The sequence below is a fragment of the Notoacmeibacter marinus genome, from assembly GCF_002238045.1.
Lineage (GTDB): Bacteria > Pseudomonadota > Alphaproteobacteria > Rhizobiales > Rhizobiaceae > Notoacmeibacter > Notoacmeibacter marinus.
In genome coordinates, this window is the sequence record NZ_NBYO01000003.1 from 451,623 (window position 1) to 509,293 (window position 57,671).

50 protein-coding genes and 1 tRNA gene (2 of these 51 cut by a window edge) are annotated in these 57,671 nt (G+C 59.3%); 17 read left to right on the plus strand and 34 right to left on the minus strand.

Annotation, left to right across the window (positions count from 1 at the left end):
* Positions 1-387: the 5' portion of a Crp/Fnr family transcriptional regulator gene (locus B7H23_RS14535; protein WP_094078151.1), read on the minus strand. 354 nt of this gene lie to the left of the window's left edge; the window shows 387 of its 741 coding nt (coding positions 1-387); its start codon is at positions 385-387; the stop codon falls past the left edge of the window.
* Between the two features lie 201 nt (positions 388-588).
* Here B7H23_RS14535 and B7H23_RS14540 point away from each other — a divergent pair, with 201 nt between their 5' ends.
* Positions 589-1,449, plus strand: coding sequence for a UTP--glucose-1-phosphate uridylyltransferase (locus tag B7H23_RS14540; RefSeq protein WP_094078152.1), 861 nt, complete (start codon positions 589-591; stop codon positions 1,447-1,449).
* Positions 1,450-1,473: 24 nt separating this feature from the next.
* Here the strand turns inward: B7H23_RS14540 and B7H23_RS14545 are convergent, their stop codons facing one another.
* From B7H23_RS14545 to B7H23_RS14555, 3 genes are all read right to left on the minus strand, one after another.
* The gene (locus tag B7H23_RS14545) at positions 1,474-2,256 is read right to left on the minus strand and encodes an ATP-binding cassette domain-containing protein (protein WP_094078153.1); all 783 of its coding nucleotides are present in this window, start codon (positions 2,254-2,256) and stop codon (positions 1,474-1,476) included.
* A complete protein-coding gene (locus tag B7H23_RS14550; RefSeq protein ID WP_094078154.1) occupies positions 2,253-3,326 on the minus strand; it encodes an ABC transporter permease in 1,074 nt (357 codons plus the stop codon). The genes B7H23_RS14545 and B7H23_RS14550 overlap by 4 nt, the downstream gene beginning before the upstream one ends.
* Before the next feature lie 124 nt (positions 3,327-3,450).
* Positions 3,451-4,461, minus strand: a complete 1,011-nt coding sequence (locus tag B7H23_RS14555; protein WP_420814492.1) for a sugar ABC transporter substrate-binding protein — start codon at positions 4,459-4,461, stop codon at positions 3,451-3,453.
* Between the two features lie 243 nt (positions 4,462-4,704).
* Between B7H23_RS14555 and B7H23_RS14560 the strand changes: the two genes are divergently transcribed.
* The 3 genes from B7H23_RS14560 (at position 4,705) to B7H23_RS14570 (ending at position 7,161) form a co-directional block, all read left to right on the plus strand.
* Entirely contained in the window at positions 4,705-5,961 is a 1,257-nt protein-coding gene (locus B7H23_RS14560) for an ROK family transcriptional regulator (RefSeq protein ID WP_094078156.1), read from the plus strand.
* A 90-nt stretch (positions 5,962-6,051) separates the two neighbouring features.
* Complete coding sequence (locus B7H23_RS14565; RefSeq protein ID WP_094078157.1) at positions 6,052-6,981, plus strand: carbohydrate kinase family protein; 930 nt, start codon at positions 6,052-6,054, stop codon at positions 6,979-6,981.
* 90 nt (positions 6,982-7,071) lie between these two features.
* A tRNA-Ser gene (locus tag B7H23_RS14570) sits at positions 7,072-7,161 on the plus strand.
* 128 nt (positions 7,162-7,289) lie between these two features.
* Here the strand turns inward: B7H23_RS14570 and B7H23_RS14575 are convergent.
* From B7H23_RS14575 to B7H23_RS14630, 13 genes are all read right to left on the minus strand, one after another.
* The gene (locus B7H23_RS14575; protein WP_094078158.1) at positions 7,290-8,786 is read right to left on the minus strand and encodes an NAD(P)(+) transhydrogenase (Re/Si-specific) subunit beta; all 1,497 of its coding nucleotides are present in this window, start codon (positions 8,784-8,786) and stop codon (positions 7,290-7,292) included.
* 13 nt (positions 8,787-8,799) lie between these two features.
* Positions 8,800-10,374, minus strand: coding sequence for a Re/Si-specific NAD(P)(+) transhydrogenase subunit alpha (locus tag B7H23_RS14580; RefSeq protein ID WP_094078159.1), 1,575 nt, complete (start codon positions 10,372-10,374; stop codon positions 8,800-8,802).
* 183 nt (positions 10,375-10,557) lie between these two features.
* On the minus strand, positions 10,558-11,586 hold the full coding sequence (locus B7H23_RS14585) for a KpsF/GutQ family sugar-phosphate isomerase (RefSeq protein WP_094078426.1): 1,029 nt from the start codon (positions 11,584-11,586) through the stop codon (positions 10,558-10,560).
* Positions 11,587-11,678: 92 nt separating this feature from the next.
* Positions 11,679-12,440, minus strand: coding sequence for a polysaccharide biosynthesis/export family protein (locus B7H23_RS14590; RefSeq protein WP_094078160.1), 762 nt, complete (start codon positions 12,438-12,440; stop codon positions 11,679-11,681).
* Between the two features lie 11 nt (positions 12,441-12,451).
* Positions 12,452-13,264, minus strand: a complete 813-nt coding sequence (locus B7H23_RS14595; RefSeq protein WP_143534782.1) for a tyrosine-protein phosphatase — start codon at positions 13,262-13,264, stop codon at positions 12,452-12,454.
* Between the two features lie 81 nt (positions 13,265-13,345).
* A complete protein-coding gene (locus B7H23_RS14600) occupies positions 13,346-13,810 on the minus strand; it encodes a FecR family protein (protein WP_094078162.1) in 465 nt (154 codons plus the stop codon).
* A 195-nt stretch (positions 13,811-14,005) separates the two neighbouring features.
* The gene (locus tag B7H23_RS14605) at positions 14,006-15,295 is read right to left on the minus strand and encodes an O-antigen ligase family protein (RefSeq protein ID WP_158215846.1); all 1,290 of its coding nucleotides are present in this window, start codon (positions 15,293-15,295) and stop codon (positions 14,006-14,008) included.
* A 38-nt stretch (positions 15,296-15,333) separates the two neighbouring features.
* Positions 15,334-16,545 (minus strand): tetratricopeptide repeat protein, encoded by a 1,212-nt coding sequence (locus tag B7H23_RS15970; protein ID WP_143534783.1) that lies wholly within the window; start codon positions 16,543-16,545, stop codon positions 15,334-15,336.
* On the minus strand, positions 16,475-18,841 hold the full coding sequence (locus B7H23_RS14610; RefSeq protein ID WP_094078164.1) for a GumC family protein: 2,367 nt from the start codon (positions 18,839-18,841) through the stop codon (positions 16,475-16,477). The genes B7H23_RS15970 and B7H23_RS14610 overlap by 71 nt, the downstream gene beginning before the upstream one ends.
* A 295-nt stretch (positions 18,842-19,136) precedes the next feature.
* Positions 19,137-21,023, minus strand: a complete 1,887-nt coding sequence (locus B7H23_RS14615; RefSeq protein WP_094078165.1) for a polysaccharide biosynthesis protein — start codon at positions 21,021-21,023, stop codon at positions 19,137-19,139.
* Positions 21,007-22,233: a DegT/DnrJ/EryC1/StrS family aminotransferase gene (locus tag B7H23_RS14620; RefSeq protein ID WP_240535130.1), complete on the minus strand. Its 1,227-nt coding sequence runs from the start codon at positions 22,231-22,233 to the stop codon at positions 21,007-21,009. The genes B7H23_RS14615 and B7H23_RS14620 overlap by 17 nt, the downstream gene beginning before the upstream one ends.
* A complete protein-coding gene (locus tag B7H23_RS14625; protein WP_094078167.1) occupies positions 22,230-22,865 on the minus strand; it encodes an acetyltransferase in 636 nt (211 codons plus the stop codon). Before B7H23_RS14625 ends, B7H23_RS14620 begins: the two co-directional genes overlap by 4 nt.
* Positions 22,862-23,452 carry a sugar transferase gene (locus B7H23_RS14630; protein WP_094078168.1) on the minus strand — a complete coding sequence of 197 codons (591 nt, stop codon included), beginning with the start codon at positions 23,450-23,452 and terminating at the stop codon, positions 22,862-22,864. Before B7H23_RS14630 ends, B7H23_RS14625 begins: the two co-directional genes overlap by 4 nt.
* 215 nt (positions 23,453-23,667) lie before the next feature.
* On the opposite strand from B7H23_RS14630, the gene B7H23_RS14635 reads away from it, so the two are divergent.
* From B7H23_RS14635 to B7H23_RS14665, 7 genes are all read left to right on the plus strand, one after another.
* A complete protein-coding gene (locus B7H23_RS14635) occupies positions 23,668-24,264 on the plus strand; it encodes an acyltransferase (protein ID WP_094078427.1) in 597 nt (198 codons plus the stop codon).
* Positions 24,265-24,414: 150 nt separating this feature from the next.
* Positions 24,415-25,713, plus strand: a complete 1,299-nt coding sequence (locus B7H23_RS14640) for a lipopolysaccharide biosynthesis protein (protein WP_158215847.1) — start codon at positions 24,415-24,417, stop codon at positions 25,711-25,713.
* A 15-nt stretch (positions 25,714-25,728) separates the two neighbouring features.
* The gene (locus B7H23_RS14645; protein WP_094078170.1) at positions 25,729-26,844 is read left to right on the plus strand and encodes a D-glucuronyl C5-epimerase family protein; all 1,116 of its coding nucleotides are present in this window, start codon (positions 25,729-25,731) and stop codon (positions 26,842-26,844) included.
* Positions 26,841-28,166, plus strand: coding sequence for a hypothetical protein (locus B7H23_RS14650; protein ID WP_094078171.1), 1,326 nt, complete (start codon positions 26,841-26,843; stop codon positions 28,164-28,166). The genes B7H23_RS14645 and B7H23_RS14650 overlap by 4 nt, the downstream gene beginning before the upstream one ends.
* 2 nt (positions 28,167-28,168) lie before the next feature.
* The gene (locus tag B7H23_RS14655) at positions 28,169-29,275 is read left to right on the plus strand and encodes a glycosyltransferase family 4 protein (RefSeq protein WP_094078172.1); all 1,107 of its coding nucleotides are present in this window, start codon (positions 28,169-28,171) and stop codon (positions 29,273-29,275) included.
* Positions 29,276-29,343: 68 nt separating this feature from the next.
* Entirely contained in the window at positions 29,344-30,423 is a 1,080-nt protein-coding gene (gene wecB, locus B7H23_RS14660; RefSeq protein ID WP_094078173.1) for a non-hydrolyzing UDP-N-acetylglucosamine 2-epimerase, read from the plus strand.
* A complete protein-coding gene (locus B7H23_RS14665; protein WP_094078174.1) occupies positions 30,420-31,643 on the plus strand; it encodes a glycosyltransferase family 4 protein in 1,224 nt (407 codons plus the stop codon). Before wecB ends, B7H23_RS14665 begins: the two co-directional genes overlap by 4 nt.
* A gap of 14 nt (positions 31,644-31,657) precedes the next feature.
* Here B7H23_RS14665 and B7H23_RS14670 read toward each other — a convergent pair whose 3' ends face one another.
* Both B7H23_RS14670 and B7H23_RS14675 read right to left on the minus strand, forming a co-directional pair.
* The gene (locus B7H23_RS14670; RefSeq protein WP_094078175.1) at positions 31,658-33,007 is read right to left on the minus strand and encodes a DUF2793 domain-containing protein; all 1,350 of its coding nucleotides are present in this window, start codon (positions 33,005-33,007) and stop codon (positions 31,658-31,660) included.
* 272 nt (positions 33,008-33,279) lie between these two features.
* Complete coding sequence (locus B7H23_RS14675; RefSeq protein ID WP_094078176.1) at positions 33,280-34,236, minus strand: Gfo/Idh/MocA family oxidoreductase; 957 nt, start codon at positions 34,234-34,236, stop codon at positions 33,280-33,282.
* Positions 34,237-34,679: 443 nt separating this feature from the next.
* Between B7H23_RS14675 and B7H23_RS14680 the strand changes: the two genes are divergently transcribed.
* Positions 34,680-35,951 carry a nucleotide sugar dehydrogenase gene (locus B7H23_RS14680; protein ID WP_094078177.1) on the plus strand — a complete coding sequence of 424 codons (1,272 nt, stop codon included), beginning with the start codon at positions 34,680-34,682 and terminating at the stop codon, positions 35,949-35,951.
* A gap of 61 nt (positions 35,952-36,012) precedes the next feature.
* Here the strand turns inward: B7H23_RS14680 and B7H23_RS14685 are convergent, their stop codons facing one another.
* Both B7H23_RS14685 and B7H23_RS14690 read right to left on the minus strand, forming a co-directional pair.
* Positions 36,013-37,317 carry a UDP-glucose dehydrogenase family protein gene (locus B7H23_RS14685; RefSeq protein WP_094078178.1) on the minus strand — a complete coding sequence of 435 codons (1,305 nt, stop codon included), beginning with the start codon at positions 37,315-37,317 and terminating at the stop codon, positions 36,013-36,015.
* Between the two features lie 142 nt (positions 37,318-37,459).
* Positions 37,460-38,482: an NAD-dependent epimerase gene (locus B7H23_RS14690; protein ID WP_094078428.1), complete on the minus strand. Its 1,023-nt coding sequence runs from the start codon at positions 38,480-38,482 to the stop codon at positions 37,460-37,462.
* Positions 38,483-38,721: 239 nt separating this feature from the next.
* Between B7H23_RS14690 and B7H23_RS14695 the strand changes: the two genes are divergently transcribed.
* Positions 38,722-40,017 (plus strand): O-antigen ligase family protein, encoded by a 1,296-nt coding sequence (locus tag B7H23_RS14695; protein WP_143534784.1) that lies wholly within the window; start codon positions 38,722-38,724, stop codon positions 40,015-40,017.
* Here B7H23_RS14695 and B7H23_RS14700 read toward each other — a convergent pair.
* The 3 genes from B7H23_RS14700 to B7H23_RS14710 form a co-directional block, all read right to left on the minus strand.
* Entirely contained in the window at positions 39,984-42,224 is a 2,241-nt protein-coding gene (locus tag B7H23_RS14700) for an AGE family epimerase/isomerase (RefSeq protein WP_094078180.1), read from the minus strand. The genes B7H23_RS14695 and B7H23_RS14700 overlap by 34 nt on opposite strands.
* Positions 42,225-42,520: 296 nt before the next feature.
* Positions 42,521-42,991 (minus strand): hypothetical protein, encoded by a 471-nt coding sequence (locus B7H23_RS14705; RefSeq protein WP_094078181.1) that lies wholly within the window; start codon positions 42,989-42,991, stop codon positions 42,521-42,523.
* Between the two features lie 236 nt (positions 42,992-43,227).
* Positions 43,228-44,505: a glycerate kinase type-2 family protein gene (locus tag B7H23_RS14710; RefSeq protein WP_094078182.1), complete on the minus strand. Its 1,278-nt coding sequence runs from the start codon at positions 44,503-44,505 to the stop codon at positions 43,228-43,230.
* A 137-nt stretch (positions 44,506-44,642) separates the two neighbouring features.
* Here B7H23_RS14710 and folD point away from each other — a divergent pair, with 137 nt between their 5' ends.
* The gene (gene folD, locus B7H23_RS14715; protein ID WP_094078183.1) at positions 44,643-45,536 is read left to right on the plus strand and encodes a bifunctional methylenetetrahydrofolate dehydrogenase/methenyltetrahydrofolate cyclohydrolase FolD; all 894 of its coding nucleotides are present in this window, start codon (positions 44,643-44,645) and stop codon (positions 45,534-45,536) included.
* A gap of 12 nt (positions 45,537-45,548) precedes the next feature.
* On the opposite strand, the gene B7H23_RS14720 is transcribed toward folD, so the two are convergent.
* The 5 genes from B7H23_RS14720 to B7H23_RS14740 all read right to left on the minus strand — a co-directional run bounded on the left by B7H23_RS14720 (position 45,549) and on the right by B7H23_RS14740 (position 49,412).
* Positions 45,549-46,793: an NAD(P)/FAD-dependent oxidoreductase gene (locus B7H23_RS14720; protein WP_094078184.1), complete on the minus strand. Its 1,245-nt coding sequence runs from the start codon at positions 46,791-46,793 to the stop codon at positions 45,549-45,551.
* Positions 46,794-46,864: 71 nt separating this feature from the next.
* On the minus strand, positions 46,865-47,353 hold the full coding sequence (locus tag B7H23_RS14725; RefSeq protein WP_094078185.1) for a DoxX family protein: 489 nt from the start codon (positions 47,351-47,353) through the stop codon (positions 46,865-46,867).
* Positions 47,354-47,369: 16 nt separating this feature from the next.
* Positions 47,370-48,140, minus strand: a complete 771-nt coding sequence (locus B7H23_RS14730; protein ID WP_094078186.1) for an HvfC/BufC N-terminal domain-containing protein — start codon at positions 48,138-48,140, stop codon at positions 47,370-47,372.
* Positions 48,137-49,021 (minus strand): MNIO family bufferin maturase, encoded by an 885-nt coding sequence (gene bufB / locus B7H23_RS14735; protein ID WP_094078187.1) that lies wholly within the window; start codon positions 49,019-49,021, stop codon positions 48,137-48,139. The genes B7H23_RS14730 and bufB overlap by 4 nt, the downstream gene beginning before the upstream one ends.
* 85 nt (positions 49,022-49,106) lie before the next feature.
* Positions 49,107-49,412 carry a BufA1 family periplasmic bufferin-type metallophore gene (locus B7H23_RS14740; protein ID WP_094078188.1) on the minus strand — a complete coding sequence of 102 codons (306 nt, stop codon included), beginning with the start codon at positions 49,410-49,412 and terminating at the stop codon, positions 49,107-49,109.
* 194 nt (positions 49,413-49,606) lie between these two features.
* On the opposite strand from B7H23_RS14740, the gene B7H23_RS14745 reads away from it, so the two are divergent.
* Both B7H23_RS14745 and B7H23_RS14750 read left to right on the plus strand, forming a co-directional pair.
* Complete coding sequence (locus B7H23_RS14745; protein WP_094078189.1) at positions 49,607-50,164, plus strand: sigma-70 family RNA polymerase sigma factor; 558 nt, start codon at positions 49,607-49,609, stop codon at positions 50,162-50,164.
* Positions 50,161-50,799, plus strand: a complete 639-nt coding sequence (locus B7H23_RS14750) for an NrsF family protein (RefSeq protein ID WP_094078190.1) — start codon at positions 50,161-50,163, stop codon at positions 50,797-50,799. Before B7H23_RS14745 ends, B7H23_RS14750 begins: the two co-directional genes overlap by 4 nt.
* A 15-nt stretch (positions 50,800-50,814) precedes the next feature.
* Here B7H23_RS14750 and maiA read toward each other — a convergent pair whose 3' ends face one another.
* From maiA to B7H23_RS14775, 5 genes are all read right to left on the minus strand, one after another.
* The gene (maiA, locus tag B7H23_RS14755; RefSeq protein ID WP_094078191.1) at positions 50,815-51,477 is read right to left on the minus strand and encodes a maleylacetoacetate isomerase; all 663 of its coding nucleotides are present in this window, start codon (positions 51,475-51,477) and stop codon (positions 50,815-50,817) included.
* 89 nt (positions 51,478-51,566) lie between these two features.
* Positions 51,567-52,319 (minus strand): amino acid ABC transporter ATP-binding protein, encoded by a 753-nt coding sequence (locus tag B7H23_RS14760; protein WP_094078429.1) that lies wholly within the window; start codon positions 52,317-52,319, stop codon positions 51,567-51,569.
* 85 nt (positions 52,320-52,404) lie between these two features.
* Complete coding sequence (locus B7H23_RS14765; protein ID WP_094078192.1) at positions 52,405-53,895, minus strand: amino acid ABC transporter permease; 1,491 nt, start codon at positions 53,893-53,895, stop codon at positions 52,405-52,407.
* A gap of 9 nt (positions 53,896-53,904) precedes the next feature.
* Positions 53,905-55,110, minus strand: coding sequence for an amino acid ABC transporter permease (locus B7H23_RS14770; protein ID WP_420814488.1), 1,206 nt, complete (start codon positions 55,108-55,110; stop codon positions 53,905-53,907).
* Between the two features lie 98 nt (positions 55,111-55,208).
* Positions 55,209-56,213, minus strand: a complete 1,005-nt coding sequence (locus B7H23_RS14775; RefSeq protein ID WP_240535156.1) for an amino acid ABC transporter substrate-binding protein — start codon at positions 56,211-56,213, stop codon at positions 55,209-55,211.
* A 799-nt stretch (positions 56,214-57,012) separates the two neighbouring features.
* Between B7H23_RS14775 and B7H23_RS14780 the strand changes: the two genes are divergently transcribed.
* Positions 57,013-57,671, plus strand: the 5' portion of a protein-coding gene (locus B7H23_RS14780; RefSeq protein ID WP_158215848.1) for a porin. 469 nt of this gene lie beyond the right edge of the window; 659 of the gene's 1,128 nt are visible here — the first part of the coding sequence; its start codon is at positions 57,013-57,015; its stop codon lies off the right edge, out of view.

Genomic DNA, 57,671 nt, shown 5'->3' on the forward strand with positions numbered 1-57,671 from the left:
GGCGAATAGAATGGCGGCCAGGCGCTCCGCCTTGCTGAAGACCATCTGCAGCGCTTCTGGCAGGAAAGGGCAAAGTACGACCGTGCTCGCGCTGCGAACGCTGCAAGCCACAGTGGCCGATGGCAGGCTTTCGAAACCGATCAGATCGCCCGGCATGTGCAGTTTGACGATCTGGCGGCGGCCATCGCGCGTATCGACATAGGAGTAGGCCCAGCCTTCCTTGACGATGTAGAGGTTTTTCAGCGGCTCGCCGGCGGCGACGATCTCGTAATGGCGCTGAAACGTCTGTTCCTCACGCTCGAGCAATGCCAGATGCGCAAGATCCCGTTCAGTCAAAAGAACGTAATTTGACAATTTGGCCGCAAGGCAGCCCATCGAATCGTGCATCCACACCCCCGCTACATGCTGTGACTAGTCGCCAAGCGGCCCATCCGACCTTAAACAGGATTAAGGCAGTGCGGGTTTCACACATTTTCGAATGGCGCACCAACTTCAAAAAGGTGAAAGGCTTCAGACTTGGAGGCCTGCGATCGGTGCCTATAGTTTAGAACGCGATCAAGACTGTTATTCAAGGGGAGACTAAAACATATGGCGTCGAATGGTGCAGAAGCCCGCAAATTGCGCAAGGCGATCATTCCCGCAGCCGGTTTCGGCTCCCGCATGCTTCCGGCAACCAAGAGCATTCCGAAGGAAATGCTGCCCGTCGTCGACCGTCCTCTTATCCATTACATCGTCGCCGAGGCGCTTGAGGCCGGCATCGAGCACGTCGCCATCGTCACGTCGCGTCAGAAGGGCGAGATCGAGGATTATTTCGACGAGCATTTCGAGCTGGATCGCACACTTCGCGAAAGCGGAAAGAACGAACTGGCCGATCGCCTCCAGTCGGATGTGCCGGGCGTCGGATCCGTCTCCTTTGTGCGGCAGCAGCGGGCCGAGGGTCTCGGCCATGCCATCTGGAGCGCCCGCCAACTCGTCGGCGACGAGCCTTTCGCCGTGCTTCTGCCGGACATGCTGAAGGTCGGCGCCAGAGGATGTCTTGCAGAAATGGTGGAGATGTATGACGAGACCGGCGGCAATATCATCGCCGTGATGTCCTGCGATCCGGCCGACACGCATAAATACGGGATCGTCTCGCTGGAGGGCGACGGCCCTCTGATCAACGCCATCGTTGAGAAGCCGGAAAAGGGCACCGCCCCATCCAATCTCTACGTGTCGGGGCGCTACATTCTCCAACCCGAAATCTTCAACATAATCGAGACGTTGGAGCGCGGCGCCGGCAATGAGATTCAACTGACCGACGCCATTGTGAAGCTGATGGACGACCAGGAGGTTCGCGCCTGCGAGTTCCAGGGCCATGTCTATGATTGCGGCAATCCCGCCGGCTATGTCTCGGCAAATGTGAATGTCGCAAGACGGCGCGGCATCGCCATCGAGGTCCATGAGGATTAGGCCGAGGTCCGGCTGGCGGCGCGGTCAGGCTTCCGCCGCCGCCTCTTCCGGCACTTTTGCACCGGTCATGTAGGCGACCGCATCGCTCATCGAATGCTGCTTCGGATCGACGACGCAGAGCCGGCTGCCGAGCCGGTGGATATGAATCCGGTCGGCAACCTCGAAGACATGCGGCATGTTGTGGCTGATGAGGACAATCGGTATGCCCCGAGCGCGCACATCCTGAATCAATTCAAGGACCTTGCGGCTTTCCTTCACGCCAAGTGCCGCCGTCGGTTCGTCCAGAATGATGACCTTGGAGCCGAAGGCCGCCGCGCGAGCCACCGCGACTCCCTGGCGCTGGCCGCCAGAAAGGGTTTCGACCGCCTGATTGATGCTCTGAATGGTCATCAATCCGAGATCGCTCAGCTTCTGGCGCGCAATATCCTCCATCTTCTTCTTGTCGAGCGCGCGAAACAGCGTGCCCATCAATCCGCTCTTCCGGATTTCGCGGCCCATGAACATATTGTCCGCAATGGAGAGGGCCGGAGACAGCGCCAGATTCTGATAAACCGTCTCGATGCCATGATCGCGCGCATCCTGCGGCGACGCGAACTGAACGGGCTTGCCTTCCAGAACGATCTCGCCCTCATCCGGGACGACGGCGCCGGACAGTGCCTTGATGAGGGTTGATTTGCCGGCGCCATTGTCTCCGATCACGGCCAGGACTTCGCCTCTTCGCAATTCGAAGTCGGCATTGTCCATGGCGATGACACGGCCATAGCGCTTTACCAGGTTCCGGGCGGAAAGAATGATATCGTCGCTCATGCCGAGACCTTTCTGATCCACTGGTCCACGGCGACCGCGCCGATAATGAGAAATCCGATCAGCATGTAGGTCCATTGCGGGTCGGTCCCGATGATCCGAAGCCCCAGATTGAAGACGCCGACGATCAGCGCGCCGAACAGCATGCCCATGATGGAGCCGCGCCCGCCGAACAGGGAAATGCCGCCGATCACCACTGCGGTGATGCTCTCAATATTTGTGAACTGGCCGGATGTCGGAGAGACCGAGCCGAGCCGGCCGATCAGCACCCAGCCGGCGAAGGCGCAGATCACGCCGGCCAAAATATAAACCGACAGAACGGTGCGCTTGACCTGCACGCCCGATAATTCGGCCGCCTCCGCATCGTCGCCCACTGCATAGACGTGGCGGCCCCAGGCCGTGTTGTTCAACGCATAGGCCAGACCCACGACCAGCAGAACCATGGCGATGACGCCGAAAGTGAAGACCGCGCCGCCAAAGCGAATGCTTTCGCCAAAGAACTGCAATAGAGGGGCTTCCTGCGCAATCTCCTGGCTGCGGATGGTTTCGTTGGCCGAGTAGAGAAAGTTCGTCGCCAGGAAAATCTGCCAGGTGCCGAGCGTCACGATAAAGGGTGGCAGTTTGACCCAGGCAACCAGAAAGCCGTTGATCGCGCCGCATAACGCGCCAACCCCAAAGCCGACCGCAATGGCGAGCGGAGCCGGCAGTCCGACATTCATGGCCATCTGGCCCATGACGACGGAAGACAGCACCATGATGGCGCCGACGGACAGTTCGATGCCCGCAATCAGAATGACCAGACTCTGTGCCGCGCCGACAATGCCGACAATCGCCACCTGCTGAAGAATCAGCGTCAGAGCGAAAGCCGACATGAAGCGGCTGCCCAGATAGAGGCCGAAGATCAGTACCGAGGCCGTCAGAACGATCAGCGGCACCAGCGAAGGATTGGAATGCAGCATATGCTGGATATTCTCCAGCGTGCTGCGCTTGCGTTCGAAGCTCGCCACGTTCCGGCTCGAACCGGCCAGAACGGACTCGTAATCGTCCGATTTCGAGGTGTCGCCCGTGCTCATATCGCCCCTCCCGGTCTCCAATCCGCCTGCGAACATACGCGCTGGCGCATCGCTGGTACATATCCGGACGATCGGCAGGTCCGTGGCCCGCCGATCACCCGTTTTCCGCTATCGCTTCGAGCCGTCAGCCCCAGCAGCGGTCGGTGCCTTCGCCGACGTCGATGGATTCCACCCCGTCGACCGCTTCGCCTGTCACCAGATTCACGCCGGTATCTGTGAAGTTCTTGCCTTCGGTGGTTTCGGGTTTCGTGCCGTCCTTGGCGTAAGCCGCGATGGCCTCAATCCCCTTTGACGCCATCAGCAGAGGATATTGCTGGCTCGTCGCGCCGATCACGCCATCTTCGACATTCTTGACGCCCGGACAGCCGCCATCGACCGAGACAATCAGAACATCGCCTTCCTTGCCGACGGATTTCAGCGCTTCATAAGCGCCGGCCGCTGCCGGTTCGTTGATGGTGTAGACAACGTTGATGCCCGGATCCTTCTGCAGGCAATTCTCCATGGCCCTTCGGCCACCTTCCTCATTGCCATCGGTCACATCGTTGCAGACAATGCGAGGATCGTCCTCGTCGCCGATCACGTTCTCATCCTTCGTGTCGATCCCGAAGCCGGTCAGGAAGCCCTGATCGCGAAGCACGTCGACTGTGGGTTGCGACTCGGCAAGATCGAGCATCGCGATTTTGGCATTCTCGGCCTCCTCGCCAAGTTTCGCGTTGGCCCATTGGCCGATCAGTTCACCGGCAACGAAATTGTCGGTTGCGAATGTCGCGTCGGCGGCATCGATCGGATCGAGCGGGGTGTCGAGCGCGATCACCAGAAGACCCGCATCGCGCGCCTTCTGCACGGAATCGACAATGGCCTTCGTGTCCGAGGGCGTGATCAGTATGCCTTTCGCCCCGGCTGCAATGCAGCTCTCGATCGCCTGCACCTGGCTTTGATTGTCGCCGTCGATACGGCCCGCATAGCTTTGCAGCTGAATGCCGAGTTCCTCAGCCTTCTGCTGGGCACCCTCTTTCATCTTTACGAAGAAGGGATTGGTGTCGGTCTTGGTGATCAGGCAGGCCGTCGTGCCGTCCTGTGCGCTTGCCGGCGCTGCGAGAGCCAGTCCCGAAACGGCTGCGCCAGCCATAAGCATCGCGCGAAAGCAAATCGAAGTCATGTCATTTCCTCCCATTGGTCAGACTCGGGCAGGACGACCAAAGCCCTGCCCCGACTACGCAGACCGGCCTCCCCCGGTCCGCTTCGAGTTTCAGCATTGCGAGATCGCGACCCGGTGTCAATAATAAATCACAGTGATTTAATAATTGACGACAGCCCCCTGCCTCATTCATGATTGGCACGCTTGAAGCCGGAGCCGGCCGATAGCAGGGAGGTTGTCATGAGCACATCGAATGATGTCTCGCAGGAGGAGGTCGGGCGATTCGGGCGCGGCTCCAATCAATCCGTTCTTCGGGCGCATAATGAACGGCTCGTTCTGACGCTGCTGCGCAATCACGGTCCGCTGGCCAAATCGCAAATCGCCAAAATGACCGGCCTGTCCGCACAGGCGGCCGGCGTCATCATGGGCCGGCTGGAGATGGAAGGGCTTCTGCGACGCGGCGTTCCGCGACGGGGGCGTGTGGGCCAACCATCCGTTCCCATGACCATCGCGCCCGACTGCGCCTTTTTCATCGGGTTGAAGATCGGTCGCCGGGTCAGCGAACTCGTTCTGATCGATTTCATGGGCCGCGCCATCTGCCAATTGTCCCAACCGCACTTCTGCCCGACACCGGACGAGACGATCGTCTTCGCCAAGGATGGCACACGGCGTCTGCTGGAATCGCTGGACCCGGCCGCCCGCGAACGTGTTGCCGGCATGGGCGTGGCCACGCCGTTCCAGCTCTGGGAGTGGGCCGAACAGATTGGAGCGCCGGCCGAGACCATCGCCTCCTGGCGTGATGCGGATGTGGGCGCGCGGCTGCGGGCCAGCTTTTCTTGGCCCGTGCATATTCAGAACGATGCGTCGGCGGCCTGCGGCGCCGAACTGGCCTTCGCCAATCCGCCGGAAGATGATTTTCTCTACTTCTTTGTCGGCTCGCTGATCGGTGGCGGCGTCGTTCTGAATGGCAGCCTTTATACCGGCCGCCGGGGCAATGCCGGCGCGCTGGGGTCCATGCCGGTCACGCGCCGCGACCGGGCCGGCCATCCGCTGGCCCAGCTCATCGATATCGCTTCCATCTCTTCGCTGGAGCGCAAGATGATCTTCGCCGACCTTCCACTCTCCGGCGTTCGCGACGCCGCCGCCTGTTGGACAATACCGGACGAACTGCTGGACAAATGGATCGGCGAGGCGGGCGACGCGTTGGCGCAGGCGATCCTGTCCGCCTGCGCCGTGATCGATTTCGAGGCGGCTATCATCGATGGCAGCCTGCCGGAGGCCGTCCGCAAGCGCCTGGTTCAACGCGCCAGAGATACGCTTTGCGGCATGAACGATCGCGGCATCGATCTGCCGGTCGTACGTGAGGGCGCGGTTGGCGCCAATGCGCGGGCGCTTGGCGCTGCCAGCCTGCCGCTCTTCGACCGGTTTCTGCTGTCGCCGAGAACGCTCGCGGCCTCGCAGATATGGTCTGGCCAGGCCAGCATGCCATTGACCTGAAAGGCAGATTTTTTAACCGCGGCCCGCCAAACGGGCCATGACGTTTTCAATAGCTAGAGAGAGGCGCTGCCATCGTGGCGGTGAAACAGAATGATCCTTTGTTGCGGCGAGGCCCTGATCGACATGCTGCCCCGCCAGACCGCCGATGGCGAAACGGCATTTCTGCCCGTCTCGGGCGGCGCCGTGTTCAACACCGCCATTGCCCTTGGCCGTCTCGGCGCACCGACCGGCTTCTTCTCCGGCCTGTCGATCGATCTGTTCGGCGAGCAATTGTGCCGATCGCTTGAAGAAAGCGGCGTCGATTATTCCATGGCGGCGCGAACTGACCAGCCTACCACGCTTGCCTTCGTCACGCTGAAGGATGGCCAGGCGCGATACAATTTCTACGATGAGAACACCGCCGGGCGCATGCTGGATAACAGCGCCTCGCCCGATCTCGAAAGCATGCCGCTCGAAGCGCTTTTCTTCGGCGGGATTTCGCTGATCAACGAGCCTGCGGCGCGAACTTACGAAGCCTTCATGCTGAGCGCCGCCAACCGGGTACCGGTGATGCTCGATCCGAATATCCGCGCCAATTTCATCGGCGACGAACCGGCCTATCGCGCACGGATCGAGCGAATGATCGCAGCCAGCACGATTCTGAAAGTTTCGGACGAGGACCTCGCATGGCTGATGGGATCTGGCGACCCCCACGATATTGCGCGTCGCCTGCTGCAAAACGGGCCGGCTATGATTATCGTAACGCGCGGTGCGGAAGGCGCATTCGCCATCACACAAAGCGCGCGGACTGCCCTGCCCGCCCAGCGCGTCGAGGTGGTCGATACGGTCGGCGCCGGCGATACGTTCAATGCGGGCGTCCTGTGCGCCCTGCACGAGACGGGCAATCTGTCGCGCGAAGTCATCGAAGCACTGAGCGACGAAGAGATCGCCGAATGTCTTCGCCTTGGCATTGAGGCTGCGGCGATAACCGTCACCCGGGCCGGCGCGAACCCGCCACGGCGGGATGAACTGGCTGTCTGAACGGCAAGCGCAAACGCCGTGGAACGATCTCGCAATCTTTGCCCTTTTTCTATTGCGAAACGGCAGTCATTTGGCCTAGATGCGGCGCGTGGAGAGGTGGCCGAGTGGTCGAAGGCGCTCCCCTGCTAAGGGAGTAGACGGGAGACCGTCTCGAGGGTTCGAATCCCTTCCTCTCCGCCATTTGCTCATCAAAATTCGCTCGACATGTTCGGTCGATACGGGACTCGCGATAGCGAGGTGGCCTGTGATGAAAAAAAACGCGCCCTTTCGGGCGCGCCTTTTTGTTTCTCGAAAGCCGATCTCTTCGGTCAGTCGATCAGAGCCAGAAGATCGGTGACGGAGGCCTTCGCGTCGCCATAGAACATGCGGGTGTTGTCCTTGTAAAAGAGCGGGTTCTCGATGCCCGAATAGCCGGTGCCCTGCCCGCGCTTGGACACGAAAACCTGCTTGGCCTTCCACACTTCCAGAACCGGCATGCCGGCTATGGGCGAATTGGGATCGTCCTGCGCCGCCGGATTGACGATATCGTTGGAGCCGATGACGATCACCACGTCGGTCGACGGGAAATCGTCGTTGATCTCGTCCATTTCGAGCACGATGTCGTAAGGCACCTTCGCTTCGGCCAGCAATACGTTCATATGGCCCGGCAGACGACCGGCCACGGGATGGATCGCGAATCGCACGTCCTTGCCCATGCTGCGCAGCTTGCGGGTCAATTCGGAGACCGCCTGCTGGGCCTGCGCCACCGCCATGCCGTAACCTGGCACGATGACGATGCTGTCGGCCTCCTGCAAGGCATTGGCCACGCCATCGGCATCGATCGCCACCTGCTCGCCATCCATCTCCATTGCCGGGCCGGAAGCGCCGCCGAAACCGCCCAGAATCACGGAAATGAAGGAGCGGTTCATGGCCTTGCACATGATGTAGGAAAGGATCGCGCCGGACGAGCCGACCAGCGCACCGGTGACGATCAGCAGATCGTTGCCGAGCGAAAAGCCGATAGCCGACGCTGCCCAGCCCGAATAGGAATTCAACATGGACACCACGACAGGCATGTCGGCACCGCCAATACCCATGATGAGATGGTAACCGATAAAGAGCGCCAGAATCGTCAGAAGAACCAGCGTCCACGACCCCATGCCGCTCAAATACATCACGGTCAGCAGCAGCGAGCCGGCAGCGGCGGCGGCGTTCAGCATATGCCCGCCCGGAAGCTGTTTGGCCGCGGAGTTCACCTTGCCGGCCAGCTTTCCATAGGCGACGACCGACCCGGTGAAGGTCACCGCGCCGATCCAGATACCAAGGACCAGTTCGACGCGCAGGATACCGATCTCGACCGAGGACTTCTTTGCGATGAGCTGGCCGAAGGAGGAAAGCCCCTCGTGGATCACCTTCGGCAGGCCGATGGCGGTGTAACCATCGGCGTCGACCGCGCCGAAGATCTGGCCAGCGCCCGCGTAGATCCCGGCGACATGATTGATCATGATATCGGCGTTGAATCCGACAAAGACCGCCGCCAGGCCCACCAGCGAATGCATGATCGCGACAAGCTCCGGCATCTGGGTCATCTGGACCCGGGTGGCGAGCACATAGCCGACGCCAGCGCCCAATGCGATCAGAACGAGCGAGACGACAAAGAAGCCCTGCCCCGGCCCGGCCATGGTGGCGATAACGGCGATGGCCATGCCGACAATGCCGTACCAGACGGCGCGCTTGGCGCTTTCCTGCCCGCTGAGGCCGCCAAGCGAAAGGATGAAGAGAACAGCCGCAATCGCGTAGGCTGCAATGGTAAATCCGAATTCCATATCCGTGGCCCCTCTAGGATTTCTGGAACATGGCGAGCATACGCCGGGTCACGAGGAAGCCGCCGAAGATATTGACGGAGGCCATGAAAATACTCGCTGCAGCCAGAACCTTGATGGGTATCGAAAACGAGCCGATCTGAATAAGCGCACCAAGAATGATGATCGATGAAATGGCGTTCGTGACAGCCATCAGCGGGGTGTGCAGACTGTGGCTGACATTCCAGATCACCTGGAAGCCGATGAAGACCGACAGTACGAAAACAATGAAATGCTGCATGAAGCTGGCCGGCGCAATCAGGCCCACCGCCAGAACCAGCGCCGCGCCGATTGCCAGAAGCGTCACTTGTTGCCTGGTCTGCGCCTTGAACGCCGCCAGTTCGGCCGTCTTCTTCTCCTCGGCGGTCAGTTCGCGCGGCTTTTCCTTGGGCTTCTGCGCGGCAATGGCCTTCACCTTTGGCGGCGGTGGGGGGAACGTGATTTCGCCTTTGTGCGCAACAGTTGCACCGCGAATGACGTCATCATCCATATTGTGGTTGACGACGCCATCCTTGTCCGGCGTCAGATCCGTCATCAGATGGCGGATATTGTTGGCGTAGAGCGACGATGACTGGGTTGCCATGCGCGAGGGAAAATCGGTGTAGCCGATAATGGTCACGCCATTGTCGGTGACGATCTTTTCGTCCTTGACGGTGAGTTCGCAATTGCCGCCGCGCTCGGCAGCCAGATCGACGATGACGGAGCCCGGCTTCATGGCTTCGACCATATCGGCCGTCCAGAGAACGGGCGCGTCGCGACCGGGAATAAGAGCCGTCGAGATGACGATGTCGATATCCGGCGCCAATTCGCGGAACTTCTCCAGCTGCGCCTTCTGGAACTCCGGCGAGGACGGTTTGGCATAACCGCCCGTTTCCGCGCCGTCGGTCTGCTCCTCGGAGAAGTCGAGATACACGAATTCGGCGCCCATGCTCTCGATCTGTTCGGCCACTTCGGGCCGCACGTCGAACGCATAGGTGATCGCACCCAGCGACGTGGACGCGCCGATGGCCGCCAGGCCCGCCACGCCCGCGCCGATGACCAGCACGCGCGCCGGCGGCACCTTGCCCGCAGCCGTGACCTGGCCGGTGAAGAACCGGCCGAAATTGTTGGCGGCCTCAATAACGGCGCGGTAGCCCGCGATGTTCGCCATGGAAGACAGGGCGTCCATCTTCTGCGCGCGGGAAATGCGCGGCACCATATCCATTGCGATAATTGAGGCACCGGTCGCCTTTACCGCTTCCAAGCGCTCGGGATTGGCGGCCGGGTAGAAGAAGGACACCAGCGTCTTGTCGTCCGAAAGACGCGCGATTTCCTCATCCGACGGCGGCTGCACCTTCGCGATGATGTCGGCCTGCCGGAACAGATCGTCGGCACTGTCGACCACTTCCACCCCTGCCGCGCGATAATCCTCGTCGGAGAACCCGGCTAGCGCCCCTGCCCCCTTTTCCACCATCGCTTCGTGACCGAGCTTGGCCAGGTCCTTGGCCGATGCCGGCGTCAGCGCAACGCGCCGTTCGCCGGGCGCGCTCTCTTTCGGTGAGCCTAGTTTCATGGGTCCTCACGATGTTCAGGTCGAATGGCAGATGGGCGTTTTACCTATTGGATCGGAATGATGCAGGCAACAGACGTTCCAATGCAACGTGCCATGTGGAATTCACATGCCTGGCAACGGCGTTAGGAGAAAGGGCGTTCCAGCAGGAGCGATCCGGTGGCCCGTACGCCGCGACGGTGAGGCTCAGACCAGCCCCATTTCCAGCAATTCCTTCAGATGCGCGGCGCCGACGATCGCACCCTCTTCATCGCGAATGAGGACCGCGCCGATCTTTCGGTCCTGACAGAGGTTCAGAGCGTCGATCGCCAGGCGGTCCGCGCCGATCGTCACCGGATCGCGCGACATGATCTCTTCCGCCGTCCTGTCGAAGCATTCGCGCCCGGTCAGCGCCCGACGCAGATCGCCATCGGTCACGATCCCGATCATGCCGCCATCGCGGTCCGCCACGCCGGCAATGCCGCGCCGGCCATCGGTTATCGTCGTGATCACCTCGGTCATCGGCGCATCGAACGCAACCCAGGAAAGCGCCACGCGCTCGGGCTGAAGCTCGACGATTTCACGCAGTCGCAGCAATTGCGCGCCCAGCTTGCCGGCGGGATGGAATTTGGCGAAATCGTCCCGCTGAAAACCGCGAGCGCGGATGAGCGCTGCCGCAACAGCATCGCCCATCGCCAGCATCAGCGTCGTCGACGTCATGGGGGCCAGCCCCATGGGACAGGCCTCTTTCGAACGCGGTAGCAGAAGCAGCAGATCGGCATATTGCCCGAGTGACGATTTGGGTGCGGACGTCATTACGATCAGAAAGATCGAGAAGCGCCGGCAATATTGCAGCACCGGCTTGAACTCGACGCTTTCGCCGGAGTTCGAAATGCAAAGGACAATATCGTTCGAGCCAATCATGCCGAGATCGCCGTGAGCCGCCTCCGCCGCATGGACGAAAAAGGATGGCGTGCCGGTTGAGGCAAAGGTTGCGGCGATCTTGCTTCCAATATGACCCGATTTGCCAATACCCACGATGATGACGCGACCCGTGCATCGATGGATGTGCGAGACAACCCGCGCGAAATCCTCGCCGAAGGATTGCTGCAACTCGCGCAGTCCGTCGATTTCGATCCCGACCGTGGACCGTGCCATCTCGATCAGTTCTGCCGATCCTCTTGCCGTTTCGTCCGGCTGCCGCGTGGCATCGTTCTGCTGAACAGTCGCGATCATTCGTTTCATTCCTATCTGAAGCGGCCCGCGCGTTCGTCTCCAACGCCAATGCCAATGCCAGTGAAGGTCGACGCGACGTTTACGAAATGGCCTTACTGAACCAGCGGTACGCCCCGAGCAATTCCGGTCACGCCACTTGTGGCGACTCCCAGCGCTTCTTTCAGGTTGCGCATTGCAACCCGGCCACCGGATGCGAAGACCACGACGACATCGCCGCCGTAGAGACGCGGGTCCCGGCGCTCGCCTTTGCGAATGTCCTTCAGCGAGTAGTTTGCAACGACCCGCTCGCGACCGATATCGCGAAACACATAGACCCGATCGGAGTCTGCAATATCGGTCAAGCCGCCCGCCTGGGCAATAAGGCCTGTCAGCGACGATTGCAGTGTGCCATCAAATACGCCGGGTTTGCGCACCTCGCCGTCCACAGTCACCTTCTGGGCGGAGGATTCCTTGACGAAAACGCTGACCTGCGGGTTCTGCAGATAGGACCGACTGTAAGAGGCCGCGATCAACTGCTCCAGTTCGCTGGCGCTTTTTCCAGCAGCCTGCACCTTGCCGATCAGAGGTAGGGAAATTGCGCCATTCGCGCTAACCTGCACCGTGCGGTCCAGTTCATCCACCTGGAAGACATCGACTTCGAGAATATCGTTTGGAGCAAGAGGCTGTTCCCCACTTGCCGAAGAGGGAGGGGCCGGCAGCTCGGCCACCACGCGCACACCACCGCTTTGCTCGCCAACGGTCGCGTCAGCGCTTGTAAGAGAATTGGCTTCCGGCACGGCCATACTCGTACACGCCGACAGAGCGAAAACGATCCAGACGGGAATGATGAAGCGCAAGATGGTTTTCTGAATCACTAACACTATCCTCAGCGTAGGAGTCGTTCCCAGAGGCGCTGCGGCGCACGAGAACGTGTTGGCGTCTGCTGCATCTTTACCTGTTCGACACTACTCATGCCAACAGGCTCGAGCGCCTCATTTCTTAGAATGGATGCCGGCCGCTCGACCGTCATCCGCCATTGTTCGGCCTCGCCGGCGGCATCTGCGATCAGGGCGGCAGCAGCCGACAGGCGCGGTGGGCGTGACGTCAAATTGTGGGCGTCCGAGGCGATGATGTCGATCCGGCCTTCGTCGAGCATACGCCAGGCAAGTTCCTTGGCTTCGCTGCCGAACCGACCTTCCAGGGAGCCTGCCGTTACCTGTACCAGACAGCCGGCCCGGATCAGCCCTTCGAAAACGTCGTAGTGTCGGCGTACCCAACGCAGACGCTCCGGATGGGTCAGGATCGGCCGGAAGCCTGCCGCTCTCACCTTCTCTACCAGTTCGATCAGCCGCGGCGGCAGGAACTGGTGCGGCGGTTCGAATAGAAAATAGTCGGATTTGGCCAGCCGATATTCTGGTTCCGCTGCCAAAAGCTCCGGCAGTTCTGGACAGATATGGATGTCGGACCCGCCACAGATGGTGAGAGGAATACCGGCCTTGTCCAGCTCCGTCCGAAAGGCGGAAACGGAGCTGCGGATCTGATCTGCCGTGGTATCGTACAGGCCCGGCGTCCTATGCGGCGTGCAGGCCATCAGCCGCGTACCGTCCTCGACCGCCATCTTCGCCATGGCCAGCGAAGTCTGAAGGTCCGGGGAACCATCGTCCAAGCCAGGAAGCAGGTGACTGTGAAGATCGATCATGAACCGCATCGAACATTAAAAAGGGGCGACAGGAAGAACCCGCCACCCCGATTTTCAAACAAAACCAAGATTGAAATTCAATCAATCGCTGGCGTCGTCATCGTCGTCCAGAGCGGAAGATGCCGCTGCAGCGATACCCGCTACGATGATACCGCCGCCAATGGCCAAGATTGGCCCGGCGGAACGAAGCGTCTGACCGTAGGCCGCATCCCGGCCTACCTGCGGAACATCGAGAACGGATGTCGAAGCGAGGCATATGCCACCTGAGTTCGCCGGCATTGCGCTGACGTCAGTGTTCGAAGGGACCGAAAGTTCGCAGTTGGCGCCCGATAGCTGGGCTGCACCCTTGTCGCCGGTCGAAAGACGCGAACCTGCGGCCAAGATCGCGCCGGGACGGACGCTGACCAAGCCGTCCTGGCCCGTCATGTGAACATCGCCCTGAACGGACGAAACCGTAACGCCGCCCGACGCCACGCAAGAGCAGTCCTCGGCCATGGCGCTGACGGGCATAGCGGCGAGTGCAACGCCTAGAAAAAGATACTTCATGAGCAGTTCCCCTGTTGGGCCGGAATGTAGTCCTACCAAACGCATATCTCCAGCGATCTGGCAAGGCACTTTACGGAACGGCTAATTTATTTACGTCGAATACTCTACCAGCGTTGCCCGCTGATCACACTGCCATCGGACCTTTGTTCGGAATGTGACGCAAAATGGTGAAAATTCCCTTACCGACCGACATATTCAATTTGCGTTTGATCTCCGAGAAAACCCCATCTCCCGTTGATACACCTTATGTTCCCCAGTCGAGGTATGGCGCCGTTTGTGGCGGTGCTTTGCGGTCGCAGAGATCGCCGGCGCAAAGTGACGTTGTTCCGCCAGGGTGAACAGGAACGTGGCCAGAACGGAAATAGCGAATGTGCGAAGAGGATAATCCACCAGAGAGTGCAGCAGAATCATCATGAAACCGATCAGGGCAGGCAGATTGTCCCGATGGCTTTTCATAAATAGGCGTACAAAATAGATCAGGAACACGGCTATCAAAAGACCGGTAAACAATCCGCCCTCAAGAAGGAGTTCCAGATACTCGTTGTGGGCATGGTTGACCTGCGCCGGATAGATAGTCGGCTCGTAGACTTTATAGACATTGAGAAAGCTGCCGAAGCCTGTCCCAAAGGGCAAATTGGCAAGAGCGGCAGCGAGGGTGGTCTGAAACGCTTCATCGCGAATGGGATCCAGGCCGATACTCTCGGACCTGTAACGTTGCGTTATGCCAAAATAAGCCAAACCGGCCAATGCCGCAGTGATGCCGAGACCCAAGCGCAGCGAGCGCTGCCGGAAAAAAATCATGGCGGCACCAAGGACGGCGACAGCCATACCAGCAAAAGCCGCTGCTTGCGACGCCGTCGCAAACAGAGCCGTCAAGGCCAAAAAGCAGTAAATTATCGCGAAGAGTAACAGGCCGCGCCGGAGCAAAAAGAAAATCGCCAGAACCATCGTGGAGAAGATCAATGTTCCAAAGTGATTCCGGTTCGAAAAGCCGGCAGCTTTCGCTTCATACCCAAAAAGATCGATACTGGAATTCGTCACCACGGCGAATGTCATCAAGGCCAGCGTCATATTAAGAAAGACGCCAGCCAATACGAACGGAACAAGGGCACGCAACTCGTCACCGTCAAGGCTTGCAAGAGCAGCCGTAAAAATGGTCAGCGTCCCGACCCAAAGAAAGCTGTCGAATGTCCGGCCCGGAGCAAGCGAAATCGGTAGCCAATCACGATTGGCCAAGCCGAATTGCGCACCTTCTACGATCGCATCTGCCCGTCCAAACTCAACAAGCCCGGCTGGAAGCGGTATGAGTTGGGTCAAACAAAGCAAAGTGGCGGCCACTCCCAACCATAAAGCCGGGGAACGGGTGAAGTCGCGTGAGGGCTTGACCAGGACCGCGAGGCTAACTGCGACGATGAACGCCTGAAGCAGAGAGTCGATCAGAAGATGGCTATCTGTTCCGCCTCCCAGCAGGAGTGCGGCGAGCATGGCTATACCCAAGAGAAGCTTTCGTTTCCCGGGAAGCGTCAATTCTGCAACCGTGTCAGTTCGACCGTTCTCAACTCCACGACACCAGTATAGCGGTCGCGAAAGCTGCCTCTCACACCAGTTCCAACCAAATTGATAAACCCATATCGACATGCAGCAGTTGAATTGTCGACGGATACCTGCAGGCGCTGCCAGCTATAACTTCCTGAAGGGACCTCGATCGAAGCGAGTTGCGAACGTTTGGGTTCCAGGCAGCTTAGACGTAATTCGAGGGGCTTGCGAGCGGCAAAGGCGCTGGATCGTATTTCTGTCGAGAAATCCAAGGCGCCCGGCGGAATAGCAACATATTGAGAGAGGCCAACCGCGTTAACCGGCCTATCGCGAAATGTTATCTGTACACGTGTTTCCTCGCCCGCCAGCCGCTGTACGGTGGCTCCGCTTGTGCTTTTTAGCCGCCAATCCCAAGGAGACAGCAGGGGCTCGTATGCAAAATCCGCATTGAAGACATAGCTTACCGGTCGGCTCTCCGGCACTTGCTGAAGGAAGTGTCTAAAGCCTAGGGCAAATCTTCCCTGTTTGATGAACTGATAGGCGATAGCGCGATCAATTTGACCGTAGCGCTCGTCAGCTTCAATCTCCCGTGCGCTCAAGATATCGTAAACGATTTCATAGCCATTGTCCTGGTCGGCCAACGCACGTATGGCCGGAAGCGCCCAACCGGCCTCTTCCTGGAGAATGCGAGCGAAAGCGGTCCTTCCCTTCTTTGTCTCGACCACTACCCTCAGTAGTTCCACCATAGTAACTGCGTTCGAAGGATTGCGACGAAGCGCGCGCGACAGCACATCTATCGCACCGTCGACATCTCCGCTGACAACGTGGTGGCGCGCGACAATATTCGCAGCGAAATGATCCGTTGAATCGAGTTTCAAAGCGGACGACGCCAACTCTACGCCGCGTTCCGGCCGATTGTCGTAGAGATAGGCCACTGCAGCAGCTGACGGGAATCGGCTTTCGATTGGATTGCCTACCGCCGCAGCCATGGACGTATCGAGGACAGTCCGGCGCGCAGTCTGGTCATCCGCAATTTTTGCGATCTTACTTTTCAGAATGGCCAGGGCGGCCTTTTCATTCCATGGGTCGATAAGAACCGCCTGAACGGGAGCCGAGTTGGCCAGTGCGTCACTCAGTGCGTTCCAGACGATCCCGCAAAGCATTACCAGCCCGGCGAAACCGATCAAATATCGAACCATGTGCGTCATCCGTTTGGGAGGATTTCGACTGCCCAGCCGTCGATGAATCACTCGACATGGCCAATTGTTCAGCGCCGTCCGTTCCGCCGTAATGGTAGTAATCGTAGGACATATAGCGGTATCCGGAGTAACCGTCGGTAACGCCGGCATCGAACTTGTTGAAGATCGCGCCTGCCAGTTGTCCATTGACACGTCGAATTCGTTCAGCGGCATGAACGGCCGATTTTCGAGCAACCTGATTTTGCGATACGACCATGATCGTACCTTCGGCCAGCCGCGAGATGACGGGTGCGTCCGACAATCCGATCACCGGTGGACAATCGAAAATAATCAGATCGAAACGATCGTTCAAAGCGGCGACCAGCTTGGCCATGCGCGAAGAGACCAGAAGGTCGACCGGATTGGGAGGAATCGTACCTGCTGTCATTAGCCGCAGGCCTTGATACTTCGTCTCGCGAAACACCTTTGCCGCACTCTTGGCGTCGAGCGTACCAGTCAAAAGATTGGATAGACCAATAGTGTTGTCCGTTCCGAACAAACGATGCTGATTGGGCCGGCGCATATCGCAGTCGACCAGCAAGGTCCGCACGCCGAGCGCGGCGAAATCGCGCGCCAGCTTCTGCGCAACGGTCGATTTTCCTTCCGACGGTTCTGTCGACGTAATCGCCAAAGTCCGCGGCGTGCCGTTCGATCCTGAGAACGACAGCGCCGTGCGCAAGGACCGGAACGCTTCCGATACAGCCGATGTAGGCGATTCCAGATCACCAATGGCCTGATTGTCTGACTTGAAGTACGGGATCACGCCAAGAATCGGAATGTTCAATTCGGTTTCAACTTGGTCGGGTGTCATGAACTTGTTGTTCATGAGTTCAATCAAAAAGATCGTTCCTGCCGCTGCAACCAGAGCCAGCAACATAGTCACCAGAATACTCAAGGAACGGCGCGGCGCGTAAGGTACGATCGGGGCAACAGCGGCTTCGATAATTTCTGCCTTGCGGCTCTGCAGATTGGAGCCGATGCCGACCTCATTGAGTTTGCCGATCAGGCTTTCGTATTGCGATCTGTAAGAATCGACCTCACGTTTGAGGATCGTGTACTGAACCTTTTTATCCTGAAACTCACGCTGTTCATCTTCCAGTTCGTTGAGCTTCGCCTTCAGATCGGCTTCGCGCGTCAGAGCAGCCTGGTACTGCGCGCGAACCGACTGTCCGACACCGTCGATAGCCGCGTCGAGCTGGCGTTCCATTTCGCCGATTTGAGCGGCCAGATTCTGCATGACCGGAAACGCCGGCTTGAAGGTCGCAAGTTTCTCCCGATATTCACCCTTGAGATTGGCGATCTTCTCGCGGAGGTTGTTCAGCGCATCACTTTCGATGACCTCCGGCAAAGAACCGCCCTTTCCGGCATCGATCTGTTCAACCTTCTGGCTGTATTTCAGGCGCTCCTGAATTGCTTCGGACAGCGATTCGTTGAGCGTCCCGATACTCTTCGCGACGAGCGAGTCATCGTCACCCGTAACGGTAATATTCTGCTCCTTGGCATAGCCTAGAAGAGCCTTTTCCGAATTTTCCAGCTTGGACTTCACGTCACCAACCTGCTCGGTAATGAAGTTCCGCGCCAGATCGGAGGTTTCAGAACCGATATCGATCCCCTGATCGATAAAGGCTCTCGCCGTCGCGTTGGCTATCGTCGCCGCAATCTGCGAATCGGGAAAACGAACATTGATGTCGATGATGCTGGTGTCGCGCTTCGAACTCGGTTCGATGCTCTCACTGAACTTTTCGACCGCTAGCGCCTCGCGTTCGTCGGCAGATAATGAGGATAAGTCGGTTCCTCCGACGCCAAAAGCACGCTGAAACACATTGGAGATGCCAAGCCCGCTGTCCAGTTTCAAAAAGCGATCGTTCTGGGCCAGGTTCAGTTGCGTGACGACGCGCTGAGCTATGCTACGGCTCTTGATCCGTTCAATAGCGGTAAGAATGGCGCGCAGGTCGCTGGAGCTGGACACCATTTCGATATCCTGCAGAACCTTGGCGGTCGGAGTGGTAAGCTCAAGGCGCGCAGTCGCCTGATACATTTTCGGAGCGATAACCGAATAGGCCAAGCCCAGCAGCAGACCCACCAGCAGAAATATGCCGATCAGCCAACGCCACCGAATCGCGTAGCCAAACAAGGCAAGAAGATCGATGTTCTTCTCGTCCTCTGCATCGAACATGCCCGTCGAAAAGCCATAGCCGGCATCCGTCTGCAGATGAGCGAGTGAACCCTCCGAACCGCCCGTGTATTTCTGAAGCATTCCCACTCTCCAGACAAGCCGTCAGGCCTTTTGCCTGCGATCCTGTTCGTATCACTGCGACGACATGCGATCGGACGCCAGCGTCCTGACCTAAATGGTTTTGGCGCTATCGGTAGAGCAACGCCATCCTGCCGCAAGCCCCGTTTCCCACCGTGATGCTGCGATAACACGAAATACAGACATTATCACTACAAGAATGTGGTGCCAGTTGGATCAGTATTACGATCGGCCTGTTAGTAAGGTCGTCGTGATTTCGAACCTTTTGCTTTTCACATACCCCCTCACAAAATCGTCGCTATGCAATCTGAGGCTGCGTCGTCTCTGATGTGGGCGGGCGAGATGGCCGATATCCATCGACATACTCGCCCAGCAGTCGAATCACCGCTGCCTCATCGCAGGCGTCGATCATGCCGGCCAACCTTTCAAGCAGATCGTCCGGCGGCGTCGGCGCTCCTTCCTGCGCGCGCAGGATCTTGGAATGGGGCGTTGGCAGGCTGTCGTTGCCAATCAACAGTTCCTCGTAGAGCTTTTCACCCGGTCGCAGTCCCGTGATCTGGATCGCAATGTCACCGTCCGGGGTGTCTTCATCCCTGACAGTCATTCCGGACAGCTCGATCATGCGGCGGGCCAGGTCGACGATACGCACCGGCTCGCCCATATCGAGCAGAAACACTTCGGCGCCTTCTGCAAACGCGCCCGCCAGCATCACAAGGCGGGCGGCTTCGGGGATGGACATGAAATAGCGCGTCACGTTCGGATCGGTCACAGTCACCGGACCGCCGGCCTCGATCTGCTCCCGGAACAGCGGAATGACCGAGCCGGAAGAGCCGATGACATTGCCGAAGCGAACCGTGGCGTAGGTCGTCGCCGGAAACCGGTCGTGATACATCTGGACGGCGATCTCGGCCATTCTCTTCGTTGCCCCCATGACATTGGTGGGCCGGACCGCCTTGTCGGTGGAAACCAGCACGAAGCGCTCGATGCCAAGCTCACCTGCCGCCCGCGCCGCGCAGGCCGTGCCGAGAATATTGTTCTTGGCGCCCTCCAGCACATTGTCCTCCACCATCGGCACATGCTTGTAGGCAGCGGCATGAAAGACATTCGAGACGCTATGTCGGCCGATCACTTGTCGCAGGCGGTCGACATCCTGGACCGAGCCGAGACAGCTCACCAGTTCAATGCCGCGTTCATCGGCAATCGGCTGCAACTCTTTGGTGATGGTATAGAGCGCGAATTCAGCAACCTCGAAAAGGACCAGACGGCTCGGCGAGACCTGCATGATGCGCCGGCACAGTTCCGAACCGATGGAGCCGCCGGCGCCCGTCACCATGATGGTCGCGTCACGATAGGCTTCAGAAATGGTCTCGGAGGTCAAATCGACATGAGGTCTGTTGAGCAGATCGTCGGTCTCCACCGGGCGTATGGCTGTCATCACGCCGCCTGCCCGGATCAGATCCACATAGGATGGCAGTTCCAGAACGTCGACATCGAACTCGCTGATCGTGTGAAGCAGACGTCGCCGTGCGGGCGTCGAAAGAGAGGGAATCGCAAGAAAAACCGATTCGAAGCGCCCGGACGCCGCCAGCGAGCCCAGCGAATCCGGGCCGAAGACCCGCAGGCCCATGATTGTCGCGTTACGCAGACCGGGCTTGTCGTCCACGAAGAGAACCGGACGGTACTCGGTCGACCGGCGAAGCGCAGACGCCAGCTGAACGCCGCCCGCCCCCGCGCCGTAAATTGCAACCGGTTTGCGGTCGGATCCGCCATGACGGCTCCGGTCCAAAACCGCGCGCAGAATAAGCCTTGTCGCCAGGGCGCCGACGAAAAGCAGAAGGGTGAAGATAAGCGGCACGGTGCGCGGTGCGCCGAGCCAGAACAACACGTTCGCAAAGAAGACGGTCACGCCAATGCCGACGGCCCATATGGCCGTCCGCAGCACCGCATTGCTGCCGAAGGTTGAAAGCTGGACCCTGTGGAGCCGTAGTGCGACCCCAAGCAGAATGGAAAGTCCCGTTGCCAGCAAGATCGCGTTTATGCTGTTCAGCACCCAGAATCGGGGTGTGAAGTCGTTGAGCCGCAGCATCATGGCGGCAATCCAGCAAAACGGCACCAGCAAGATATCCACGGCCAGCAGAAGCACGGCCTTCTGGCGTCGTGTCAGTCTGTCAGCATACCGATGCATTATGCAGCCGCTCCGGGCTCAAATCAAAGGAAGGAACTGTCAGACCCGGATGGACAAGAAAGGTCAGGCTTGTTTCACCCATCCGTTTCGCTGTCGGCAGCCGTTCCGCCGGGCGGCAGCCATATCCATCGAACGCCTTTTCGAGATAGATTTCGGAGCAGCTTCCCTGCATGCAGGCGACGCCTTGCTCCTGCAAATGGCGGAGAATCCCGTCCCGATCGGCTCGATCTCCGGGCAGTCGTTCCGGTACGACAAAAGCGGTAAATCGGTACCATGCGTGACGGAATGAGTAATTCTGCATAGCCACCGCCTCATCGGACAGAAACGGGGGTGGAAGCTGTAGAAACCCGTCCGGACCGCTATAAGGCGACAGCGCATCGTAAAGGCGGTCGGCATTTTTGCTGCGATCGGCATTCCACTGCTCCATCCGCCGAAGCTGAATACGGCCTATCGCCGCTTGCATCTCGATCATCCGGCCATTCATGCCGATGGATTCGTGCAGCCAACGAAATCCGGGCGGATGGTCGCGTTCATAAACCGCCTCATAACTCTTGCCATGGTCCTTGAACGCCCACATGCGACGCCATAAAGCCTCGTCATCGCACGTGACCATGCCGCCTTCACCACCGGTGGTCATGATCTTGTCCTGGCAGAAGGACCAGGCCGCGACATCGCCGAGGCCGCCAACCGGGCGTCCCTTGTAGAGCGCACCATGCGCCTGCGCGCAGTCCTCAATCAGGAAGACTTCATCGCCAACCATCTGTCGAATGGCGTCCATATCGCAGGGCAGTCCGGCAAGGTGAACGCAGATGACGGCGCGCGTCCTTGGGGTCATCGCCGCCGCGATCGTATCCGGCTCCAGATTACCGCTCACAGCGCCGACATCGGCGAAGACCGGTTTCGCGCCAGCCTGGATCACGCATGAGGCCGATGCGATGAAACTGCGGGGCGTAACGATCACCTCATCGTCGGCATCGCCGCCATTGGCCGTGCCGATGCGAAGGCCATGAAGCGCAAGTTCCAAAGCGACCGTTCCGTTCGCGACTGCGATAGCGTGATCGGTGGCGGCGAATGCGGCAAATTCGTCCTCGAACCGGCGGCATTCCTCTCCGGTCCAGTAATTGACCTTGTTGGACAGCAGAACGCGGCTGACCGCCTCCGCCTCCTCTTCGGTAAAGTTCGGCCAGGGGGCCATTGCAGACCCCGTCACGAGTTAGATCCGATTCGCTTGGACGGTGCCGCTGGCACACCCATAACGGTGGTTCGGTCCGCAACATCGTTCACGACTGTCGCACCCGCTGCGACCATCACGTCCGCCCCGATATTTATGCCCTGCCGCACATTGGCCCCCATACCTATCCAGCTTCGTTCGCCCACTGATACCGTGCCGGCAAGGTGCGCTCCCGGCGATAGGTGGACGGCATTATCGAGCCGGCAATCATGGTCGACCGTCGCGCCCGTGTTCACGATGCCGGCAGCGCCAATCGCAGCAAATGCTTGCAAGATGGCCCCCGCCATAATCACCGTTCCCGCTTCGATTGAAGAATGCGCCGAGATAACGGCAGAAGGATGGACAATCCTGGGTAGAGACACCCCGGCAGACGCCAGTTCCTTGAAGAGCCGCAGCCGTGTTCCGTTGTCTCCGACGCTGACAAAGAGATCGCACTGAGCGGCCATTTCACGCCATTTGACCAAGGGACCGACAATGGGCCAAACGCCATTGGTATCACGGCTCCCAAAGCCATCGTCGAGAAAGACGACATCGCGCCATCCGGCCATGACGGCCGCGTCGGCAACAACCCGCCCATGACCGCCTGCCCCGAGTAAAACAAGCGTCTTCATCGTTCGCCACGGAACGGCGGCATGGTTGCCTCGCCCGCCGCGGAAACACCCGAACGGCCCATGACCGTCAGAACGGTCCGAAACAGGATTTTCAGATCCAGCCAGCATGTGCGGTTTTCGACATACCACACATCCATTTCAAACTTTTCCGGCCAGGATAAGGCGTTGCGTCCGTTGATCTGCGCCCAGCCCGTCAGCCCCGGCCGAACCGCGTGGCGCTTGCTCTGCCGTTCCGAATAGAGCGGCAGATACTGCACCAGAAGAGGTCGCGGTCCGACCAGACTCATATCGCCCTTCAGCACGTTCCAGAGTTCCGGCAATTCATCGAGCGAGGTGGACCGCAGCCAGCGGCCGAAGGGCGTCAGCCGTTGGGCGTCCGGAAGAAGCCGACCGTCGACATCGCGTTCATCGGTCATGGTCCTGAACTTCACCATTTCGAAGATCCGCCCATTCATGCCCGGTCTTTCCTGTCGGAACAGAACCGGCCGGCCCAAACGAAACGCCACCATGAGCGCCAGAACGGCCATCGGCGGACCAAGCATCGCAAGCGCGATCGATGATACCAGAATGTCCAGCAGGCGTTTCATACAGCCGTCTCACCGATCCGGACCAGTTTCGCTCACTCCTTTGACATGTCGAATCACGCTTCGGCAAATCGAGCTTGCATCCGGCTTCTATAGGCCGGATCAGGCGCTTGGAAAAGCGAACAGGAATTTCCTCCTCCCAGGCAGGGGTGGACGAGGCTTTCCGACGCGTTCAGAATCGTCGCAAGAACGCTCAGACCGGATTGGATCTCAAGCATATGAACTATTTCAAGCACGAGAGTGCGATCGTCGATGATGGCGCGGTTCTGGGGGAAGGCTGCCGCGTCTGGCACTTCGTTCATATTTGCGGCGGCGCGCGAATCGGCGCGCAGTGCTCCCTCGGTCAGGGCGTCTTCGTCGGCAACGATGTGCGGATCGGCGACGGGGTGAAGATCCAGAACCATGTCAGCGTGTATGACGCGGTGACACTGGAGGACGACGTCTTCTGCGGTCCGTCCATGGTGTTCACCAATGTCTACAATCCCCGTGCGGCGGTCGAACGGAAGACCGAATATCGACGCACAATCGTGCGCAAACAGGTGACACTTGGCGCCAATTGCACGATCGTATGTGGCGTCGAGATCGGCCAGGGCGCTTTCATTGCGGCGGGGGCCGTCGTCAATCGCGATGTCAGAGACTGGGCCTTGGTCGCCGGCGTGCCGGGTCGCCAGATCGGCTGGATGAGCGCCCATGGCGAGCGTCTGGATCTGCCTCTGGAAGGCGATGCCGAAGCGCAATGTCCTGCGACCGGCGACCGCTATGTCCTGCGCGGTTGCGATGTGCGTCGCGAACCCTACGGTTCGCAGCCTAACTGACCAATTGTTGAGCAGCGACAATCAGACATAACAGTCACATCTGTGCTACTCCTTGCCCGAAGAAGATCGCTGCGGCCAAACTGGTGGCAATCGGCAATTGAATCGTCACTCGCAACAATATGAGATGAACCGCCGATGCTACGGCCGAGCATGACACGCCTGAGGGCCGCGACCACGCATTTGGTGCGGCACCCACTGCTTCGCGACGTCACGAAGCTGATGTCTGGTACCGCCATCGCGCAAGCGATCGGCCTCTTGGCCTCCCCTCTTCTGACCCGCCTTTTCTCCCCGAACGATTTCGGCATCTTCTCCATCATGATCGCGATGATGACGATCATTGGCGTCTGGGCCACGCTGCGTCTCGACATGATGATCCCGCCGGCGCGCATTGCCGATGCCAGCGCCTTCGTTCGCTTAATGAATCTGCTCTCAATGCTATTGGCGCTCTGTTCGGCCGGCATCGTCTTCATGTTCGGGCCGGCCATTGCCCGCCTGATAAAACTGCCGCCGGAAACCGATGCCGTTCTGTGGCTGCTGCCAATCCTGCTGGTCGCCAATGCCGCTTTCATGGCCATGCGGGCGCTCTCCGTTCGCGAGGGCCGTTTCTCGCGTGTCGGCGTGTCCGCAATCATTCGCGTCGGGGGCATGACCCTCTTCTGGCTGGCCATCGGCGCAGCCCTTTCGCCGGATGATAGATATGCCGTGATGCCCATCGGTCACGCATTGGGCCTATTGGCAGCCGCCGCCTATCTCGCGTCGAGCCTGCCAGCGCGCAGCCTGAATCTCCTTCGGTTCGTCCGGCCGCAGTCGATCGGGCGGGCTCTGAAGGGGCAGATACCCATGGTGGCGGCCGTTGCCGTCGGCCAGACCTTCTCCGTTATCGCCCAGCGCCTACCGATCTTTGTCATCGCGGTGGCCTATGGCCCTGTTTACGCTGGCTTTTATGCGCTTGCCGAACGGATCGTCCTGGCGCCATCCGTGCTCGTGGCGAACGCCATGGGCGATGTGTACAGACAGCGCGCCTCGAAAATGATGCGCGAGGGTCACAGCTTCGCACCGCTTTTGCGTCGCATGGCATTCGCTACGTTCGGACTATCGGCCGCCGGCTTTGTCCTCCTCGGCCTCATTGTCGTCCCGAACATGGGTTTAGTTTTCGGAATTGAATGGTTGGGTGCAGCATTCACTGTGGCCATCCTGATCGTGAATGCCGCCGTCGGGTTCGCAACGACGCCGTTCGATTGCACATCGGTCATCGTTGGCGCACGGCGATATGTCGTTGGCTGGCAGACCGCGCGAGTGGCTGGTGTGGTCGCCTGTTCCGCTGCGGCACTCTATGGGGGATTGTCCTATGAAGTCTTTCTCATCGCCCTCGTTTGCGTTCGGACACTTCTGTATCTCGTCGATTTTATCGCAGTGAATGTGTTTGCCCGCGTTGCTAACAAGCCATAGGGTAACAACCTCGCTATGCTGATCAGCTTACTGCAACGCGTCATGCCATTTCGCCGACGATTAGCTTGGTCCGCAATATTGGGAATGTTCGTTGGTGCAATTCTTGTCAACAGCTTCGCCTACGAGCTGGAGCAGTTCAACTCCGTCTCTCGTGTTTTTCTGAGAAACGGAACAACAAGTCTCCGTTCCTTCAACACTGAGGGCCTACCGGTTTCACAAGACCCACGACAGCAACGGGAATTCATTTCACCCTTTTACGTCGTTCACTACGGCCTGATTCATTCGAAAACATGCCCCCAGTTCGGTGAGGCATCGAGTTATCACTGGAAGAACGATAGCACGGAGAAATATTGGAACGCCCCTCCCAAAACTTTGTCTTCCGATATATTTCGAATCTCAGCAGATTGGGTTGTCAACAACATTGCCCGAGATGATAACGGCAATGCACATCTGTTCTACGAGTTCGATTGGCCTTACGCCAACCTCAACGGAGCCCCCTTGACTGCTCCGTGGTGGTCGGGCCTTACCGATGCAGTGGCAATTTTGCTAATGCTTCGTGCTCACGACTGCCTCGGCGGCGATAAATATCTCGACTCCGCTAGAGACCTTTATGATTCTGTCGTCACTCCGTTCGCCGATGGTGGAAGTCTTACCAGATTGAATGGCCTGCCCTGGGTCGAGGAGTATGCCGACGATCACATTGCCGAAAACGATCTCTCAAGGGTGCTCAACGGCATGGTCTATGCCTATCACGGCATTCGAGCCCTCGAAGAGCGAGAGCAAGTCGCGCGTTACGCCCCGTCATTTCGAGCTGCCATCTACAAGAACGCCGACTTGTTCTCGAAGGGATACTGGTCCTACTACGACAACATCGGCAACGCATCGAACATCAAGTACCATGCCATCAATCTCGCCCTGCTGAAAGACCCAAGAATTGCCGAGGAGGCAAGCATGCAGGTTGAAAAAAAATGGGCAATCGGTCATCGATTTCCAATTGTCTTCTACCTGCTAGAGGGCCCCCTTTCTGTTGCGAAAATACATTTCGCACTCATATCCGTTCTTATCATATCACTCTGCGGACTTGTTGCTTCAGTTGGCTTCCACGTCCTCCAACGCAAAAAATCACGATGAAGCGCCTGGCATTTGTCGCACTTTCAATAATAATGATATCGTTCCTCAATTATACGATTGGCGCGATATGTGATCGATTTTATTTCGTCGAAGGATTTCAATGTCTTGAACCCCAAATATTCGATATCGTATTTTTGTCTTTAATTGTCATAGTTCCATCTTTTTTTCTACCCACAGACGACGGCGGCGAAACAATGGTGCTCTGGTATGTTTATTTTTTTCATATCATGAGCGCTGTCTCGGGAATACTATATCTTAGCCAAATTAATTCAGATTATTATATATTTACTTTATTCTTTGTTGTCACATTTACGATCGGATCGCGCATAATTGCCAATTTGCAATCCAGATTTGTTGTCGTGAATCTCGACATCAAGACCGTTGAGTATGGCGCGGTTGCGGTGTCTGCTTTGGCATTGGCCACTCTACTGACAGTCTTTTCAATAACTTTTATACTCCCCAGCATTACAGACGTCTATGGCGTTCGTAGTGAATACAAGGCAGCAATCGAGACTACATCTGTAAGGATTCTCTCCTATCTTCCGATATGGTCAGGTTATGTTTTTGCTGTGGTGTGTATTTTTTTGGCCACGATATCTTATTTTCGGGGCCGTACGGTGTTGGCCCTCGGAATTTTTGCTCTGGCTGCAACGCATTCACTGGCCGTTTTTTCGCTAGCAGCGTATAAAAGCGTGGCTTTCATTTTTTTGATTGTCCTGGTGCTCCTCTTTGTTCTGAGTAGAAGCAAATCCCCACTTCTTACATTTCTGTGCGGGTTGCTCGGAGTTGGCATTTTTGCGCTTCTTATCGCGGCGGCAGGATTTAACGACGACGGTTACTATCACTGGGTTCGTCGTTCGATGATCGCGCCGGGTATGAATGTTGCATACCATTTGGAATTGTTCGGGCTCTGGAACAGTCAGAGCTACCCGGACGCACCGCGGCTCGTCAGTGAGACTTTCTATGGCACGAGCGGGAGCGCCAACACCGGCATGTTGGGCGCAGGAATTGGGCGGGGCGGCCTGCTGGGCGTGGCCATGCAGATGCTTGTGTTCTTTGTGTTTCTCGCTGTCCTGAAGATCGCGACAAGAAATGTCCCGCCCGCGTTTTCGATGGCGCTCTGCCTGCCGACCGCATATGCCTTCACCAACAGCTCGGCAACGACGACTCTTGTGACCTATGGCGCAGCTTTTATTGCCATCTTCCTGTTTCTTTGGGGCTCCGCCCTCGCTACGAGATCAAGAACGCTCCTTCTTCGATCCGGAACCGGATCTGATCGCTATTTCGGAAACTGGATACAGACGAGAGTGCCGGGCCGCTGAATATGAACATTCTTCACATCACTTCCGTTCACGCCCGCAACGATACGCGTATCTTCAACAAGATGTGCCAATCGCTTGCCGCTGACGGCGCGGAGGTCACGCTGATCATGGCCGACGGCTTGGGCGACGCGGTTGTCGGTGGCGTCGAGATCGTCGATGTCGGCGGCAGCGGCACTCGGGTCGACCGTATGATCAGAGCGGTCCGCCGGGTCGCGGGGGCGGCTGCGACGCGTTCGCCGGATATCATTCATTTCCACGATCCCGAATTCATCCAGATGATTCCGGCGCTCAGAAAAACGGGCGCGAAAATCGTCATGGACGCTCATGAGGATGTGGAGAAGCAGATCTTTTCCAAACCCTATCTGCACCCCGCCACCCGAAAACTCGTCTCGCTCGCCTACAGCCTGGTGGAACGTCGCATGATACGCCATGTGGATCTGGTCATCGGAGCGACTCCGGCAATTTCGGCCAAATTCGAAGGGCAAGGCCTGAGAACCGCGACCGTCAACAATTTTCCCATACTGGGCGAACTCGCCGTGCCAGACATCGACTGGACATTGAAGCAGCCCGTCGCCTGTTATGTCGGCGGGATGTCCGCCATTCGCGGCGCGTCGCAGGTGGGACAGGCTGCCGCGCTGCTGGAGCCGCCCATCACCATCGAGTTCGCAGGAGGCTTCGCACCGCCGGAACTGGGCGAAACGGTCGCAACGCTTGGCGGCGATCGGATAAAGCGGCTCGGTCATCTCGACAGGGAGCAGGTGCGCGACCTCATGGCGCGTTCGATGGCCGGCATCGTCACCTTTCTGCCCGCGCCCAATCATATGGACGCTCAACCCAACAAGATGTTCGAGTATATGAGCGCCGGGCTGCCGGTCATCGCCTCCGATTTTCCGCTGTGGCGGCAGATCATTGCCGAGGCCGATTGCGGTATTCTCGTCGACCCCATGGACCCGAAGGCGATCGCCGACGCCATCAACGCGCTCGTCAACGATCCGGAGCGCGCCGAACGGCTCGGCCGCAACGGCCAGCGAGCCGTCAGGGAGCGCTACAACTGGGCCAGCGAGTTCGCCACGCTGCAAAATGCCTATGAACGGCTCATAGCCGCCTGATTACCTTCGGGCCTTTCGAACGTTGCACTCGACGACTAGAAGCGGGTGGCCAGAAACAGGAGCGATTCATGAGCAAGACGGTGATGACCGTGATTGGCGCGCGGCCACAATTCATCAAGGCTGCCACGACCTCGCGCGCATTTCTGGGCACGGAAGGTATTGACGAGCGCATTGTCCATACCGGCCAGCACTACGATGACAATATGAGCGCGGTCTTCTTCGAAGAACTCGGCATTCCGGCGCCGCACCACCATCTCGGCATCGGTGGCGGCGGTCACGGTGCCATGACGGGCCGGATGCTGGAGGCGCTCGAACGCGTGATGCTGGATGAGCGGCCCGACCTGGTGTTGCTGTTCGGCGATACCAACTCGACGCTTGCCGGCGCGCTCGCCGCCGCCAAGCTGCACGTGCCGGTCGCCCATGTGGAGGCCGGCCTGCGCTCCTTCAACCGACGCATGCCCGAGGAAATCAACCGCATTCTGACCGACCATTGTTCGGCGCTGCTTTTTCCGCCCACGGCAACCGGCACTACCAATCTGAAAGCTGAGGGCATCGCGGGCGACAAGGTGATCGAGGTTGGCGACGTGATGTATGATGCAGCGCTCATGTTCGGCGAGCTGGTCGAACGGCGCGGCAGCGAACATCGCCCCAGTGGCGACTATGTTCTGGCCACCGTCCACCGCCAGGAGAACACCGACGATCCCGCGCGCCTGGACGCCATTATCGACGGGCTGGCGGAGGTTTCCGAACAGATTGCCGTGGTCCTGCCGCTGCATCCGCGCACCGCGGCCCGAATCGGCGCCGACCGCCGCGCCACCCTGCCAGAGAACTTTCGCGTTATCGATCCGGTCGGCTATCTGGACATGGTCGCCCTGCAAAAGGGCGCCTGCGTCATCGCGACCGATTCCGGCGGCGTGCAGAAGGAAGCCTTCTTCCATGGCGTGCCGGCCATCACGCTGCGCGACGAGACCGAATGGACCGAACTGATCGACAGCGGCTGGAACCGCCTGGTGACGCCGACCTCTTCCGCGGATGTCCGTGAGGCGATCCTCGCGATGCGGTGCCAGAAGGGCGAAGACATGCAGCCCTATGGCGACGGCGATGCCGCCGGAAAGATTGTCGCGGCCATCGAAAAGGCACTGGCATGAGCCGCATCTGGATCATCAATCAGTACGCCTCCATTCCCAAGACTGGCGTCGGTGGCCGCCACCGTCATCTGGCACGCGAACTGACCGGCCTAGGCCATGAGGTGACGGTCATCGCGGCGAGCTGGACACATCTTCATCCAGCGGAACTCGACCCCAAGACACTGCCCTTCAGCGAGCAGTTCGAAGGGTTTACCTTCGTCCATCTGCCCGTGCCGCCTTATGCCCATGCTCACGACAAGAAGCGCGTGCTCAACTGGCTGCGTTTTTCCGCCGCCCTGCCCGGCCTGCCGAAGCGGCTGAACGCCAAACCGGATATCGTCCTGGTATCCTCGCCGAGCCCCTTCGCCTATCTGGGCGCGGAAAGGCTGGCGCGCCGCGTCGGCGCAAAGCTGGTTTTCGAGGTGCGGGACATCTGGCCGCTTTCGCTGGTCCAGATCGGTAATTACAGCCCGCGTCACCCGATGATTCGCCTGATGCAGTGGATCGAGGATCGCGCCTATCGCAACAGCGATGCCGTCATCTCCAACCTGCCCGGCGCAGTGGAGCATATGATCGAACGCGGCATGGACCCCGGAAAGTTTGCCTGGATCCCCAACGGTTTTTCGAAGCGGGACGTTGAGGACCCGGAACCAGTTGACGGAGAGATCGAGGCGATGCTTCCGGCTGACAAGTTTATTGTCGGCTATGCGGGCACGGTCGGCGTGGCCAACGCCCTTGATACGCTTGTGGATGCCGCGACGCTGATGAGAGACCAGCCCGATATCCTATTTGCCATTATCGGCGAAGGGCGTGAAAAGCCAAAATTACAAGGGTTGGTAAAAGACCGGGGTCTATCAAACGTCACTTTTGTTCCACGGGTGCCGAAACGCCAGATCGCCACGGTTTTGCAGCGTCTCGCGGTGTGTTATTTCAGTCTTCTGCCGGATGAGGTTTTCAAGTTCGGGATCGCGTCCAACAAGTTTTTTGACTATCTCGTTGCCGCGAAACCTATTTTATACGCTGTCGATTCCGGGGTCTATCGACCGGTCGACGACTTCGATTGCGGCATTACGGTTCCACCGGTTTCACCTGAGGCGGTTGTACACGCGATTCTCGAACTTAAGAATTCCTCGAAAACCCGTCTCCAGGACATGGGCGCGAACGGGCGCGCAGCCGCCTATAACCACCATGAATACAGCCAAATCGCGCGCAAGCTCGATGCAACCCTTTCGAACCTCTGACGAAAGGACGCTCGCTATCGCCAGACTTCCAGGCTTGGCGTAACCAGGACGATCTGGCCGTCGCCCATAGCAGCATGGCCAGGCATGACGGTGGGCGCAGCCAACAGAAGCTCCGTGCCGGGCGTAGCATAGAAGCCGAACGCCGATGGGTGATAACCTGCAAAGCCGGATGCGTCTCTGTCGTACAGACGGGTCGCCTGACGCCAGCCATCCGACGGGGCGATCCGCGTCGTCGAGGCGACCTGCCAGCCGTCGATGAAGGTGCGGCCGAGGCTGTCGGCCAGAATGGCAGCGGATCCGGACAATACACGAATATGATAATTGACGGTCAATTGCGCAGGGATCGGCACGCTCGGCGACGTGACGACGAGGAAGTGTGATTGCGCGTCTGGCACAGCTATGGGTGCGGCAGTACCAGCGCCCGCAATAATGCGTAGCGTATGAAATTCGACACCATAGCGCCGCGCCGTGCCCGTTCGAAGCCCGCTCACCAGCGCTTCGATTTCGCCGTCGAGCACGCCCCCCGAACCGCCGAACGTCGCGTTGTTGTGGTGGAATTGCGGGCCCGTGGCGATCTGCGCACCATTGTAAGACGATATGTAGTTCGGTGCGACGAAGGACCCCGCATAAACCGACGTGGACTCAGGCGCACCACCGAAGCGGCCACCATCTTTCAGCAAGTTGAACGGCGCGGCGATCGGCGGCGTGGCCGGCAGTGCCACCCGGCCGGATTGACGGTCCACGACGATGGCCGGATGAAAGTCCGATCCATTCGCCGAGACTTTCATCTGAAGGTCGTCCTCTTCATTAAGCCCTATCTCCGCGCGTCCTGCGAAACCGGTCTGCAGAATAAGGCTCGCCGAATCGTTCTCCGACTTTCTGTTCAGCGCCACCCGGACGCTGCCATTGCCCGGCGTGACGTCGTCATGACTGAAGAGGACGGCATCGGACTTCACCGCCAGCCGGTTGGTCGCATCGGGATCGGTGTTGACGCCCAATTGCGGTGTCATCGTATGCCACCGGGACAACAAATTCACCCATTCGGCTCCATCGAACACAAGCAGGATAGCCTCATCGACGATATAGGCCAGCCAGCCCGGGCGCGGTTCGCAGAAGGACCAGCCACCGTCCTGCCAAGCCGCCAGTTCGCTATCATGTCCGTCCCAAGCGCCGAGAGCCTGCCCACCGACGATCCAGCAATCCCCATCCTGTGGGTCCAGAGACTGCGGATCCGCAACACTGCGGCTGCGCGGAGCAGCCTGTACCAGCATGTCGAGAAGCTTCAACGCTTCGTTCACCGTGACATGCTTCTGCGCCTGCTGCGGATAAAGATAGGGCAGCGCCAGGTTTGCTGTGGTCGACATGACTCAATCATCCTTGTTCGATGGCGGAGTCATTCTAACAGTTGCGTGAAGGTGGTGAATTTGAGTCGATCGTGGTGACGGCTCCTCCGACATCAAGTGATCGGGCGTTCGACTACGATAAAAAACGGATCGCGACGGCGATCGATCCGGGAGACATAGCGGAGCGTGGACCGCTATGCCCGCGGCTTTGAAGAACCCAAGAGGGAGCGGAGGAACGCCTTGCTACGCCGATGCGCGTCCATCCCCTCATTGCGTAGGCTCTTTTCCAGCCCTCAGCTCTTCTGCGCTGCCTCGGGCAAGTCGCCCGGCGTCACCGGCAACGTCCGGATAGCCGCAACCGTTTCGATCGAAGGGCGGGTTTCTGAGAGAGGGAACCCGTTCCCCTTGAGAATTTCCTGATATGACAATGTGTGCAGATCGGTGAAGCCTGCCGAAAATTCAATCTCGCTGCCATCGACAGTAATCGAGCGGAAAGTTCGCTGCCCTGCCTCTTTTTGTGCAGCCGGCAAATCGTCACTGTCGATTGAAAGGAACCAACGAACACGAGCGCGTTCATATTCAAGGTACCCCCCAGCCTTGGTTTCCTCGCGCAAATGAAGCCGGTTTTCCTGCAGGTCGCCGAAGACGAAATACAACATATCGAAGAAATGCACTCCGATATTCGTTGCTATGCCGCCGGATTTCTTGTCGTCGCCCTTCCAGCTGCGCAGATACCAATTGCCGCGTGACGTGATATAGGTCAGATCGACTTCATGCTTTGCGCTCTGATCTGCCGCTTTAACCCTGTCGCGCAATTCGATGATAGACGGATGAAGCCGCAATTGAAGGATCGTATTGATCTTGCGATCGGTCGACCGTTCGATCTCCTGCAGGCCGTCGATATTCCAAGGATTTAGTACGACCGGTTTTTCACAAATGGCATCGGCCTCGGAGCGCAGCGCAAATCGGATATGGCTGTCGTGTAGGTGATTTGGCGAACAGATCGAGACATAGTCGATATTCGGCCCGTTCGCGCGCCGCATCTTGTCGATATGGCGATCGAACCGTTCGAACTCAGTGAAGAAACGGGTATCGGGATAATAGCTATCGATCACACCGACAGAATCGTTTGGGTCGAGAGCCGCCATCAGGTTGCCGTCGACTTCACGGATCGCCTTCAGGTGACGTGGCGCGATATATCCCCCAAGTCCGATAAGAGCGAAATTGCGTTTGGTTTGATCGGTCTGCATTTGTCGCCATAACCTTCCAGCGTAAAAATTGATAAGATCGTACCTGTCGATTAGGACCTTGGAACTTCGTCAACATGATGAAATCACTTGCGTTGATAACATGGTTCCAGCATGACGCAATCACTGAAGGGCCATGATGGTACTGCTGCTCCAAGGCGGACCGTTCCAGTAAATATCCGGCCATCAAACTAACGTGATTTCCTCAACATCAGGCCGTGCTCTACAGCGGTTTAGAGCAGAATGTCCCGAGATCCTGTTCTTCAAACTTCATCATGCAGAAGTATGTAGCTTTATCGTATTCCGTTCATGGCGGACTCCCGGTATCAGGGCCGAGGTGTCCCGCTCCGTTTTTGGTGACGCATAAAAAGTCAGCTCTGTGTTTTGGCGATAAATCACAACGTGACGTTTTGCAGTGCCCACGGCACTAAGGAGATCGACCGAATATGAAGCTCGAGGGAAAAATCGCCATTATCGGTTTGGGCTATGTCGGCCTACCGTTGGCTGTCGCCTTTGGTGAAAAGCGACCAGTGATCGGTTTCGACATTCGTCAGCAGCGAATCGGTGAGCTTCGGGCGGGCAAGGACGCCACGCTCGAAACCACGGACGATGAGCTGGCTGCGGCAACGCAACTGACCTATACGAGCGATCCGGACGATCTGAGGGGATGCCAGACCTTCATCATCACCGTGCCGACGCCCGTAGACAACGCCAACCGGCCCGATCTGACCCCAGTGCGGATGGCATCACAAACGGTCGGAAGGCTTATCGGACCGGACTCGGTCGTTATCTACGAATCAACCGTTTTCCCCGGATGCACGGAAAATGTCTGCGTGCCTATCCTGGAGGCGGAAAGCGGCTTGAAGCACAACCGCGATTTTTATACCGGTTACTCGCCGGAACGCATCAATCCTGGCGACCGGACACACCGCCTGCAGACCATCGTCAAAGTCACGGCTGGCTCCACGCCCGATGTCGCCAAGGCAGTCGACGCGCTCTATGGCGAAATCATCGAGGCCGGAACCTATAAGGCTTCATCGATCGAGGTGGCCGAAGCCGCCAAAGTTATCGAAAACACACAGCGGGACGTCAACATCGCCCTGATGAACGAACTCTCGATCATCTTCGACAAACTCGATATCGACACGATGGAGGTTTTGAAAGCGGCCGGCACAAAGTGGAATTTCCTGCCGTTTCGACCGGGACTGGTCGGCGGACACTGTATCGGCGTGGATCCCTATTACCTCACCTACCGCGCCGAAGAGATCGGCTATCATCCGCAGGTCATCCTGGCCGGTCGACGCATCAATGACGGCATGGGCCGTGGCGTGGCCGACCGTGTCATGAAACTGATGATGAAGCGTGGCTTCCCTGTGGTAAACAGCCGCATTCTCGTTCTCGGCCTGGCGTTCAAGGAAAACTGCCCGGACCTCCGCAACAGCAAGGTGATCGATGTTATCGAAGCCCTTGCGGACTTCAATGCGAAACTTGATGTTCACGATCCGTGGGCGAACGCAGAGCAAGCCAATCACGAATATGGCGTCGATCTCGTCGAAGCGCCCGAAGAAGGCGTTTACGACGCCGTGATCCTGGCTGTTGGCCATCGCGAATATATCGATATGGGCGCCGAAAAGTTACGGACTTTCGGCAAGCCGGGCGCCGTTTTCTACGATGTCAAATCGGTCTTCGAGCGAAGCGAGAGCGACGGAAGACTTTAAAAGAAGCCTTACTGCGGTTATGGGTCAGGCGCGACCGCAGTTGGCGTGGGTCCACAAGCGGTCAGGGGCGGCCGAGCGAGTGATAAGTCAGCCCGAAGCTGCGCACCTCCTCTGGACGATAGATGTTACGCAGGTCAATCAGTATCTTGTCGGCAAGGCTGTCGCTCAGACGCTTCATGTCCAGTGCACGGAACTCGTTCCACTCCGTCAGAATCACCGCGAGGTCAGCGCCCCGCAACGTGTCGTAAGCGTCGTCGGCATAGGTTACATCCTCAAAATGCCGCCTGGCTTCGCCGATCGATTCCGGATCGAAAGCACGGATCGTAGCGCCCATCTTCTGCAGAGCGGGAATAATGGCGAGCGAAGGCGCATCGCGCATGTCATCGGTATTCGGTTTGAAGGCCAGACCGAGAACCGCAACCGTCTTGCCTTCCAGCGAACCGCCGGCAGCCCGCTTGATGCGCTCCGCCATCGACGCCTTCCTCCGATCGTTCGAAGCGATCACGGCATCGACGATGGTGACCGGCGTGCCTGCGTCACTCGCCGTCCGCGACAGGGCCAGCGTGTCCTTTGGAAAGCAGGAGCCGCCATAGCCGGGACTGGCGTGCAGAAACTTCGAGCCGATGCGGTTATCGAGACCGATGCCGCGTGAGACCTGCTGTACATCGGCGCCCATCGCCTCGCACAGATCGGCCATCTGATTGATGAAGCCGATCTTGGTCGCCAGAAAAGCGTTGGCGGCATACTTGATCAGTTCCGAGGTGCGACGGTCGGTCACGACCAGAGGCGTTTCGTTAAGGTAAAGAGGACGATAGAGTTCGCGCATGACTTTCTCTGCGCGTTCAGATGTAACGCCGACGACCACGCGGTCGGGCCGTTTGAAGTCCTCGATCGCTGCGCCTTCCCTCAGAAATTCCGGATTGGATACCACGTCGAAATCGGCATCCGGGTTGGATCGCGCGATGATCGCCTCGACCTCGTCACCGGTCCCGACCGGCACGGTCGATTTCGTGACGACGACCGTCGGGCCGTTCAAATGGCGCGCCAGTTCTTCGGCGGCTGCGTAGACATAGGTGAGATCGGCATAGCCGTCGCCACGGCGGCTGGGCGTGCCAACGGCGATGAAAACGACATCGGCTTCGGCGACCGGGTCCGCCAGTTCGGTCGTGAACGACAGCCGGCCGGCCTCGACATTGCTTTCGACGAGGCGGTCGAGTCCGGGCTCGTAAATCGGCATGACGCCATTGTTGAGCTTTTCGACGCGCTCGGCGTTCTTGTCGACGCAGACCACTTCATGGCCGAAATCGGCAAAGCAGGTTCCCGAGACCAGGCCGACATAGCCCACTCCGATCATGACGACGCGCATACCAAATCCCTCTTCACTTCAGTTTGCGGGCAAATGACGAAAAATCATGGCTGGGGCAACTGATGCGTTGCTGCGTAGCTTAGCCGCGATATGGCGAAAGCGAATGATGGACATACGACGCTTCTCGACATTTCGACATCCATTACACTTCGTAATAAGCGCGGTACCAGTCCATAAAGCGCCCGACACCCTCTTTCACCGGCGTTGCCGGGCGATAGTCGACCGCCTCGGAAAGGCGGCCGGTATCGGCATAGGTGTCCGGCACGTCGCCCGGCTGAAGCGGCAGCAAATCCAGTTTTGCCTTGATACCCAGGGCCTCTTCGATCGCCTCGATATAGGCGAGAAGTTTGACAGGCGATCCATTACCGATGTTGAAGACACGGAACGGAGCATTCGATGTCGCAGGATCGGGATCGTGTGCATTCCATTGAGGGTCGGGCGCCGCCGGGCGGTCGTTCGCGCGAATGATCCCTTCGACGATATCGTCCACGAAGGTGAAGTCGCGGCTGTGATGACCGTGGTTGAAGACCGGGATCGGTTCGCCCGCCAGAATCTTCCTGGTGAACAGGAAGAGCGCCATGTCCGGCCGGCCCCACGGCCCGTAAACGGTGAAGAAACGCAGCCCGGTGGTCGGTAGCCGATAAAGATGGCTATAGGCATGCGCCATCAACTCATTGGCCCGCTTCGTGGCCGCGTAAAACTGCAGCGGATGATCGACGCCATGCTGTTCCGAAAACGGCATGTTCTGATTGGCGCCGTAAACCGATGAGGTGGACGCATAAGTCAGATGCTCCACATCGAACCGCCGGCATCCTTCCAGAATATTGGTGAACCCTGTCAGATTGCTTTCGACGTAGGCGTGCGGGTTCTCCAGGCTGTAGCGGACGCCTGCCTGGGCCGCGAGGTTGATCACGCGGTCCGGCCGGTGCTCTTCGAATGCTTCGGTCAGCCTTGGCAGATCGGCCAGATTGGCGCGAATGAAGCTGTAACCGGCATTGGTGCTTCGCGCTTTTTCGGCGAGCAGTTCCAGCCGCCGCTCCTTCAGTTCGACATCGTAATAGTCGTTGACGACGTCGAAGCCGATGACGCTGTCGCCCCGCTCCAGCAGCCGCATCGCAGTATGAAAGCCGATAAAGCCTGCCGTTCCCGTTACCAGAACCTTCACGTCGCACACTCCATCATAGCGGTGCGGCCATGCGGTTCGGCGCCATTGGGCAGCGTTGCCAGGCACTGGCGCAGGCCGGTTCATCATCCATATCGGAACGCCCTACCAGCATCGCCGACATCGCGCCACAGTCCGGCAGGCCGACTTCACCGAAAACAGGACCAAGGCGTGGATGCCGGACAAATCTTCCTTAACCCGACGACGCTAATGTCGTGGAAATCAAGGAACTCAGTGCGCCCATGTCCAGCCAAAGTTGCGGTTTCGAAAGACCAGCCGCTTTCAGCCCGGCAAATCTTCATGCTTACCTGATCTGCTTCGTTCTGGCCGCCCTGCCGCTTCTGTTCAGCTATCGGTTCTGGCCGGGACACGATCCGGTCTCCGATCCAAATAACGAGCAATTCGTTCTCATCCTTTTTATACAAATCTGCGCGATCATTCTTTCCGGCGTCCTGCGCACCCCTCCCCGGCATTGGGACATCAGGTCGATCTTTTTCCTGTCGCTCGTTCCGATTGCGATCCAGGCGGGGCATACCGTCGTTCAAGCCGATATGATGGCCGTATCGAGCCTTTTGCGCTGGATGGTCCTCATCGCGTTCGGCACGTCCATCTATATCGGGATCCGCGACCGGCACCTGATCCTCTCGAACGATATGGCTGCGATGGCCGTGGCTGGCGCAGCGCTGGCCTATGCCACGCTTTTCGTGCTGATCTATGCCGACCAACAGGAACGCGACCGCCTCGAATCGATTGTGATCGGCTTTACCAATATCCGCTATACCGGCTACTTCGTTGCACCCGCTATTGCGATCCTTCTGGCGTTTACGACGCGTTTCGCCACCCTCGATCGTCGGTCGCTGGTCGCTCTCGGCTTCGCTGCGTTTTTATGCGCATTTACCTTTTATACCGGTACGCGCAGTTCAGTTTTGAGCGTGACCGCGACAATCCTTGCCCTGGCTCTGTTTTCTCCCCGCTTTCGTCTCTGGCGCCTACTGCCCGCCTTCCTTGTCGCCGGTGTGATCGGCTATGCCCTCGCCAGCATTGCGCCACCGCCGGCCGATTCGAGCTTTATGATCTCATCGCGACTTCATAAAATGGATTCCGGTCGTCTACAGATCTGGCTCATGCTTTTGCAGCACTGGACGACCGCCCCTCTATTCGGTTTTGGCGAAATCGATATCGGCCCGATGATCGGCGGCTTCGTCGCCCAGGCCCATAACAGCGTCGTGCAAAACCTGATTAGCGTCGGCCTGGTCGGCAGCTTAGCGATCTGGCCACTGGTCGCCATTCTGTTCTGGCGAATGCTGCAATCCCTGCGAAGCGAAGAGCGGTCGGATGTGCCGCTCATGGCAGGCATCACCTGCATGTTCGCCCATTCCATGCTTGATGGTTCGCTTTTCTTTTCCTACCCGCTCGCGCTCTGCGCATTGATGATCGCAACGTTCCTCGCGCATCGGCCCACAACGCCAAATTCAACCGCAACCGAGGCTTCCGCGCAGGACGATCAAGCGTCGGGCCTGGCTTTCGGCCCAAGATAAAGCATCAGCGCGGATAATAAGTGGTAGAAGATCGATGCCGGCACGTCCTGCGCGATGGGCTGTCCCTTCTCGCTGATCGTATCCACCCACATGCCCCGCGGCGCCGGATCGAGATGCCATCGGAAAAGCCGGGCGACCCTGTCCTCGATTTCCGGCCGCATATCCGGCGGACCGCTTTCATCGAGCGCGATCGCCGCCTTGATAATCTCGGTCTGCGGCCATGAACGGGAATTGCGATCGAACGGCACCCCGTGCCGGCTGACGGCGTTGTAGGCAAGTCCCGTCCAGCGATTCAGACCGTAGGCCGAGCCGGTCGCGTAGAGCCGGCGCGCCATCTCGCGCAGATCGTGCTGACCGGACGCATTGGCGAACTGGATCAACAGCCAGCTCCATTCGAAATGATGGCCAGGTTCGGTCCAAAGCCCCTGATCGCCATCGACGGGCTGCCAATCGTCGTCGAAATATTCGCCGAGCGTCCAGCTTTCCTTATCGAAGAAAGCGTTGCGAAACAGGTCCACAATGCGGCTCGCCCGACGCAAATAAGTGCGTTCCCCGGTCGCTTCATACCAAGCCAGCAACGCTTCGAGCATATGCATGTGCGGATTTGAGCGGCGTACGCGCTTGCCACCCGGCTCCTCCAGAAAGCCGCGCAACGAGTTATCTTCCAGATAAGTATCGACAAAGGCGAACGTTTCCTGACCGAGCGCGAAAGCGTCGGGATGGCCGCAGCGATGCGCATGAGCCAAAGCGAACAGAACGAAGGCGGTGTCGTAGAAATCCTCGGTCGGATCGACCACCGTGCCATCGGGCGCCAGAACGGCGCACCAACCGCCGCGATCCGTGCGCCCCCTCTTCATGAAGGCAATTCCGTGATCGATCAGGTCGGCCGCGGGCCCGTCCCATCCCTCTCCATGCGCAACGCAGAAAGCGTAGGTCTGCCGTGCCATGGTGCGCATGCGCTTGTTCTTGCCGGTCGGTTCTCCATCGAAAGTCAGACTTTCGTGGAAACCACCGTGCCGGCGATCGACCCCCTGATGTGACCAAAGCGGCAGCGTTTCCTCAAAAAGCCACTGCCGAACCCGACGGCGATGCGCGCCCGCTTCGATCACCCTGTCCGGTGTCGGCGTAAAGCGCGCCTCCAGACGGCCCGATCGCTCCAGTTCGGAGACCACCGTCTTGACGTTCTGGCTTTCACTGACAGGCGCCACGAAGATCGCATCGGCAGTCGCAATCACCGCCGTATCCTTCAAACCAACGGCCGAAACGAGGCGGCCCTGGCTTCGCAGATAACAATGATCGCAATCGATGGCGATGACGTCGCCGGCAACGACATTGCCCCGGTCATCGGTTGCCGCGACATCAAGCAAAGCGCTCCAGGAACCCAGATCGTTCCAGCGGAAGCCGGCTTCGACGAGCGCAATGCGATCGAACCGTTCCATGATCGCGTAATCGATCGAATCGTCTTCGATCGTCTCGTAAATCTCCTCCGGCAGGTAGAGCGCGCCATCCTGCGCACGGCGACGGCCATAAGCCCGGGCGACATCCGCCCACATTTTCGGCCGATGGGTCTCGAATGCTTCACGCATTACCGAGGCGCGAAACAGAAAGATGCCGGCGTTCCAGAAGAAATTGCCGTTCGCCAGATAGGTCTTCGCGGTTGCCTCGTCCGGCTTTTCCACGAACCGCTTGACGTTGCGGGCAGCGCCCGTTCCGAAGTCGCCGACCTCGATGTAGCCGAAGCCTGTCTCCGGCGCGGTCGGGCGAATGCCGAAAACGACGATCTGCCCGCTTTCGGCGGCATCTACCCCGTCCTCGACCGTCTGCCAGAACTGTTCGGTGGTTTCGATAACATGATCGGACGGCATGACGAGGCACAGTCCATCCTCTTCGCCATCAAGCACAATCTGTGCGGCCAGCGCGACGGCCGGGGCCGTATTGCGGCCAACCGGTTCGAAAACGGCCTGACCGCCGCGAAGATCGACCGCAGCCAGTTCGTCGGCGACACGCGCTGCATGACGTTCACTGCCAATCAGATAGACCGAGGAGGAGCCGGCGGTGCGCGCAAGGCTACGGCGGACTGTGCTCATCAGCATCGAGCCATTGCCTGCAAGATCGTGAAACTGTTTGGGATTGTCCTCCCGGGAGAGCGGCCACAGACGCGAACCGATGCCTCCGCTCATCACGAAACAGGCGATTGGCGCATTCATGTCAGGATCAGTCCTTTCGGCATCGGAGCCTTTCCGGATGGCTCCCTCCACCCAGTCCCTCGGTCAAGCGTCGAATCATCGCCGCCGCAGCATCATCTTAGTCGCATCGGAAAAATCGCGCACGGCACGGACGCTTCGCCGAATATGCGCCTTCCGCTGAACATCCCATCCAATACCGATTGGTTACGAACAAAGGGTTCGGGAAAGATCAACGCAAAACGGGCAGCCGAAACAATCGGCTGCCCGTACGCAGAATGTGTCAGTCAGGCGATGCGGTTGTCCTGATGGCCTGCCAGTCAGTCGCTGGCGTCATTGTCATCGGAGAGAGCCGCGGCGGCAACAATGCCACCGACGATCACGGCGCCACCAATGACGAGCAACGGAACCGGAGCGCCATTCAGCGTCTGGCCATACGCCGCCTGCTTATTGAGCTGCGGCACATTTGTGACGGAAGCGGTCGCGAGGCAGATGCCCTTGCCGTCAGCCGGCAGAATGTCCACGTCCGTATCCGATGCGACCGAGAGATCACAGCCGGCCCCGGAAAGCTCTGCATTGCTACTGGCACCGGTGGAAAGCCGAGAACCGACGCCGAGCACGGTGCCAGGAACGGCACTGGCAAAACCCTCTTCGCCGGTAACGCGAACGTCGCCGCTGACATTGGAAACGGTCACATTGCCCGATACCACGCAGGAGCAGTCAGCCGCCGCAGCCGCATTGAGAGGAAAGGCCGCAAGAGCGACACCTAAAACGAGATACTTACCGAGCATGACTATCACCCCCTGACGTTCAGAAGCCCAAAACCTACCAAAGGCCTAGTCGCGTGCTGCCAGTTTGGCAAGACGTCGTGCTGTCCCAATTGGCCCTAAAGTTAGTTAAACCTTGATAATGTAACACTTTCAATACAACCCGCCGCTTACCGACACAACCAACTTTTGTATCGGAAGCCTGCAAACGACCCCGAGGAAGATTAAACCGCTGCAAAGACAAGCAAGCTGACTGTGTTTCAGCGCAGCAGAAGTATCTGTATATCCGCCACATTCGTTCCGGTCGGCCCGGTTGTTAGAAGATCGCCCGAAGCGGCCAACGCCTTGTTGGAATCGTTGTTCGCCAAAAGGGCGTCCGGCATAACGCCCGCATCGATGATCCGCTGCCAGCTGCCGGCATCGACCAGACCGCCCGCCGCATCCGTCGGGCCGTCGCGGCCATCCGTTCCGCCGCTGAGAAAGCACCAGTCCCGCTTGAAAGGCCTTTCGTGACAAATTCGTGCAAGTCGCAGCGCCAGTTCCTGATTGCGACCGCCGCGCCCTTCGCCCGTTACGGTCACAGAGGTTTCGCCCCCGGCAAGAATGGCCACCGGCGCATCTGACCTCACACAATCCTGCGCGGCTGCGTGGAATCGTTCCGCGGCATCGGCCACGTCGCCTTCGAGCCAGCGATCCAGGATGACAGTCTTCCAGCCCATTTTCTCAGCGAATGCCGCAACCGCATCGAGGCTGATGGAATTGCTGCCGACGATACGGTTGATGACATCGCCTGGGGTAGGCGGTTCGGCGCGGGTCGCAGCAATGGGCTTCAGCTTCTCCGGCGAAAACCCAGCCGCGCCGACGCGTTCGATGGCCTTCGTCAAAGCGCTAGGATTGGCGGCGCCAGGCGCCGTGGGTCCGCTCGCCACAACCGCCGGATCGTCGCCCGGAACATCGGAGAGAATCAGACCGAGAACGCTCGCCGGAGCGGCCAGATACGCCAGACCACCGCCCTTCAGACGCGAGGCGGCAGAGCGAAGCGCATTCATTTCGATAATGTCCGCACCGGATCGCAGCAGTGCCCGATTGAGTGCGATCTTGTCGGAAAGGTCCAACCCATCGATCGGCGCAACCGCAAGGGCCGACCCGCCGCCGCTGATCAGCGCGAGCACGAGATCGCCCCCGCCGGCCTGCGTCGCCGCCCGCGCCAGCGCCTCCCCGCCCACCAGGCTGCCTTCGTTGGGAACGGGATGACCGCCAGCGATCACCTCCAGATTTTCGACCGGTTCGGCCGCCATCTCGGTCGTCACGACGACGCCATAGCGCAACTTCTCGCCGACAATCGGAAGCGCTGCCCGGGCCATGGCAACGGCGCCCTTGCCGAAAGCCAGAAGCGTCACGGATTTCGCCGCTTCGATCACCTCGGATCGGTTTAAAAGCGCGCGTGCCGTCGCCGGGCCGGGATCGGCGGCGTCGATGGCGACATGGAACAGGTCGGCTGCTTCCTGACGCAGTTCTTCGACAGTCCGTTTCACCATCACGCCCGCCCTGCAACCGAATTCTTCGTCAAAAGGTCCAAGGCTCACTGCTTTCCATCGTTCAGGCGGTTGCCGTCACAGGCGTCATCGTGTCATAGCGCCACGGCAACGCCAACAGATCAAGGATGCCACGCCCGATGACGGCAAAAATCATCGATGGCAAGGCCTTTGCCGCAAATGTCCGTGGTCGCGTCGCCGACCATGTCGCCCGCCTGAAAGAGGTGAACGGGCTGACTCCCGGCCTCGCCGTGGTGCTTGTCGGAGCGGACCCGGCCAGCGAGGTCTATGTCCGAAACAAGGGCAAGCAAACCGTCGCCGCCGGCATGAACTCCTATAAGCACAGACTGCCGGCGGAAACGACGCAGACCGAACTGCTCGGCCTGATCGACAGGCTCAATGCCGACCCGGACGTGCACGGTATTCTGGTGCAGTTGCCCCTGCCCACCCATCTCGACGAAGCCTTGGTGATCAACGCCATCGCGCCGCAAAAGGATGTCGACGGGTTCCATATCAGCAATGCCGGAAAGCTGGCCACCGGCCAGAAGGCGATGGTGCCGTGCACGCCGCTCGGCTGCCTGATGATGCTGCGCGACACGCTCGGTTCGCTCGCCGGCAAGAATGCTGTTGTGGTGGGGCGCTCCAATATTGTCGGCAAGCCGATGGCGCAGTTGCTGCTGCGCGACAGTTGTACAGTAACGATCGCCCACAGCCGGACCCAGGATCTCGCGACCGTGTGCCGAAATGCCGATATCCTCGTCGTCGCCGTCGGTCGGCCCGAACTCATTACCGGCGATCACATCAAGCAAGGCGCGGTCGTCATCGATGTCGGCATGAATCGCCTGACCAGGGACGACGGCAAGACAAAGCTGGTCGGCGATGTCGAATTTGCCAGAGCCAGCGAACGCGCGGGCGCGATCACGCCCGTTCCGGGCGGTGTCGGGCCGATGACGATTGCCTGCCTTCTGGCGAACACGCTCACCGCGACGTGCCGCGCACATGGGCTGCCCGAACCCGGCGATCTCACACCCTGAGCCTTCACACTCTCAAAGGCGGTTCTTGAACGCTTTCAAATCGTAGCCGGCCTCTTCCAGCGCCGTACGGTCCAGTTCGACGCCGGCAGCGAGGAGCCGCCGGGCCATCAGGTGGTCGCCCGGCGCATTGACCGTTTCCAGTCCGATGTAGCGCCCATCCCGAAAGCAGTGGACCAAAAAGCCGCCGCGGTCATTGCGACGGACCACCCGGCCGTTAGCACCTGCGGTCAGACCCGCGATCTGGAGCTTGCGGTCGCCCTGATCGCTCCAGAACCAGGGAAAACCCGAATAGGGCGGATGACCGCCACCACCCTGCCCCTCAGCAAGACGAAGAGCCACGGCCCGCGCCTGGTCCGTCGCATTCTGGACGGATTCGATCCGCATCCGGCTGTCGCCGAGCGGATGGATAAAGGATGCGCAGTCACCGATGGCGCTGATCGCCGGATCGGCGGTCTGCAACATCGTGTCGACGACGATCCCGTTCTCGACCGGCAGCCCGGCTTCGCGCGCCAGTTCGTCCCGCGCCGCCACCCCGGCGGCAACCAGAACCAGATCGGCCTCCACGCGAGTGCCATCTTTCAGAACAACCCCACCGGTATGGCCGTCGTCACGGTCGATGATCTTGTCGACACCGGCCCCGAGCCGCAGATCGACGCCGATGGATCGGTGAAATTCGTCGAAATAGGCGCTGGTTTCCGGAGCAATGGCACGCGCCATCACCCGGTCCGCCAGTTCCAGAACGGTGACGTCCGTGCCAAGCCCTCGCGCCATGGCCGCAAATTCCAGCCCGATGAAGCCGCCGCCGATGATCGCGATATGATCGGCGGCGCCCATCCGCCCACGAATATCTTCGGCGTGAGCCAACGTGCGCAGTTCCAGCACACCTTCCAGGTCGATCCCCGGAATCGGCAGCGCGCGGTTGACCGCCCCTGTAGCGAGAACGAGATGATCGTAGCGCTGGCGTTCGCCATCGGCGAGCACGATCTCATGGGCTTCGCGATCGATCGCCGCAACGCGCGTCTCGTTGCGCAGAACGATGGCGTTGTCGTCGAAGAAGGTCTGATTGCGGATCAGAAGGCGGTCTGGATTGCCGTCCTTCATATAGGTCTTGGAGAGCGGCGGCCGCTGATAAGGCAAGCCGGGCTCATCGCCGAACATGAGGATTTCGCCTGCGAATTTCTCCTGCCGCAGGCTGGCGGCGACCTGCGCACCGGCATGTCCCGAACCCACGATCACGATGGTCTGCGCGTCGCTCATGAATAAAGCCACCTCCGATGTTCGATGGAGGTGGCTTAACGGCTTTGCCGAAGGTCGACAATGGCACCGGTCTAGTGAGCGTAAGAGCGCCCTCCACCGGCTTTTTCGTCCCCGATCCAACGGCCGAGAAGGCGGTCGAGGCTGATCTGACCGGCACCATAAACAACCAGCGCCAGCGCCATGGCGGCCCATGGCAGATGGAAATTTGCCCAGGCGGACGGCACGGTAAGCTGGATGATCGCCGTCATGAAGAGCAAGCCGAGTGCCGAGAAGCGAGTCATCAGGCCCAGAACCAGAAGCACCGGCAACAGGATTTCGAAGATACCGGACATCCACGCCATCAGCGATGGAAAGGGATACGGCACTGCCGCACCGAAAATGTGCAGCCGGAACTCATGGGTAAAGAGCAGCGTCGTGGTGTCGGACAGCTGACCGAACCCGTCCCATTTGGTCAGGCCGGATTTGAAGAAGGGCACAGCGAGCGCGAACCGCAGGGCAAGCAACGCCACCGGTTCGAAAAAGAGAGCGATTGCGTTCAGGCGTTCGGAAAGGCCATTCATGATGTGTCCTCCTCGGTCAGTTCGTCAGGGTGAGTGCGCCGGCTTCGGTCAGGCGAAGAAGCGTGGCGCCGAAATCGAACGATGAATCGGCTTCGAACGCCGCCATCGCCGCGTCTTCCAGTCCACGTCCATCGAGCAGCGCGCTTGCGAACCCCATTTCGGCGTCGGACAGGAACGTCAGTGAAACCGCCTCCTCCCGACGGGTCAGAAGTACGTTCTGCGAACCTCTTTCGGTGAGCGGCGCAACTGTCTCATCCTGATGGGCGATCCAGATCGACCCGACCGGATGGGACGACGCCAGAAGGCGGCTTGCCGGATGCTTTGCGATAGTCGCGAGAACAGCGGCATCGGCAAGGTCCAGCGCCTGAAGATCGGCGATTTGCAGGATCACGGCATCGGCCGCGTGATAGGCTTCGCCGAGCAGCCATTCCAGCCTTGCGACATCCGGCAGATAGGCGAGATGCCGCGCCGCCTCGACGTCGCCGAGAAACGACGGAAACGCTTCTCCGTAAGAGAACATCAGCGGCGAGGTCGGCCGGTGCTGTGCGGTAAACTGCGCTGCGACGAAGGCGAAGAACTCGTCGCCGACCAGCCGCCGCGTGACCGGATAACGCTGCTCCAGTGCACGGTGAAGACTGCTATTCAGATTGTTGCGATAGATAGCGAAACGCCGCCCATCGGCGCGTCCGTCCGCCGTTCGCATATTGGCAGGGATGCTCGTTGCATCCGCCGGCAAGCAGGATAGAAGCTCGGCCTGCGCGGCGTCCGTATCGGAAAGCGCGATCATTGCGCGGCCTCCACAGAGGCGCTGACGAAATCGGCCATGATCGCATCGGCCATCCGCGCCTCGGCGAACAGCGTTTCGAAGTCGGGCACGTCATTGTCCCATTCGATCAAGGTCGCAACGGGACCGAGCCGGCTCAAGGCATGGCGGTAGAGGCCGAACACGTCCTTCGAAACATTGCGGTCATGGGTGTCGACCAGAACGCGCTGGCCTGCCTCGTCCTCTATTTCCTCGTGGCCGGCCAGATGGATTTCACCGACGAACTGCACCGGGAAGCGGTCGATATAGGCAACGGGATCGAAGCCGTGATTGGTGCAGGTGACCATGACATTGTTGACGTCGAAGAGCAGACCACAGCCGGTGCGCTCGGCGATTCGTCTGAGAAATTCGGTTTCTTCGATCGTGGATTCTTCGAACAGCAGATAGGTCGAGGGGTTTTCGAGCAGCATCTGGCGGCCGAGCGTCTGTTGTACTTCATCGACATGGGATGCGACCCGGTCGAGCGTGGCATTGGTGTAGGGTAACGGCAGCAAGTCGTTCAGGAACTGATCCTGATGCGTCGACCAGGCGAGATGCTCGGAAAAACTGGCCGGACGGTAGCGATCCAGCAGATGTCGCAGGCGCGTCAGATGCGCTTTGTCGAGCGGTCCGGCGCCACCGATGGACAGGCCGACCCCATGAATGGAAAGCGGATAGCGCTCTGCCATTTCCTCAAGAAAGCGGTGCGGCGCACCACCCTCGCCCATATAGTTCTCGGCATGGATTTCGACGAAACCAAGATCGGGGTTCTGGTCCAGAATATCCGTGCGGTGCTCGGCCTTCAGGCCGATGCCGGCCCGTGCGGGAAGCTGGCTTGGCGTGAACGAAGGCGATGTGTTGGGCATGGGTCTGCTCCCGCGCGGAAAATAGGAATGGAAGAGAACCGGCGGCGAAGAGAAGGGACCTTACCGCCGGTTCGGAACTGGGCGCTTAGCCCTTGTTCATGCCAGGTACGTCCCGGTCGAGCGCGGTGAGCGAACCGGTCCGGTCGCCCGGCAGTTCCATCGTCTCGCAGGTGCCGGCTGGCACATACGTCCAGGCATTGCCCTGATAGTCGACGGTGGACGTGCCCGCGCAGCTGGTGCCGGGGCCAGCGGCGCAATCATTCTGGCCGGCCAGGGAAACGCCGTAGCATTTTACCTTCTCCTGCGCCTGGGCGGGCGTGGCAATGGCTGCAGCCGAGAGAGCGGTTGCCAGGGAGCCGGCGAGAGCGATGCTGAAGTTGCGACGGTTCATGGTGGATACCTCCAAAGAGTCCGATTGGGTTTTTGAACGGCATCACGCCATCCATGGTCAAACATCGGGAGCGATCGGAAGGGCGTTACACGGCTCACGATTTCGTGATCGAAACGTGATCGGAAAGGCTGTAGGTTTTCAAAACTCTGCCCCTGTTCTGTAACATTGGCGGAGGTCGCCTCGAATAGGATGTCATGCAGATGACCGCACCGCCTTCAACGCCAGATCTCGACGGGCTTTTCACTGCAGGGCTCGAAGGCGACCGGATCGCCTATCAACGCTTTCTGGACGAGGTCGCCCGAACGATGCGCGCGTTCCTTCGCAAGAAAATGGCGGGCGGCGGCACCGCGGATGTGGAGGATGTCGTGCAGGACGTTCTGATCGCCGTTCATACCAAGCGTCATAGCTGGCGGCCGGACAAACCGGTGGCGGCCTGGCTGTTCGCCATTGCCCGTTACAAAGCGATCGATCACTGGCGTTCGCAATCGCGCCACTCTCATCTCGATATCGCGGATTTCGAAAGCGTTCTCAGCGACAACCAGTCCGAGCCGGTGATTCTGGATCATGAACTCGAGCGTGCCGTCGGTGCGCTTTCCGGCCGTTCCCGCGAGGTCGTTTCGGAGATCTCACTGAAGGGACAGAGCATTTCCGACACCGCCAAGACCCTCGGCATGAGCGAGGGCGCGGTGCGTGTCGCCTTCCACCGGGGTTTGTCGGCGCTGAACGCGCGTTTCAAGGACAGCGAGAAATGAAAACCAGTCAGCTTATCGATCAGCTCAGCGCCGAAGCGAGCACCCATCCACCCAAGCGCCCCCTTTCCTGGCCTGTCGCGCTGGGTCTGGCGGTCGCCGTCGGCGCCGTGTTGATGTTCGCTCTTTTCGACGTACGGGCCGACCTTCCCGATGTCGCCATGTATTACGGTTTTCTGCTGAAGCCGATCGTCGCCGCCCTGCTGGCCATTCCGGCCATCCGGCTGATTATGGACGTTTCCGAGCCGACCAGCGAGCCGACCCGACATCTACCATGGCTCGCCGTGGGCTTCGTCGTGCTGGCCATCGGCATAGCCTTGGAAATGATGATCGTTTCACCGGCGAACTGGTCCGCCCGGCTGATGGGCGATAACCCGGCGGCCTGTGCGGCGTCCGTTTTCCTGATCGCCCTTCCGATCCTGAGCATGGTGATCTTCGCGATCCGCCAGCGCGCCACCGTCCGGCCGGTCATGGCCGGCGCATTGGCCGGGCTCTTCGGCGGCGCGGTATCGACCTTCCTCTACGCCGCCCACTGCCCGGACGATTCGCCCTTCTTTCTGGCAATCTGGTACGGCATTGCGATTCTTGCGCTGATTGGCACCGGCGCATTGGCCGGACGGCTGTTCCTGCGCTGGTGAGCGGCGATACCGCGCTTAGTCCGCGTCGGGCTGGTTGGCCGGCAACGCCCTTTCGAACTCTTCGCGTTCGAGACATGTTTCGACGATCCGACGAATGGTCGGATACGGCCTTTCATCGACATCGAATCGGCGATTGTTGACCGATTGCGCCACTAGGCAAAGATCGGCCATCGTCACCTGGTCGCCGTGACAGAACCTGCCGGTTTCCGTTTCGCCCGCCAGACGGCGCTCCAGCGCGGAATATTCCACTGCAACCCAGTGGCGGAACCAATCGGCGACCGCCTCGTCATCGGCATCGAACTGGCTGCGCAAGCGTTTCAGGACACGCAGATTGTTCAGCGGGTGAATATCGAGCGCCACCGCGTAAGACAGCGTACGGACCCGCGCCCGCGCCAGCGGCTCCTGCGGCAGAAGCGGCGGCTCCGGATGGGTCTCGTCGAGCCATTCGATGATGGCAAGCGACTGGCTGAGATGGCTACCGTCGGGCAGTTGCAGCGTCGGCACGGCGCCTTGCGCATTGCGTTGAAGATAGCCTTCGGAGCGCTGCTCGCCCGAACGTAGATTATAGGTGACCTGGTCGTAAGGCAGGTCCTTCAGATTGAGCGCGATGCGGGTGCGAAAGCTGGTGGACGAACGAAAATAGCCGTGCAGCACATAGTCGGCGTTCCGTCCAGCCATCGTCCTCTCCCTGCCCAAACGGGCGATCCCTCCAATGCTTCTACGCCCAACCTTTCAAAGCGTCCAGCAAGGAGATCTGCTGCGCCCCGCTAGCCGTGCAGGATCTGACTAAGGAACAGCTTGGTACGCTCATGCTGCGGATTGTCGAAGAAATCGATCGGATTGTTCTGTTCGACGATCTGCCCCTCATCCATGAAGATGACGCGGTTTGCGACCTGGCGGGCGAAACCCATTTCGTGCGTGACGCACAGCATGGTCATGCCCTCTTCGGCAAGACCCACCATGGTGTCGAGCACTTCCTTGATCATTTCGGGATCGAGCGCCGAAGTCGGCTCATCGAACAGCATGATGCGCGGGTTCATACAGAGCGAACGCGCAATGGCGACACGCTGCTGCTGGCCGCCGGAAAGCTGCCCGGGATACTTGTTCGCCTGCTCGGGGATCTTGACCCGCTCGAGATAGTGCATGGCGACCTCTTCGGCCTCCTTCTTCGGCATCTTGCGCACTTCGATCGGCGCAAGCGTGCAGTTCTGAAGAATCGTCAGGTGCGGGAAAAGGTTGAAGTGCTGGAACACCATGCCGACTTCACGGCGCACCTCGTCGATCTTCTTCAGATCGTGCGTCAGCTCGATGCCGTCGACGATGATCTGGCCTTCCTGATGCTCTTCCAGCCGGTTGATGCAGCGAATCATCGTGGATTTGCCCGAGCCCGAGGGGCCGGCGATGACGATTCGTTCGCCGCGCATGACTTTCAGGTTGATGTCGCGCAGGACATGAAAATCTCCGTACCATTTGTTGACGCCGATCATCTCTACGGCAACATCGGTCTCGCTGACCTGCATTGCGTCCGGATTGGCGCCGCCTGCGGCGATTGCGGGATCGGGCGAATTGCCCGTGGCCATTGTCTGGTCTGTCATGGAAGGCCTCTTAGCGCTTGTGGCCGGTATCGAGCCGGCGTTCGACGAATAGACTGTAGCGGCTCATGCCGAAGCAGAAGAGCCAGAAGACGAAACCGGCAAAGACGAGTCCGGTCGCGGCGGTGGATGGCGTGATCCAGTTGGGATCGGAAAAGCCGCGCCGCACGGTGCCAAGCAGATCGGCCAGGCCGATAATGTAGACGAGCGAGGTATCCTTGAAGAGGCCGATGAAGGTGTTCACAATACCGGGAATCACCAGTTTCAGGGCCTGCGGAAGGATGATCATCCGCATGGACTGCCAGTAGGACAGGCCCAGCGACTGCGCGCCTTCATACTGGCCCCTCGGAATGGCCTGCAGGCCGCCGCGAATGACCTCCGCCATATAGGCCGCCGAGAACAGCGCCACGCCGACCAGTGCGCGGAGCAACTGGTTGAACGTCACGCCTGACGGCATTAGAAGCGGCAGCATGAAGGCCGCCATAAACAGCACCGTGATGAGCGGCACGCCGCGCCAAAACTCGATGAAGATGACACAGACCGTCCGGATCGCCGGCATGTCGGATTGCCGGCCCAGCGCCAGAAGCACGCCGAGCGGCAGCGACGCGGCGATGCCGGTCACAGCGACGATCAACGTCAGCATCAACCCGCCCCAGAGATTGGTCGATACCGGGCGCAGACCGTAGTCCTCGGCGAGCAGTACCGCGACGATCGTGGCGACGATCACAGGCAGGACCGGACGCCATATCTGTACGCCGGCCCGCTGCGCCATTCCGAGTGCAATCGCACCCACCGAAAGGATGGCGGACAGGCAGGCCAGAAGGCTCCAAACCGTGAAGGTGATGCCAGCGAACCGGATGGTGCCGGTATCGAGGGACGACATCACGATCCCTGCAAAACAGGCGATCAGCGCGATGGCCGCGACCCTTCCGGGCCATGCAGCCAGACCGCCGGCATCGTCGCCGTAGAGCAGATAGGCCGCCGTCGCCGCCATCAGCATCAGAAAAGCGGTGAAGCCGCCCGACACGTCAAAGCCGGCACCGGTTAGCAGAACGAGTGCAAACACCGGGAAAACGGCGAAGAGAAGCCATCCGTTCAGCGCCTTGAACGGCACTTTCGGAATGGCGAACCCCGCCACGAGAAGCACGAAGACGATCCCGACGAGATTGGGCCGCCAGCGTAGATCGATCGGATAGCTGCCATACATGAACTGGCTGAACTTGGCGCCGACGAAGGCCCAGCACGCGCCTTCGCTTTCGCCGCCTTCCGGGGTCAGGCAGGACGCTCTGTCGCCGCCGACGAAGGTGGCGTCGAACACGGCCCAACTCAGAATGGACCAGGCGAGCCAGATCGCGAACGCCCCGAAGACGATACTCAGGACGCTGTCGACGGGCGTCGCAAACAGATTCTTCTGCACCGCGTGGACGATGCCCCTGTCGCTCGCCGGCGCCGGGCGGGAGGGAATTTGCTGATCGGCGACATAGCCGGAAACCTGTTCTTCCATGGTGTCCTCCTACCGCTCGACCAGTTTCACGCGACGGTTAAACCAGTTCATGAACGTGGAAACCGTCAGAGAAATCGTCAGATAAACAACCATCCAGATCGCCACGACCTCGACACTCTGGCCGGTCTGGTTGAGAACCGTGGAGCCCACGGCCACCAGATCGGGATAGCCGACGGCAAGGCCGAGCGAGGAGTTCTTCGTCAGGTTCAGATACTGACTCGTCAAAGGCGGGATAATGACGCGGAACGCCTGCGGCACGACCACGTGGCGGAGAATCTGACCGCGCCGCAGACCGACGGCGGAGGCTGCTTCGGTCTGACCGTGACTGACAGAGAGGATGCCGGCGCGAACGATCTCGGCGATGAAGGAACCGGTGTAAACCGACAGGGCGAGGAAAAGGGCGAGAAATTCCGGTTTGATCTGGAAGCCGCCCTGCAGGTTGAAGCGCGTTGCGGTCGGGTATTCGAACTCCACCGGCAAGCCGGTCAGAATGAAGACAACGACCGGTAGACCGACAATCAGACCGACCGACGGCCATAGCACCTTCATGCGCTGACCGGTCGCCAATTGCCGCTTGCGCGCATACCAGGCGAGAAGAACGGCAGCGCCAATTCCGGCCAATAAGGCCACACCGGTCGCCCAGGCCCCTGTCTGGAACAGCGCCGTCGGGGTCTGGAGGCCGCGATTGGACAGGAACGATCCGAAGGGAAGCGCGATGGCTCCGGCGGGACGCGGCAGAACGGCCAGGACACCGAAATACCAGAACATGATCACGAGGAGCGGCGGAATGTTGCGGAAGGTTTCCACGTAGACAGTGGAAAGGCCGCGAATGATGTAGTTGGTCGATAGCCGGCCGATGCCGACCAGAAAACCGAGAATGGTTGCGAGGACGACACCTGCCGCCGAAACGATCAGCGTGTTCAGAATGCCGATCAGCAGCGCCCGCCCATAGGACGATTCCGACGAGAAGATGATCGGCAATTGCGAAATCTCGAACCCGGAGCGGCGATCCAGAAAGTCGAAGCCCGATGCGATATTGGCTGATCGCAGATTTTCGATGGTATTGTGAACGAGCCACCAGCCCAGAGCGACCAGAGCGATGATCAGAGCAATCTGAGCAATGATGCCACGATAACGTGTGTCGTTCAGAAGGGCGAGCACGCCGCCCGATCCGCTACCGGCATGGCCCCCGGCCATATCCGTATTAATCGCCATACCGAGCCCTCTCCACCGGTCGCGCCTCTGCGCTTCATGCGCATCCGTCAAAGTAGAAACCCGCCCGAATCCAATTCGGGCGGGTCAAATTTACCGGTTTAGCGAACCGGCGGAGCGTATTGCACGCCGCCATTGGTCCAAAGATTGTTCAGACCGCGTTCGATTCCGAGGGGCGTGCTGGTGCCGACATTGCGCTCGAAGACCTCGCCGTAATTGCCGACGGCGGCGATCGCGTTAGCGGCCCAGTCGTTTTCAAGGCCGAGAACCTCGCCGAAATTGCCGTCAGCGCCGAGAAGGCGGCGAATGGACGGATCGTCGGAGCTCTTCATCTCTTCGACATTCTCCTGGGTCACGCCCAGTTCCTCGGCATTGAGCAGCGCGAAGTGAACCCACTGAACGATGTTCGCCCAGGTGTCGTCGCCCTGACGAACGGCCGGTCCGAGCGGCTCTTTGGAAATGATTTCCGGAAGAACGATGTGAGCATCGGAATCGGCCAGCTCCAGACGGGTGGCATAAAGACCCGAAGCATCCGTCGTCAGCACGTCGCAACGACCGCTTTCGTAAGCCTGGTTCACATTGTCCTGGCTCTCGATCACGACCGGATTGTAGGACATGCCATTGGAGTTGAAGTAATCCGTCAGGTTGAGTTCGGTGGTGGTGCCGGACTGCACGCACACCGTTGCGCCGTCCAGTTCCTTGGCGCTGGAGACACCGATTTCCTTGCGGACCATGAAGCCCTGGCCGTCATAATAGTTCACGCCGCCGAAAACGAGACCGAGCTTGGTGTCCCGGTCCATCGTCCAGGTGGTGTTACGCGCCAGAACATCGACTTCGTTGTTCTGCAAGGCCGGGAAGCGCTGAACGGCGGAGAGCGGCGTGTAGGACACCTTCGTCGCGTCGCCGAAGATCGCGGCCGCAATGGCGCGGCAGTAATCGACGTCGAGGCCCTGCCATTCGCCGGCATCGTTCTGGGAGGCGAAGCCCGGCAGACCGGTGTTGACGCCGCAGCGCAGTTCGCCGGCGCTCTGCACCGAGCCGAGAGTGCTCGACGAGGCAGCCATGTTCTTGTCGTCGTCCTGAGCGATCGCGGACGTTCCCGCCATCGTGAGCGACGCGACGCCTGCCAGGCCGGCAATCAGATATTTCTTCATATTGAACCTCTCCCAAGGTGATCTGGTTTGACCAATCGTTTTTCTTCATCACGCTCGCCACCACCCGTACAATTCGGCCGGTGCCAGCGCTTGCCGCTATACCAAGCAGACTAAAACGCTACGTCAAGCGTTTGTCACAGATACAAATTGGAAGTCCGTTCACAATTTCGTGATCTTCCCCAGTTTTCGGCAGCTATCTCAAGGGTTTGAAAATATCGACACCGCCACCCTTACGCTGTGTCATACCGGCTGTTCAGACCTGCCTATTTCGCGTGCATATAGAAGAGAGGACCCTCGTCGGATCCGTTTCGGAGAGACGAAGGGCACCGCTAATACAAGAATGGCCGGGTTGCCCGATCTGGATTTCGCTCACGGATCATCCAGACAACCCTGGGAGTGAACCGCCATCAAACCGGATCGTCCAATCGTCCCATTCCTCTTCTGTAAGACCAGCGCCAGCCTATCGTTCTTTTCAGCGTGGTCCGGCGCCCGCCATTAACCAATTCTTCATATTCAATGGCCGGATCGGTAGGGGCGGTCGCAAAGATGTGACCTTTCTGCCACGCGGATGCCAACATACAACGTCTCCGCGCCCCGATGGGGGCTTTTGCGTTTGCGCAGAATCAGAATGATCGTGTTTATGACTTCCAGACGACGCGTTTTGGCGTGGTCGATTGAGGGGTCCGAGGCAGGGACATTTGGAGCAAACGCTCCGAGCCGACCGACCCGAGTTCAAAAACTGGAGGTCATTATGACAATCAAGAGCCTGCTTCTCGGCTCAGCCGCTTCCCTGGTTGCGGTTTCTGGCGCTCAGGCTGCCGACGCCATCATCATCGAACCGGAGCCCGTCGAGTACGTTCGCGTCTGTGACGCTTACGGCGCTGGCTTCTATTACATCCCGGGCACCGAAACCTGCCTGTCGATCAACGGCTACGTTCGTTTCCAGCTCGGCTTCTCGACCGACGACGACGCCGCCAATAACGGCCTCTATGGCTTCGAAGACGACACCTACAACGCAAGCGTTCGTGGTCGTTTGAACTTCGACGCTCGCTCCGAGACCGAGTTCGGCACGCTGCGTTCGTACCTGCGTATCCAGGGCGACCTGGCTCCTGATCTGGACTCGACCATCGGTGAAGACGGCAACGTCGACATGGAAGCTGCCTACATTCAGCTCGGCGGCCTGGTCATGGGCTACCGTGGTTCGTTCTACAGCGTCGACGGCATGAGCGACGTGTATGGCGACGACACCATGAACGATGGTAGCGGCTCCGATACGATCCTCGTTGGTTACACCTATGCCGCAAATGGCCTGGCCATTGGTATCTCCGTCGAAGACGACGACACGAACGACTTCGCTCCGGACGTCGTCGGTTACGTCTCCTACGGCTGGGACGCTTTCGGCCTGTTCGC

Bases quoted from the DNA above. Each gene is read 5' to 3' on its own strand.
- B7H23_RS14585 (WP_094078426.1), bottom strand. From the start codon at position 11,586: ATGATCGCGACTGTTCAGCAGAACGATGCCACGCGGCAGCCGGACGAA.
- B7H23_RS14650 (WP_094078171.1), top strand. From the start codon at position 26,841: ATGAAGCGCCTGGCATTTGTCGCACTTTCAATAATAATGATATCGTTC.
- B7H23_RS14700 (WP_094078180.1), bottom strand. From the start codon at position 42,224: ATGAATGCGCCAATCGCCTGTTTCGTGATGAGCGGAGGCATCGGTTCG.
- B7H23_RS14675 (WP_094078176.1), bottom strand. From the start codon at position 34,236: ATGCAGACCGATCAAACCAAACGCAATTTCGCTCTTATCGGACTTGGG.
- wecB (WP_094078173.1), top strand. From the start codon at position 29,344: ATGAGCAAGACGGTGATGACCGTGATTGGCGCGCGGCCACAATTCATC.
- B7H23_RS14640 (WP_158215847.1), top strand. From the start codon at position 24,415: ATGACACGCCTGAGGGCCGCGACCACGCATTTGGTGCGGCACCCACTG.
- bufB (WP_094078187.1), bottom strand. From the start codon at position 49,021: ATGCCCAACACATCGCCTTCGTTCACGCCAAGCCAGCTTCCCGCACGG.
- B7H23_RS14575 (WP_094078158.1), bottom strand. From the start codon at position 8,786: ATGGAATTCGGATTTACCATTGCAGCCTACGCGATTGCGGCTGTTCTC.
- B7H23_RS14740 (WP_094078188.1), bottom strand. From the start codon at position 49,412: ATGAACCGTCGCAACTTCAGCATCGCTCTCGCCGGCTCCCTGGCAACC.
- B7H23_RS14580 (WP_094078159.1), bottom strand. From the start codon at position 10,374: ATGAAACTAGGCTCACCGAAAGAGAGCGCGCCCGGCGAACGGCGCGTT.
- B7H23_RS14720 (WP_094078184.1), bottom strand. From the start codon at position 46,793: ATGAGCGACGCGCAGACCATCGTGATCGTGGGTTCGGGACATGCCGGT.
- B7H23_RS14770 (WP_420814488.1), bottom strand. From the start codon at position 55,110: ATGGCGATTAATACGGATATGGCCGGGGGCCATGCCGGTAGCGGATCG.
- B7H23_RS14775 (WP_240535156.1), bottom strand. From the start codon at position 56,213: ATGGCGGGAACGTCCGCGATCGCTCAGGACGACGACAAGAACATGGCT.
- B7H23_RS14605 (WP_158215846.1), bottom strand. From the start codon at position 15,295: ATGCTCGCCGCACTCCTGCTGGGAGGCGGAACAGATAGCCATCTTCTG.
- B7H23_RS14750 (WP_094078190.1), top strand. From the start codon at position 50,161: ATGAAAACCAGTCAGCTTATCGATCAGCTCAGCGCCGAAGCGAGCACC.
- B7H23_RS14635 (WP_094078427.1), top strand. From the start codon at position 23,668: ATGAACTATTTCAAGCACGAGAGTGCGATCGTCGATGATGGCGCGGTT.
- B7H23_RS14725 (WP_094078185.1), bottom strand. From the start codon at position 47,353: ATGAATGGCCTTTCCGAACGCCTGAACGCAATCGCTCTCTTTTTCGAA.
- B7H23_RS14745 (WP_094078189.1), top strand. From the start codon at position 49,607: ATGCAGATGACCGCACCGCCTTCAACGCCAGATCTCGACGGGCTTTTC.
- B7H23_RS14630 (WP_094078168.1), bottom strand. From the start codon at position 23,452: ATGAAACGCCTGCTGGACATTCTGGTATCATCGATCGCGCTTGCGATG.
- B7H23_RS14615 (WP_094078165.1), bottom strand. From the start codon at position 21,023: ATGCATCGGTATGCTGACAGACTGACACGACGCCAGAAGGCCGTGCTT.
- B7H23_RS14625 (WP_094078167.1), bottom strand. From the start codon at position 22,865: ATGAAGACGCTTGTTTTACTCGGGGCAGGCGGTCATGGGCGGGTTGTT.
- B7H23_RS14540 (WP_094078152.1), top strand. From the start codon at position 589: ATGGCGTCGAATGGTGCAGAAGCCCGCAAATTGCGCAAGGCGATCATT.
- B7H23_RS14705 (WP_094078181.1), bottom strand. From the start codon at position 42,991: ATGCTCGGTAAGTATCTCGTTTTAGGTGTCGCTCTTGCGGCCTTTCCT.
- B7H23_RS14560 (WP_094078156.1), top strand. From the start codon at position 4,705: ATGAGCACATCGAATGATGTCTCGCAGGAGGAGGTCGGGCGATTCGGG.
- B7H23_RS14765 (WP_094078192.1), bottom strand. From the start codon at position 53,895: ATGGAAGAACAGGTTTCCGGCTATGTCGCCGATCAGCAAATTCCCTCC.
- B7H23_RS15970 (WP_143534783.1), bottom strand. From the start codon at position 16,545: ATGGTTCGATATTTGATCGGTTTCGCCGGGCTGGTAATGCTTTGCGGG.
- B7H23_RS14645 (WP_094078170.1), top strand. From the start codon at position 25,729: ATGCTGATCAGCTTACTGCAACGCGTCATGCCATTTCGCCGACGATTA.
- B7H23_RS14670 (WP_094078175.1), bottom strand. From the start codon at position 33,007: ATGTCGACCACAGCAAACCTGGCGCTGCCCTATCTTTATCCGCAGCAG.
- B7H23_RS14655 (WP_094078172.1), top strand. From the start codon at position 28,169: ATGAACATTCTTCACATCACTTCCGTTCACGCCCGCAACGATACGCGT.
- maiA (WP_094078191.1), bottom strand. From the start codon at position 51,477: ATGGCTGGACGGAACGCCGACTATGTGCTGCACGGCTATTTTCGTTCG.
- B7H23_RS14680 (WP_094078177.1), top strand. From the start codon at position 34,680: ATGAAGCTCGAGGGAAAAATCGCCATTATCGGTTTGGGCTATGTCGGC.
- B7H23_RS14550 (WP_094078154.1), bottom strand. From the start codon at position 3,326: ATGAGCACGGGCGACACCTCGAAATCGGACGATTACGAGTCCGTTCTG.
- B7H23_RS14600 (WP_094078162.1), bottom strand. From the start codon at position 13,810: ATGAAGTATCTTTTTCTAGGCGTTGCACTCGCCGCTATGCCCGTCAGC.
- B7H23_RS14760 (WP_094078429.1), bottom strand. From the start codon at position 52,319: ATGCAGGTCAGCGAGACCGATGTTGCCGTAGAGATGATCGGCGTCAAC.
- B7H23_RS14555 (WP_420814492.1), bottom strand. From the start codon at position 4,461: ATGCTTATGGCTGGCGCAGCCGTTTCGGGACTGGCTCTCGCAGCGCCG.
- B7H23_RS14610 (WP_094078164.1), bottom strand. From the start codon at position 18,841: ATGCTTCAGAAATACACGGGCGGTTCGGAGGGTTCACTCGCTCATCTG.
- B7H23_RS14710 (WP_094078182.1), bottom strand. From the start codon at position 44,505: ATGGTGAAACGGACTGTCGAAGAACTGCGTCAGGAAGCAGCCGACCTG.
- B7H23_RS14595 (WP_143534782.1), bottom strand. From the start codon at position 13,264: ATGATCGATCTTCACAGTCACCTGCTTCCTGGCTTGGACGATGGTTCC.
- B7H23_RS14545 (WP_094078153.1), bottom strand. From the start codon at position 2,256: ATGAGCGACGATATCATTCTTTCCGCCCGGAACCTGGTAAAGCGCTAT.
- B7H23_RS14665 (WP_094078174.1), top strand. From the start codon at position 30,420: ATGAGCCGCATCTGGATCATCAATCAGTACGCCTCCATTCCCAAGACT.
- B7H23_RS14730 (WP_094078186.1), bottom strand. From the start codon at position 48,140: ATGATCGCGCTTTCCGATACGGACGCCGCGCAGGCCGAGCTTCTATCC.
- B7H23_RS14565 (WP_094078157.1), top strand. From the start codon at position 6,052: ATGATCCTTTGTTGCGGCGAGGCCCTGATCGACATGCTGCCCCGCCAG.
- B7H23_RS14685 (WP_094078178.1), bottom strand. From the start codon at position 37,317: ATGCGCGTCGTCATGATCGGAGTGGGCTATGTCGGCCTGGTCTCGGGA.
- folD (WP_094078183.1), top strand. From the start codon at position 44,643: ATGACGGCAAAAATCATCGATGGCAAGGCCTTTGCCGCAAATGTCCGT.
- B7H23_RS14695 (WP_143534784.1), top strand. From the start codon at position 38,722: ATGTCCAGCCAAAGTTGCGGTTTCGAAAGACCAGCCGCTTTCAGCCCG.